This window comes from Klebsiella sp. CN_Kp104 (assembly GCF_040064515.1).
GTDB classification, from domain to species: domain Bacteria; phylum Pseudomonadota; class Gammaproteobacteria; order Enterobacterales; family Enterobacteriaceae; genus Klebsiella; species Klebsiella aerogenes.
Genome location: NZ_JBEAII010000002.1, coordinates 566,357 through 622,895, shown reverse-complemented (window position 1 = coordinate 622,895; position 56,539 = coordinate 566,357). Strand labels below are relative to the sequence as shown.

The window sequence follows — 56,539 nt, the reverse complement described above, 5'->3', positions numbered from 1 at the left end:
AAATACAAACTCCATAAGCTGCTGACCTGGCTACAGGAGCATTGCTTTGAGGAACACAACTGGCCGCAACTGGCTGAGCAGTTTCACCTGACGGCGCGTACTGCTTTTCGCCATATTAAAGAGGCGACTGGATTAACGCCCGATAATTATGTCAAACGTCTGCGCCTGGTATCCGCGCGAGTGAAACTACGGGAAACGGAAATGACGATCACGGAAATCGCCTTTTTATGCGGTTTTGCCAATAGCAATCACTTCACGACACTTTATAAAAGGGTCTTTGGCATGACCCCTAGCGATGACCGCCGCCGCCAACGCCATGTGTCGTAAGAGACCTTATTTTGCTTCTGGCGTATTCGCCTGCACGTGACGGCCGCTGGCGACAAAATTGCCGGTACCGAGGTGGTGAATAGTGTTGAGTTTGTCATCATCAAACTGCCAGCGCCCGCTGACGAAGGCTCGTTCATCGGCCGCGGCGGCAACCACTTCGCCAAACAGCGTATCGTATTGCTCTTGTGCCGCGGTGGCGGGTAGCAGACGGCATTCCATCCACGCCAGGCATTTCTCTTCAATTAACGGTAGCCCCAGTTCGGGCCCATTCACCACCGGGATTCCGTAAGCATTGAACTTATCTTCATCACGCCCGCTCACGCTGCCGACTGCATAGACCCAACTGGCGGCGGCCACGCCCGGCACCACAATGCCAAAGGCGCCGTTACGCTCAATGATCTCCCGCGTCCAGGTGCTTTTATCCACCACAATAGCCACTCGCGGCGGGGCAAACTCAACCGGCATCGACCAGGCGGCGGACATCACGTTACGCCGTCCTGACTGCGCATCATAACTGGTGATCATAATGGTCGGGCCGTGGTTGAGCAGGCGGCTGGCGTACTGGAGTTCGACGTGGCGAAAACGGCTCATAAGCGTTCCTTGGTGAGTGGCGAATGCCTGTAAGTAGTTTATTCACAATACAAAGGTAATCAATACATCAACGGCTATGTAAATCAGATATCAGCTGGCGCGATCGCACAAAATACACCGTCGCGGGGAAAAAATAGGCTATAAATGTCGGACACCAAAAGCTGGAGGCGTTGATGACCCCATTTTTAAGCGCGTATTTTACTCGTCTGGCCTGGACGGGAACCCCCGATGTTTCCATTGACACCCTGCGAGAATTGCATAGCCATCATAATAGCTCGATCCCGTTTGAAAACCTGGACGTTCTGCTACCGCGTGAAATCCACCTTGACGATCGGGCGCTGGAAGAGAAGTTAATCACCGCCCGCCGCGGCGGCTACTGCTTTGAACAGAACGGGCTGTTGCAGCGGGCGCTAAGCGAGATCGGTTTCTCGGTTCGCAGCCTGTTGGGCCGCGTGGTGCTGGCGAATCCGCCGCAGATGCCGCCGCGCACCCATCGCTTGCTTCTGGTGGAGGTCGAAGGCGAACGCTGGATTGCTGATGTCGGCTTTGGGGGGCAAACCCTGACCGCGCCGATTAAGCTGCTGGCCGATATTCCGCAGCATACGCCGCATGGTGTTTACCGCCTGGTGCATGAAGGCGATGAGTGGACGCTGCAGTTTAATCATCATGAACACTGGCAGTCGATGTACCATTTCGATCTGGGGCGACAATATGCCTCTGATTATGTGATGGGTAACTTCTGGTCGGCGCACTGGCCGCAGTCCCATTTCCGCCATCATCTGCTGATGTGTCGTCATCTGCCGGACGGCGGAAAAATGACGCTCACCAATTTCCATTTTACCCACTGGGAAAATAACCATGTAGTGGAGAAGGTGGATCTTGCGGACGTGTCGGCGCTTTATGAAACGCTGCAAACCCGCTTCGGACTTGGTGTAGATGACCCGAAGCACGGCTTCAGCGAAGCCGCGCTGGCAGCAGTGATGGCGGCGTTCGATACCCATCCGGAAGCCGGGAAGTAACGCTGATGACGACGGCGAAGAAAGCGCAGTTTCGCCGTTGTAGGCCGGATAAGGCGTAGCCGCCATCCGGCATAAAGGCTGGAGCCGGGGCTGATGAATATGACCCGGAGTCGGCGCAGGCGCCTCGTCCGGGCTATTGGTAAACGGGCATGGCTGGGGCCGCCAGCGCTCAGCGCCGGGAGCGCACCACCTGGTAGCGGCGGGTGAAATACTCTATCGGCGCGCTCCAGACGTGAACCAGCCGGGTGAACGGGAAGATAAGGAAGATAGTCATTCCCAGCACCAGATGGACGCGATACACCCACGCGACGCCGTCCAGATGCGCCGATGCGCCGCCGTGGAAGGTGACTACCGCCTGCGCCCAATCCACCAGTTTCAGCATTTCGCTGCCGTCCGGATGCTGGGCGGAGAACGGGATGGTCGTCAGCCCCAGCGCGCACTGAATCAGCAGAATGCACAGGATCAGGATATCCGCAGTGGTGGAGGTGGCGCGAATGCGCGGGTTGGTCAGGCGGCGCGCCAGCAGGCCAATACCGCCGACCAGAGTCAGTACGCCGCAGACACCGCCCAGCACCATCGCCATTACCTGTTTCTGCGACATCGGCAGGAACCATGAATAGACCCAGTGCGGCGTCAGCATCCCGAAGAAGTGGCCGAAGAAAATGCCGAGGATGCCGATATGGAATAAGTTCGACCACAGCACCATGCCCCGTTTATCGAGCATCTGGCTGGATGACGCGCGCCAGGTATACTGCCCGTAGTCATAGCGCAGCCAACTGCCCACCAGGAACACGGTGCCGCAGAGATAAGGGTAGATATCGTAAAAGAAGACGTTTAAGTACTGTATCATTTCGGGCCTCCGGCGCGGATGTCGACGTACTGCGGCGCCACATCCTGGCTAAAGCGTCGTTGATAAGCTTGCATTGGCGAGCTATCGCAAGCGGTTGCATTATCTTCAATAAACTTCACCTGTTCCTCTTCCCACACCGCATCCAGCGCCTGGCGGGTGTCGTCACGCTTCTCACTCGCTACCTGCCTGGTGACACTGTCACTATTAAGTGGGCTATCCGCCAGCGCAAGAAGGGTGTCAAAGAGTTGATAGTAATCGCATTCGCGCTGCTTTAAGCGTCCACCGAGCAACGCCAGAATAGGCGCGACGTTCTGCAGTCCTTCACGGGCATCGGCTAATGGGAGAATGCTGAGGTATTCAAGATATAAAGGCAGGTGGTCCGGCAGTTCGCGACAATCGATCTGCAGGCCCGCCTGTTCATACTGGTTCATCAGATCGACCATCGCCTGGCCGCGATCGCGTGATTCGGCGTGAACGTGTTCAAACAGCAACAGCGAGGTGGCGCGACCGCGTTCAAATACCTCACACCATTCGGCCTGGCGGTCGAGCAGCGGCGCCGCCAGTAATCGCCTAACAAACGGCGTCAGGGCAGGCGCATCGGCGCTGACCAGCGCCAGCGCCTCCTCGCGGTTATCCCACAGCGCGTCGTCGGGATACTCCAGCAACAGAGCAATGACTTTGAGGATCCGCATTACTCTCCCTCCCCATGTCGACGAACGTCCCCGACGTCAATAGCGTCGATGCGACGACTGTTGAACAGGTTGAATTTAGTATCAGAACCATGGCAACCATCGCCGAAGGTAAAACCGCAGCCGTTGCGTTCAGGGAAGGCGTCCTCCGCCAGTTCGCGGTGGCTGGTGGGGATCACGAAGCGGTCTTCATAATTGGCGATCGCCAGGTAGCGATACATCTCTTCCACCTGTTCGACGCTGAGGCCCACTTCTTCAATCGCACGGGTATCGGTCACGCCTTCGACGGTTTGCGAACGTTTGTAATGGCGCATCGCCATCATGCGTTTTAACGCGCGCAAGACCGGGCCGGTATCACCGGCGCTCAGCAGGTTCGCCAGATACTGTACCGGTATACGCAGGCTTTCTACCGCCGGCAGGATGTTACCGTTACTCGGCAGGCCGCCAGCGTCGGCGACCGACTGAATCGGCGACAGCGGCGGCACGTACCAGACCATCGGTAAGGTGCGGTATTCCGGGTGCAGCGGCAGCGCCAGCTTCCAGTCCATCGCCAGTTTATACACCGGTGATTTCTGCGCGGCGTCGATCACGTTATGTGGAATACCCTGTTTCAACGCCTCTTCGATGACCGCCGGATCGTTGGGGTTAAGGAACACATCACACTGGCGCTCGTAGAGGTCGGTTTCATGTTCAGTGCTGGCCGCTTCTTCGATACGGTCCGCGTCGTACAGCAGCACGCCAAGGTAGCGGATGCGGCCAACGCAGGTTTCTGAACAGACTGTCGGTTGCCCGGACTCAATACGCGGATAGCAGAAGATGCATTTTTCCGATTTTCCGCTCTTCCAGTTAAAGTAGATTTTTTTGTACGGACAACCGCTGATGCACATTCGCCAGCCGCGGCATTTATCCTGGTCGATCAGCACGATACCGTCTTCTTCGCGCTTGTAGATGGCGCCGCTTGGGCAGGTCGCTACGCAGCTCGGATTGAGGCAATGTTCGCAAAGACGCGGCAGATACATCATGAAGGTGTTTTCAAACTGGCCGTACATCTCTTTTTGCATCGCTTCGAAGTTACGGTCTTTGGCGCGTTTTTCAAACTCGCCGCCGAGCAGTTCCTCCCAGTTTGGCCCCCAGGTGATCTTATCCATCCGTTCGCCGCTAATCAGCGAACGCGGGCGGGCGGTAGGCAAGTATTTGCCCTCCGGCGCGTTGTGCAGGTGCTGATAATCGTAGGTAAAGGGTTCGTAATAATCGTCAATCTGCGGCAGCACCGGGTTGGCGAAAATCTTCGACAACACGCTGACGCGGTTGCCCAGGCGCGGAGTGAGCTTGCCGCTGATACCGCGGATCCAGCCGCCTTGCCACTCGTCCTGATCTTCCCAGTTTTTGGGGTAACCAATACCTGGCTTGGTTTCCACGTTGTTGAACCACGCATATTCCATCCCTTCGCGGCTGCTCCAGACGTTTTTACAGGTGACGGAGCAGGTATGGCATCCGATGCATTTATCCAGATTCAGCACCATTCCGACTTGTGAACGTATTTTCATTTCTTCGCCTCCTGTACCTGGTCACGACCTTCGCCATCCAGCCAGTCAATATTTTTCATTTTGCGGATCATAATGAACTCGTCGCGGTTGGAGCCGACGGTGCCGTAGTAGTTAAAGCCGTAAGCCAGTTGGGCATAGCCGCCAATCATATGCGTGGGTTTAGGACAGACGCGGGTGACGGAGTTGTGGATGCCGCCCCGGCGACCGGTCACCTCCGAACCAGGAATGTTCATAATGCGTTCCTGAGCGTGATACATCATGGTCATGCCCGGCGGCACGCGCTGGCTCACCACCGCACGCGCGGTGAGGGCGCCGTTGGCGTTGAAGGCTTCGATCCAGTCGTTATCTTCAATCCCCAGTTCTTTTGCGTCGGTTTCGCTTAGCCAGACGATGGGCCCGCCGCGCGACAACGTCAGCATCAGCAGGTTTTCGCTATAGGTCGAGTGGATACCCCATTTCTGATGCGGGGTCAGGAAGTTCAGCGCTTTTTCCGGGAAGCCGTTTGGTGGCACGTCCTTCATCTGGCTGACGCTGCGCGTATCGATCGGTGGGCGATAGGCCACCAGACTTTCGCCGAAGGCGCGCATCCAGGGATGATCCTGATACAGCTGTTGCCGCCCGGAGAGGGTACGCCACGGGATCAGTTCGTGAACGTTGGTATAACCGGCATTATAGGAGACATGTTCGCTTTCCAGACCAGACCACGTTGGGCTGGAGATGATCTTGCGCGGCTGCGCCTGAATATCGCGGAAGCGGATTTTCTCATCCTCTTTATTCAGCGCCAGATGAGTGTGGTCGCGGCCGGTAAATTCTCCCAGCGCTTGCCAGGCTTTCACCGCCACCTGGCCGTTGGTTTCCGGCGCCAGGCTTAAGATGACTTCACTGGCGTCGATAGCGCTGTCGATACGCGGACGGCCTTTGGCCGGACCGTCTGGCTTGACGTAGTTAAGTTTGCCGAGGAAGTCGACCTCGCTTTGCGTATTCCACGAAATGCCTTTACCGCCGTTGCCGAGCTTATCGAGTAACGGCCCCAGCGAGGTGAAGCGTTCCCAAGTGGCCGGGTAGTCACGTTCAACCAGCGCAATTGACGGCGCGGTTTTGCCTGGAATGAGATCGCATTCGCCCTTGCGCCAGTCGAGGACATCGAACGGCTGTGACAGCTCCGCCGGAGAGTCATGCTGCAGCGGTACCAGTACCACATCGGTCTCTTTATCAAGGTGGCCGACGCACACTTCAGAGAAACTTTTGGCGATGTCCTTGTAGATTTCCCAGTCGCTTTTCGCCTCCCAGGCCGGGTCGACGGCGGCGGAAAGGGGGTGGATAAACGGGTGCATGTCTGAGGTGTTCATATCGTCTTTTTCATACCAGGTGGCGGTCGGCAGGACGATATCGGAGAACAGGCAGGTACTGGACATGCGAAAATCGAGGGTCACCAGTAGATCAAGTTTGCCCTCTATCGCCGCGGTCTGCCACTCGACTTCCTCTGGCTTCACGTCAGCGGTGGAGCCAAACTCCTCGCCCTGAATACCGTTATCGGTACCGAGCAGGTACTTGAGCATGTACTCATGGCCCTTACCGGACGATCCCAGCAGGTTAGAACGCCAGATAAACAGGTTGCGCGGGTGGTTGTTGCCGCTATCCGGCTGCTCGGCGGCAAAGCGAATATCGCCTGCTTTTAACGACTGGACGGTGAAATCGGTCGGGGACAGCCCGGCAGCGTCGGCCTGCTGCCTGATGCTCAGCGGGTTAACATTAAGCTGCGGCGCGGAGGGCAGCCATCCCATGCGTTCGGCGCGAACGTTAAAGTCGATCATATGGCCGCTGAATTTGCTGGCGTCGGCCAGCGGCGACAGCAGCTCCTGAGCGGTCAGTTTTTCGTAGCGCCATTGGCTGGCGTGGTTGTAGAAATAAGAGGTACTGTTCATCTGCCGCGGCGGACGAGTCCAGTCCAGCGCGAACGCCAGCGGCAGCCAGCCGGTCTGCGGGCGCAGTTTCTCCTGGCCGACATAGTGCGACCAGCCGCCGCCGCTCTGGCCGACGCAGCCGCAGAACACCAGCATGTTGATCATCCCGCGGTAGTTCATATCCATGTGGTACCAGTGGTTCACACCGGCGCCGAGGATAATCATCGAACGGCCATGGGTTTTATGCGCCGTATCGGCGAACTCGCGGGCGATTTGTTCGATATGTTGACGCGGCACGCCGGTGATCTGCTCGGCCCATGCCGGGGTATAGGCTTTGACATCCGCGAAGTCGCGCGCGGCATTGGCGTCGTCAAGACCGCGATCCAGACCGTAGTTAGCCAGCACCAGGTCATACACGCTCACCACCAAAGCGCTCTCACCATTGGCCAACGGTAGCTGTTTAGCTGGCAGCTGATGAAGCGTTACCGGCTCCTGCTTCACGCTGCGGAAATGCGGGTTTTCGTTGCCGCCGAAGTAGGGGAAACCGACCGACACCACGCTATCGTGCATATCCAGCAGCGACAATTTTAATTCGACATCCCGGCCGTTAGCCTGTTGTTCGAGATTCCATTTGCCTTTTTCGCCCCAACGAAAGCCGATGGAGCCGTTCGGCGCGACCAGCTCGCCTTCGGCGTTATAGGCGACGGTTTTCCATTCCGGGTTATTACTTTCTCCCAGCCCGTCAAGCAGGTCGGCGGCGCGCAGCATACGGCCAGGCGCATAGCTGCCGTCGTCACGACGGTCGAGCATTACCAGCATCGGCATATCGGTATAGGTACGGCAGTAGTTGAGAAAGTAATCGCTTGGGTTATCGAGGTGGAAGGTTTTGAGGATCACGTGGCCCATCGCCATCGCCAGCGCGCTGTCGGTACCTTGCTTCGGCGCCAGCCACTGGTCGCAGAGCTTGGCGACTTCCGAATAATCCGGAGTAATGGCGATGGTTTTGGTGCCCTTGTAGCGCACTTCGGTGAAGAAGTGGGCGTCCGGGGTTCGGGTCTGCGGGACGTTTGAACCCCAGGCAATAATGTAGCTGGAGTTATACCAGTCGGCGGATTCCGGCACGTCGGTCTGTTCGCCCCAGGTCATCGGCGAGGCGGGGGGTAAATCGCAGTACCAGTCATAAAAGCTCAGGCAGGTGCCGCCGATCAATGATAAATAGCGGGTACCCGCGGCGTAGGAAACCATCGACATCGCTGGGATCGGCGAAAAGCCTGCGACGCGATCCGGACCGTAGTTTTTGATGGTCCAGACATTGGCTGCGGCGATCAGTTGATTTAACTCTTTCCAACTGGAGCGAACAAAGCCGCCTTTACCGCGGATTTGTTTGTAGCTGCGGGTTTTCAGCGGGTCCTGCATGATGCTATCCCAGGCCTGTACCGGGTCGGGATGCTGTGTAAGTGCTTCGCGCCACAGCTCAATCAGCCGTTTGCGCGCCAGCGGGTACTTCAGGCGGTTGGCGCTGTAGAGATACCAGGAGTAGCTGGCGCCGCGCGGACAGCCGCGCGGTTCGTGATTTGGCAGGTCCGGTCGGGTGCGCGGATAATCGGTCTGCTGGGTTTCCCAGGTGACCAGACCGTTTTTGACATAAATTTTCCAGCTACAGGAGCCGGTACAGTTCACACCGTGCGTGGAGCGGACAATTTTGTCGAATTGCCAGCGTTGCCGGTAGCTATCTTCCCAGTCACGGTTATTGTCGTAGACCTGACCGTGGCCGTTGGCAAAGGTCTCGCGTTTCTGCTTAAAGTAGCGAAAGCGATCCAGTAATTTACTCATGACATTTCTCCTGCTCCGCTAATGTCCGGCATCGTGCCATCCGGTAAATAGGTCGTTATGGTTGTGCTGGTTTACGGCGGCCATAGACCAGCCAGGTCACCAGCACGCAAACCACATAGAAGACAAAAAAGACTTTCATCGCGCCCACCGGCGAGCCGGTCATGGCCAGCGAGGTACCGAAGGCTTTTGGAATAAAGAAGCCGCCGATGGCGCCAATTGCGGCGATGAAACCGAGCGCGGCGGCGGTATCGGTCACCGCTTCATGCTGGGCCTGTTCGTCGCTGCCGCCGCGCTTTTTCACGCTATCAATGGTGAGCTGACGGAAGATCACGGCGATCATCTGGAAAGTGGAACCGCTACCAAGCCCGGCGGTTAAGAACAGGCCCATAAACACCACGTAGAAGGCGAAGAAGCTGCCGGAACCGGAGCCCGGCAGGGTGAGGAAAAGCAGCCCGGTAAAGACCGCCATCAGAATGAAGTTGACCAGCGTCACCCGTACGCCGCCCAGACGGTCGGAAATGATACCGCCGAAGGAGCGCGCCAGCGCGCCGATAAACGGGCCGAAGAAGGCCAGTTTCAGGATATCGACATCCGGAAACTGGGTTTTCGCCAGCATCGCGAAGCCGGCGGAGAAGCCAATAAACGAGCCGAAGGTGGCCAGATACAACAGACTTAGCAGCCACATATGCGGGCGTTTCAACACCGGTAGCTGATCGCGAATCGAAGCTTTGGAACTGGCAATATCGTTCATGCCGAACCACGCGAAAACGGTGGCGATAACCAGTAACGGCACCCACAGCAGCGGTGAGTTGCCAAGCCACAGCATGGCGCCGCCAGGTTGCTCTACGCCGCGAACGCCCAGAAAGGTAAAAATCGGCAGGAAGACAAAAATAGGAGAGACCAGTTGCATCACGCTGACCCCGAGATTGCCGAGCCCGCCGTTAATCCCTAATGCGCTGCCTTGTTTGGCCTTGGGGAAGAAGAAGCTGATGTTGCCCATACTGGAGGCGAAGTTGGCGCCGGCAAAGCCGCAGAGTAACGAAATTGCGATAAATACCCAGTACGGGGTAGTTGTATTTTGTACTGCCAAACCCAGCCATAAACAGGGAATCACCAGAATAATCGTGCTAATAACCGTCCAGTAGCGCCCACCCATAATAGGTACCATAAAGGAGTAGGGTACGCGTAATATTGCGCCGGAAAGCGAAGGTAGCGCCGTTAATAAAAACAGCTGGTCAGTAGTGAAATTAAAACCCACTTTATTGAGATTGACCGCAACTGCGCTAAATAACATCCAGACGCAGAAGGCGAGTAACAGACAAAATACGGAAATCCATAAGTTCCTGCGCGCAATCGCTTTTCCTTTATTTTCCCAGAAGGCTTCATTTTCTGGTCGCCAATCTTTTAAAAGATAATGATTCTTTTTATCACCTTCTATCGACATAACACCCTCACTAAAGCGTACGAGATCAAAAGGATAAATAAAAAAACAGCTGAAACTATGCAGGCTGGAATTAAGCTTCAGCTGTTTTTAATAATTGTATTGTTTGAGGATAGATAAGAATCGAGGCGTGAAAGAATTCACGCCGACAATGAAGGGTGGTCAATTGTTACTAAATGTAAATTAAACCTGAGGGAGTTCCAGCGCGATATAATGTTTTAAGTAACGGATAAATGCCGCGTCGTCAATCGCTTGCATCCCCAGCGCGTAAATGCCATCCAGCCCGCAAACCAGAGCAATCAGACGCCAGGCGATATTGTCAGCCGTATCCTGCGGCTGAAATTCACCGGCTTCGGCGCCGCGGTTAATCGCCGTGACCGTTTCATCATGCCACATGCTCATGGTAAGCAGATATGCGGCCTTAATTTCCTCATCGCTACCGGACAAAATCTGCGCTTCCCGCCACAGGCGGATATAGGGTTCGAGACGGCCATCTTCGCTGCCAAGTAATGAAAACAGGCGTTCGCTCCAGGAGGCGTCATCGGTTAGCAGCTGAATATCGAGCATTTCGCGGATCAAGCGGATAAAGGCCTGCGCTTTTAGCTCGCCGGTCGAGGCAAAATGATGATGTAACTGACCTGCTGCGACGCCGGCGTCGCTGGCTATCTGGCGCACGGTCATGGCGCTGAAGCCGCCATTTAGCGCCACTCGCATGGCGGCCTGCATGATAACTTCCCGACGCGCTTCCCGATTTAAATAGTGCATAGCGACCCGTAACCAAGAGGTGATGGGATGATGGTAACAAAAAGTTGGACAGACGTTCAACAATCCGGCAGGATCGCAATCCTGGACGCGTGTCCAATTTGATAAATTGAGGAAAAGAAGTATGTCTCGGCAATGGTTAACGCTGATGGCGATTTTGCTGGTTTATATCCCGGTGGCGATTGACGCAACGGTGCTGCATGTGGCCGCCCCGACGCTCAGCGTCGCGCTTGGCACCAGCGGCAATGAGCTACTGTGGATCATTGATATCTATTCGTTGGTGATGGCCGGTATGGTGCTGCCGATGGGCGCATTAGGCGATAAAATCGGCTTTAAGCGCCTGTTGCTGCTCGGTAGCGCCATTTTTGGCATCGCTTCGCTGTGCGCCGCGCTGTCGCCGTCGGCGATAACGCTGATTATCTCCCGGGCGCTGCTGGCGGTTGGCGCGGCGATGATTGTGCCGGCGACGCTTGCCGGGATCCGCAGCACTTTCGCCGAAGCCAGCCAGCGTAACATGGCGCTGGGATTATGGGCCGCCGTGGGCTCCGGCGGTGCGGCATTTGGCCCGCTGGTGGGCGGCATGCTGCTGGAACACTTCTATTGGGGATCGGTGTTCCTGATCAACGTGCCAATCGTGCTGCTGGTCATCGCCATCAACGCTAAGGTCGTTCCACGCCAGCCCGCACGCCGCGAGCAGCCGCTGAATCTGCCGCAGGCGCTGATCCTGATTGCGGCCATTCTGATGCTGGTATTTAGCGCTAAGTCAGCGTTAAAGGGGCAGCTGGCGCTGTGGCTGATTGTGCTGGTGGCTATCGGCGGCGCGGCCATGTTGACCTGGTTTGTCCGCAAGCAGCTGTCGATGCCGACGCCGATGGTGGATATGCGTCTCTTCACCCACCGCATTATTTTGAGCGGGGTGATGATGGCGATGACCGCGCTCATTACGCTGGTCGGTTTTGAATTGCTGATGGCGCAGGAGCTGCAGTTTGTGCATCAGAAAACACCGTTCGAGGCCGGGCTGTTTATGCTACCGGTGATGGTCGCCAGCGGCTTTAGCGGGCCGATTGCCGGAATGCTGGTATCTAAACTGGGGCTGCGGCAGGTGGCGACCGGCGGTATGTTGCTGAGCGCGTTGAGTTTCCTGGGGCTGTCGATGACCGACTTCAGCACCCAACAGTGGCAGGCGTGGGGGTTAATGACGCTGCTGGGCTTTAGCGCCGCCAGCGCGCTGCTGGCGTCAACGTCGGCGATCATGGCGGCGGCACCGAAAGAAAAGGCCTCCGCGGCAGGAGCGATTGAAACCATGGCCTATGAACTGGGCGCGGGGCTCGGAATTGCGCTGTTCGGCCTGATCCTTACCCGTAGCTACAGTTCGGCGATTGAGCTGCCTGCCGGGATTAGCGGTGAAGCAGCGGTACAGGCCTCATCGTCCATCGGCGAGGCGATGAAGGTGGCGCAATCGCTCCCCGCGATACCGGCGGATTCACTGATTGCGGCGGCGAAAACCGCGTTCATTAGCGCCCATAGCATTTCGCTGGCGACGGCTGGCGTTCTGCTGTTGTTGCTGGCGCTGGGGATCTGGCGCGGGCTGGCCAATACGCCGGCGCCACGGTAATGTCATAGCTGAAGAGAAAGCTCCATCGCCGCGCGACGCAGCGGCGCGAGGGCTTTCTCCTTCAGCGCCGCGGCGCTCATCGAAGAGGCGGGGACGCCAACGTTGAGCGCTGCCACCACCTGGCCGCTGCGCGACAGCAGCGGTACCGCAAGCGAGCATAATCCAACTTCAATTTGCCTGTCCGCCAGCGCATAGCCCTGCATGCGAACTTTAGCTATTTCCGCGCGTAATGCCGTGGGGTCGCACAGGGTATGCGGGGTGTAGCGCATAAGATGTGCGCGTGACAGTGTCACTTCAAGTTGTTCTTCTGGCAGCGCGCTCAGCAATACCCGTCCCATTGAAGTCGTCCATGCCGGGAGGCGACTGCCGCGCCCCAGATCGACGCTCAGTAAGTTATTGACCGCCGCGCGGGCAATGTACAGCACGTTGTCGCCATCAAGCGTGGCGGCGGAGCAGCTTTCACCTAACGTCTTACCAAGATTGTCCAGCGCCGTTTGCGCCACCTTCGCCAGCGGGGTTCCCGCCAGATAGGCGTGGCCCACTGCCAGCACGCGCGGCAGAAGTTCATAGCTGCGGCCGTCCGGGCTGTGCACCATCCCCAGCGCCGCCAGGGTATACAGGCAGCGGCGCACCGCCGCGCGGGAAATTTGCGTTTTTTGACTTAACTGCGAAATGGTCAGCCGCTGGCGCTGGGGAGTAAAAGCATTGAGCACCTCCAGCCCGCGGGCGAGTGACAGCATAAAATTGGGGTCGTGCTCGGCCTGCCTGGCGCTCAGCGTAGTGTGGGTATTGTCGCTCATTGCATCTTTCTCCGTTGCAACGTAAAGCTCACGGGGAATTACTATACCGCGCGCAAACCAGGGCGCGCCGAATTGTGCCTGTTTTACCACCTCGATCACATTATTAACCGCAATTTAACAAGCGTGCCGATAATCGCACAACATTTCGATTATCGCCGTTGACCATCCGCCAGGCTGGACCCTATTGTCAAAGCACAGACATCCCCGTTATGGATGTGGGTACAAAAAGTTATGCATCTTTCAGGAACAAAAAATGACTGCGACCGTAGAACGCATTGAGAGCTGGTTAGTGGATGTACCGACTATCCGGCCACATAAATTATCGATGACCACCATGGGCTGCCAGACGCTGGTCATCGTGCGCATTACCCGTTCCGATGGCGTATGCGGTATCGGTGAAGCGACGACCATCGGCGGGCTGAGCTACGGCGTCGAGAGCCCGGAGGCTATCGCATCGGCCTTGACCCACTATTTGACGCCGCTGCTGAAAGGGCAGCCGGCCGATAATCTGAATGCGCTGACGGCGCGTATGAACAGCGCCATTAAAGGCAATACTTTCGCAAAGTCTGCCATTGAAACCGCGCTGCTGGACGCCCAGGGGAAAGCCTTAGGCTTACCGGTATCGGCGCTACTCGGCGGCGCGCTGCAAACGTCGTTGCCGGTGCTGTGGACGTTAGCCAGCGGCGACACCGCAAAAGATATTGCCGAAGGGGAAAAGCTGTTAGCCGAGCGCCGCCATCAGGCATTCAAGTTGAAAATTGGCGCGCGGGAATTAGCCACCGATCTCCGCCATACCCGCGCCATTGTCGAAGCTTTAGGCGATCGCGCCAGCATTCGCGTTGACGTTAACCAGGCCTGGGATGCCGCCACTGGCGCGAAAGGCTGCCGCGAGCTGGCGGCGATGGGGGTCGATCTCATCGAACAGCCGGTGAGCGCGCAGGACAATGCAGCGCTGGTGCGCCTGAGCCAGCAAATCGAGACCGCGATTCTGGCGGATGAAGCGGTCGCGACCGCATACGATGGTTATCAACTGGCGCAGCAGGGCTTTACCGGCGCTTACGCGCTGAAGATCGCCAAAGCGGGCGGGCCGAATAGCGTGCTGGCGCTGGCCCGCGTCGCGCAGGCGGCGGGGGTTGGCCTGTATGGCGGCACGATGCTGGAAGGGACCGTGGGTACCGTTGCTTCTCTGCATGCCTGGTCGACATTGCCGCTGCAGTGGGGAACCGAGATGTTCGGCCCGCTGCTACTCAAAGACGATATTGTCAGCGTTCCGCTGACCTTTGCCGACGGTCAGGTGGTGTTGCCGCAAACGCCAGGGCTCGGGGTGGAGCTGGATGAAGACAAGCTGCGCTTCTATTCCCGTAAAGCATAACAGGAGAAAATAATGCTATTTAAAGTTGATATGACCGTTAATATTCCGATCGGTTTTCCTGCCGCCGAAGCGGATGAAATTAAACAACGCGAAAAAGCTTATTCGCAACAATTACAACGTGAAGGCAAATGGCGACATATCTGGCGCGTCGCCGGTCTTTACGCCAATGTCAGCATTTTCGATGTAAAAGATGCCGAAGAGCTGCATCAAATTTTAATGGGATTGCCGCTGTATCCATTTATGGATATTCGCGTAGAGGCGCTGTGCCGTCATCCCTCGTCGATTCGTGAAGACGATAGCTAATAATAATAACGTCGACCTCATGCCGGAGGCACCCGGCAAATATCCTACAATGATAAGAGAGAATAATTATGAGTAATGCTTTCGTACAACAAGAAGCCGTGCAGAAATTATTACGTGAAGGCGCGGGTTTAAATGTCCCTGGCGGTAATGAACGCTTTAAAGCCATTGTCCACCGTTTACTGGAAAATATCTGCACGCTGATCGATGACTATAACGTCACAGAAGAAGAGTTCTGGCACGCGGTAAACTATTTGCATGAGCTGGGTGGGCGCCAGGAAGCGGCGCTGCTGGCGGCGGGTCTTGGTCTTGAGCACTTCCTCGACCTGCGTCAGGACGCTATCGACGCGGCGGCGCATCGTGAAACCGGTACCCCGCGCACCATCGAAGGGCCGCTGTATGTAGCCAATGCCCCGCTGGCCGACAGCCATGCCCGCATGGATGATGGCACCGATGCCGGCGAAGTGATGTGGCTGCACGGTCAGGTTAAAGATAATCAGGGCCAGCCGATTGCTAACGCCATCGTTGATATCTGGCACGCCAATACCCTGGGTAATTACTCGTTCTTCGATCAAAGCCAGAGCGACTACAACCTGCGTCGTCGTATTCGCACCGGCGCCGATGGCCGCTATAGCGTGCGCAGTATCATGCCATCCGGCTACGGCTGCCCGCCGGATGGTCCAACTCAGAAGTTGCTGGACCAGTTAGGCCGCCACGGTAACCGTCCGGCGCACATTCACTTCTTCGTCTCCGCGCCGGGCCATAAACATCTGACCAGCCAGATCAACCTCAGCGGCGACAAATACCTGTGGGATGATTTTGCCTTTGCCACCCGCGATGGTCTGATTGCCGACCCGGTGAAAGTGAGCGACCGCGAGACGATTGCACAGCGTGAACTGGACGGCGAGCATACCGAAGTGCGCTTTGATTTCACCCTCTGTAAAGCGCTGAGCCCCGACGAAGAGCATCGCGGCGCCCGTCTGCGCGCCAAAGAGTAATCTGCTTTAGCGGCCCCGGTCACGCTGCTGGCCCGGGCCGCGCTCTACACCCGATAGTCACCACATTCGCCAAATATCTTTAATCCTGAATCCTGCAGGAGGAGTTAACTCATGCAAAAAACGCTATCAGCGCTTAAAGACAAAATTAACAACGCGTTAATTGTCGACCGTGAAAATCATATTTACCGTTGCCACCGCTCTATATTTACCGACCAGCAGTTGTTTGATTTTGAAATGAAACATATCTTCGAAGGAAATTGGGTTTTTCTTGCCCATGAAAGCCAGATTGCCGAGCCGGGAGATTATTATACCCTGACGCTGGGACGGCAGCCGGTTATTATTACCCGTGATAAAAAGAATGAATTGCATGCATTAATTAATAGCTGCGCCCACCGCGGCGCCATGTTATGCCGACGCAAAACCGGGAATAAAAATTCGTTTACCTGTCCGTTCCACGGCTGGACCTTCAGCAATAACGGCAAATTATTAAAAGCCAAAGATGAGAGCACCGGCGCCTATCCTGACACCTTCAAACATGAAGGGTCTCACGATCTGCAAAAACTGCCGCGTTTTCAGTCTTACCGCGGTTTCTTATTCGGTAGCCTCAATGCCGACGTGCAGCCGCTGGAGGCGTATCTCGGCGAAACCAGCAAAATCATCGATCTGATCGTCGATCAGGCGCCGGAAGGGCTGGAAGTGCTGAAGGGCTCGTCGAGCTACGTTTACGAAGGCAACTGGAAGCTGGGCGCAGAGAACGGCGCCGATGGTTATCACGTCAGCGTGGTGCACTGGAACTATGCCTCAACCATGTCACGCCGCAACTATGAAGCGGAAGGGACGCATGCGGTTGACGCCAACGGTTGGTCAAAGAGCGTCGGCGGCGGCTACGGTTTTGACAATGGCCACATGTTGCTGTGGACCCGGGCGCTGAACCCGGAAGTGCGCCCGGTCTATGCCCACCGCGAGCGTCTGCAGGCGGAATTCGGCGAACTACGCGCCGACCAGATGGTCAATGAAACCCGCAACCTGTGCCTGTACCCCAACGTCTATCTGATGGATCAGTTTTCTACCCAGATCCGCGTGATCCGCCCGATTGCGGTCGATAAAACCGAAGTCACCATTTGGTGCTTTGCGCCTAAAGGCGAAGCCGACCAGGCGCGGGCGCTACGGATCCGCCAGTACGAAGATTTCTTTAACGTCAGCGGGATGGGGACGCCGGACGATCTGGAAGAGTTCAGCGCCTGTCAGCGCGGCTATCTTGGCGAAAATCTGGCATGGAGCGACCTCAGCCGCGGCGCGCTACGTTGGGTCGACGGCCCGGATGAACACGCCAGGCATGCGGGCTTTACGCCGCGGCTAAGCGGGGTGAAATCGGAAGATGAAGCGCTGTATATCGCCCATCATCACCATTGGCAAACGGTCATGCTGGCGGCGCTGGAACAGGAACAACAGCGTTACGACCAGTCCATTACCCAGCGCGTGGAGGTGGCCTGATGTTGAATCTCGAACAAGTTCGCCAGTTTCTCTATTACGAAGCCCGTCTGTTAGATGACCGTCAGTGGGATGAGTGGCTGAGCTGTTACAGCCCGCAGGTGGTCTACTGGATGCCGGCATGGGGCGACGATGATCAGCTGACACGCGACCCGCAAAAAGAGATTTCCCTTATCTACTATCCCAACCGGGAAGGACTGGAAGATCGCGTCTATCGCATTAAAACCGAGCGTTCCGGCGCCAGCACGCCGGAACCGCGCACCACGCACATTATCAGCAATGTCGAGCTGATGGGCGAAAGCGAGGAGGGGCTTGCGGTGCGCTACAACTGGGTTACGTGGAGCCATCGCTATCAACACACGGATGCCTATTTTGGCTCTACCTGCTGCACGCTAATTGAGCAGGACGGCAGGCCGCAGATCGTTCGTAAAACGGTACGCCTGAATAACGACTATATCCGTCAGGTTATCGACGTTTACCACATTTAAGAGGCGCTTATGACTTTTAATATTGCTCTTAATTTTGAGGACGGCATTACCCGCTTTATTCAATGCCATGCCGGGGAGAAGGTGCTGGATGCGGCCTATCGTCAGAAGGTTAACCTGCCGATGGACTGTTCGGACGGCGTTTGCGGCACCTGCAAATGCCACTGCGCCAGCGGTGAATACGATCTGGGTGAAGATTATCTCGACGAGGCGTTAAGCGACGACGAGGCGCAGGCTCGCCAGGTGCTGACCTGCCAGATGGTCCCGACCAGCGATTGTGTGATCGATGTGCCGGTGGCCGCCGCGCAGTGTAAAACCGCGCTGACCAACACCGGGGCGCAGGTGCGACAGGTGAATTTACTGTCCGATACCGCCATCGAACTGGTGATCGCGCTGGATGAGCCGCTGGCTTTTCTGCCGGGGCAATATATCAATATTCAGGTGCCGGGCACGACTCATGTGCGCGCCTATTCATTCATCTCGCTGCCGGGTTCTCTCGAAGGGCGTTTTCTGATTCGTAACGTGCCTGGCGGCATGATGAGCCAGTGGTTAACCCAGCAGGCGCGGCCCGGCGATCGCCTGACCCTCAGCGGCCCCATGGGCAGCTTCTATTTGCGCAGCGGCGAACGCCCGCTGCTCATGCTGGCGGGCGGTACCGGGCTGGCGCCGCTGCTGTCTATGTTACACACCCTGCAGACACAGGGTAGTCAGCGTCCGGTAACGCTACTGTACGGGGTGACCCGTGACGGCGATCTGGTGAAAACCGATGCGCTGGACACCTTTGCTCAACAGCTTACGGGGTATCGATGGCTGCCGGTGGTGGCGGATGAAAGCAGTTCCTGCCCGCAGCGCGGCTTTGTGACTGAACATCTCGATGACGCGATGCTGAATAACGGCGACGTTGACATCTATCTTTGCGGACCGCCGCCGATGGTGAATGCGGTCGCCACGGCACTGCGCGAAAGGGGAATTTCCCCGGCAGGGTTCTGGTATGAGAAATTTATCGCCAGCCAGAGCGCGGCGGCATAAGGAGGCATAATGCGTTTTACCGATAAAGTCGTCGCTATCACCGGCGCGGCGCAGGGGATTGGCAGGCAGACCGCGGAGCAGGCGGCAACTGAAGGCGCCGCCCTGTTGCTGATTGACCGCTCGCCTTACGTACACGAACTGGCTGCCGTTTTAGCCCAGGCCGGAAGTCAGGTACTGGCGCTGGAGGCTGACCTTGAGCAGTGGCAGAGTACTGAACAGGCGTTTGCCGCCGGGGTCGCGCATTTTGGCCGCCTCGACGTGCTCATCAACAACATCGGCGGCACCATCTGGGCGCGACCTTTCGCCGAGTATCAGCCAGAACAAATTGAGAAAGAGATCCGCCGCTCGCTGTTCCCTACCTTGTGGGGCTGCCGCGCGGCGCTCCCCTGGATGCTGAAGCAGGGGAAAGGCAGCATCGTCAATATCTCGTCGGTGGCGACGGCAGGGGTGAACCGGGTGCCTTATTCGGCGGCGAAGGGAGGCGTGAATGCGCTGACCCGCTCGATTGCCATGGAGTACAGCGGCAGCGGCATTCGGATTAACGCCGTCGCGCCGGGCGGTACGGAGGCGCCGCCGCGCCTGACGCCGCGCAACGAAGAGCTGCCGAGCGAGCAGGAAAAGGCGTGGTATCAGCAGGTTGTCGATCAGACGGTGGCGAGCAGCCTGATGCACCGTTACGGCACGCTGGCGGAACAGGCGAATGCGATCCTGTTTCTCGCCAGCGATGAGGCCAGCTATATCACCGGCGTAACGATACCGGTGGCGGGCGGCGATCTCGGCTAGCGGCGAGTGGCATACCAGCAGAGCAGGGAGCCGAGACACACCATCCCGGCTCCCTGCCAGAATGACCATGAGAGCGCGGCGCTGAGCAGCACCGCCGCCAGCGCGGAAGAGAGTACAGGCGTGAAGTACGACGCCGCCGCCAGCAGGCTGACGTTGCCGTGCAGGATGCCAACGTTCCATGCCGCGTAGGCTAGCCCCAGCGCCACGGAGACCGTAATCAGCTTAATGACTACCGGCCAACTGAACAGCATCGGCGGCTGCGCGCTGGCAAAAAATTTCAGCCACAGGGTGAGCGCCGTTAATAAGACGAAGAGGGTAATGCCATTTTTGCCTTTGGCATATTTCGCGGTCACCGTGCAGTAGGCCGCCCAGATAAACGCGCCGATAAATGCCAGAAAGTAGCTTAGCGGGCTGGAGATGACGTTATTGATAATTTCATCAAGGTTGAGTCCATGCTCGCCGCCGAGCACCCAGCTCACGCCGAACAGCGCCAGCAATAAGCCGGGGATCACCAGCCAGCTACTTTTCTGACCGTTAAAAAGAATGGCGAACAAAATGGTCAGGCTGGGCCACAGATAATTGACCATCCCCACTTCGATAGCCTGCTGGCGGGTGGCGGCGAAACCCAGCGACAGGGCGAGGCAGATCTCGTAGCTGACAAACAGCACGCTGCCGGCCAACAGATAGCGGCGCGGGATTTGGCGCAGGTTGGGAAAGCCGACGGTGAAAATGAGCAGCAGGCCGCTCAGGCTATAAATCATCGCCGCGCCGCCGACAGGGCCAAGCCCTTCGCTAACGCCGCGGATCAAACCGACCATCGTGCTCCATAAGATAATGGCGGCGAAGCCGATTGACGTCGCTCTCTTTTTTTCCATGTTTAACCCGATAATGACTCAAATGCAGCCGGAATTTATAACATCTTTTGCCTCCCGGCGGTCGATCTTTTCCGCTTCGCATAACTCTTTGGGGTTAGTCAAACTCGTCGCCGCTGACTCTTAAGGGGGCGAGCGTTGGCGACCTTGATTTGACGCAATAAAAAAAGGGATATTGCTGTTAGTTTCCTCCGCGCGATGAACAAACATCCTGCATGGAGGAATCAATGGACGTCAGCCGCAGAAAGTTTTTTAAAATCTGCGCAGGCGGTATGGCCGGAACAACAGCTGCTGCACTGGGCTTTGCCCCGAAAATGGCGCTGGCTCAGGCACGCAATTTCAAATTGCTGCGCGCAAAAGAGATCCGCAACACCTGCACTTACTGCTCCGTGGGCTGCGGGCTATTAATGTATAGCCTGGGCGACGGCGCGAAAAACGCCAAAGAAGCGATTTATCATATCGAAGGGGATCCGGATCATCCGGTAAGCCGCGGCGCCCTTTGCCCGAAAGGCGCCGGTCTGCTGGACTACGTCCACAGCGAAAACCGCCTGCGGTATCCGCAATACCGTGCTCCGGGCTCGGATAAATGGCAGCGCATCTCCTGGGATGAAGCTTTTAACCGCATCGCCAAATTGATGAAGGCCGACCGCGACGCCAACTTTATTGAAAAGAACGAGCAGGGCGTGACGGTTAACCGCTGGCTTTCCACCGGGATGCTGTGCGCCTCGGCGGCGAGTAATGAGACCGGCATGCTGACGCAAAAATTTGTGCGCTCACTCGGCATGCTGGCGGTAGACAACCAGGCGCGCGTCTGACACGGACCAACGGTAGCAAGTCTTGCTCCAACATTTGGTCGCGGTGCGATGACCAACCACTGGGTTGATATCAAAAACGCTAACGTCGTGATGGTGATGGGCGGCAACGCCGCGGAAGCGCATCCGGTGGGATTCCGCTGGGCGATGGAAGCGAAGAACAATAACGATGCCACGCTTATCGTCGTCGACCCACGCTTTACGCGTACCGCGTCGGTGGCCGATATCTATGCGCCGATTCGTTCCGGTACCGACATTACGTTCCTGTCGGGCGTGCTGCTGTACCTGATCGAAAATAATAAGATCAATGCCGAGTACGTTAAGCATTACACCAACGCCAGCCTGCTGGTGCGGGATGATTTTACCTTCGAAGATGGCCTGTTCAGCGGCTACGATGCGGAAAAGCGCCAGTATGATAAATCGTCCTGGAACTACCAGTTCGATGAAAATGGCTACGCGAAACGCGATGAAACGCTCAGCCATCCGCGCTGCGTGTGGAATCTGCTCAAGCAGCACGTTTCCCGCTACACGCCGGAAGTGGTCGAAAACATCTGCGGTACGCCGAAAGAAGACTTCCTCAAAGTGTGCGAGGTGCTGGCTTCAACCAGCGTCGCTGATCGCACCACCACCTTCCTGTATGCGCTGGGCTGGACGCAGCACACCGTCGGCGCGCAGAACATCCGCACCATGGCGATGATCCAGCTGCTGCTCGGCAACATGGGTATGGCAGGCGGCGGCGTCAACGCCCTGCGCGGACACTCCAATATTCAGGGTCTGACCGATTTGGGCCTGTTGTCGACCAGTCTGCCGGGTTATTTGACGCTGCCGTCAGATAAACAGAGCGATCTGCAAAGTTATCTTAGCGCCAACACGCCAAAAGCGACGCTGGCCGACCAGGTGAACTACTGGAGCAACTACCCGAAATTCTTCGTCAGCCTGATGAAATCGTTCTACGGCGATGCGGCGCAGAAAGAGAATGACTGGGGCTTCAACTGGTTGCCGAAATGGGATCAGGCCTACGACGTTATCAAGTACTTCAATATGATGGATAACGGCAACGTCACCGGCTATATCTGCCAGGGTTTCAATCCGGTAGCATCCTTCCCGGACAAAAACAAAGTGGTGCGTAGCCTCAGTAAGCTGAAATATATGGTGGTTATCGACCCTCTGGTGACCGAAACCTCCACCTTCTGGCAGAACCACGGCGAGTCTAATGATGTCGACCCGACCGCGATTCAGACCGAAGTCTTCCGTCTGCCGTCGACCTGCTTTGCCGAAGAGGATGGCTCGATCGCCAACTCCGGGCGCTGGCTGCAGTGGCACTGGAAAGGCCAGGACGCGCCGGGCGAAGCGCGCAACGATGGCGAAATTCTTGCCGGGATCTATCACCGTCTACGTGAGCTGTACCGTCGCGAAGGCGGTAAGGGCGCGGAACCGCTGCTGAACATGAGCTGGAGCTATAAGCAGCCAGATCATCCGGAATCGGAAGAAGTAGCAAAAGAGAACAACGGCTATGCGCTGGCGGATCTCTACGATGGTAATGGGGTGCTGCTGGCGAAAAAAGGAGAGTTGCTGAATAGCTTCGCGCTGCTGCGCGATGACGGCAGCACCGCGTCGTCCTGCTGGATCTACACCGGCTGCTGGACCGAGCAGGGTAACCAGATGGCGAATCGCGATAACGCCGATCCTTCGGGGCTTGGTAATACACTGGGATGGGCCTGGGCCTGGCCGCTCAATCGCCGCGTGCTGTATAACCGCGCTTCAGCCGACATTAATGGCAAGCCGTGGGATGCGAAGCGGATGCTGATCCAGTGGAACGGCAGTAAGTGGGTCGGTAATGATATTCCGGACTTCAATACCGCGCCGCCGGGGAGCAGCACCGGGCCGTTTATCATGCAGCAAGAGGGGCTTGGGCGCCTGTTTGCGCTCGATAAACTGGCGGAAGGGCCGTTCCCGGAACACTACGAGCCGATGGAAACGCCGCTTGGCACCAACCCGCTGCACCCCAATGTGGTCTCCAGCCCGGTGGTGCGTTTATACGAAGATGACGCCATTCGCTTAGGTAAGAAGGATAAGTTCCCGTATGTCGGTACTACCTATCGTCTGACCGAACACTTCCATACCTGGACCAAGCACGCGCTGCTCAATGCGATTGCGCAGCCGGAACAGTTTGTCGAAATCAGCGAAGGGCTGGCGAAAAGCAAAGGTATCGCTAATGGTGACTGGGTGAAAGTCAGCAGCAAGCGTGGCTTTATTCGCGCGGTTGCCGTAGTGACCCGTCGACTGCGCACGCTGAACGTCAACGGCCAGCAGGTAGAAACCGTCGGTATCCCGCTGCACTGGGGCTTTGAAGGTGTGGCGCGTAAAGGCTACATCGCCAACACCCTGACGCCTAACGTCGGCGATTCCAACTCGCAAACGCCGGAGTATAAGGCGTTTCTGGTCAACATTGAGAAAGCGTAAGGAGCGATTAAATGGCGATGGAAACACAAGACATTATTAAACGCTCCGCGACCAACCCGATAACTCCCGCGCCACGCGCGCGGGACTATAAGGCGGAAGTCGCCAAGCTTATCGATGTCTCCTCCTGCGTGGGTTGTAAAGCCTGCCAGGTGGCCTGTTCCGAGTGGAATGACATTCGCGATGAAGTGGGGCACTGCGTCGGCGTGTACGACAACCCGGCGGATCTCAGCGCTAAATCCTGGACGGTAATGCGCTTTAGCGAGACCGAACAGAACGGCAAGCTGGAATGGCTTATCCGCAAAGATGGCTGTATGCACTGCGAAGAGCCAGGCTGCCTGAAAGCCTGCCCGTCCGCCGGGGCGATTATTCAGTATGCCAACGGCATCGTCGATTTCCAGCAGGAAAACTGCATTGGTTGCGGCTACTGCATTGCCGGGTGTCCGTTTAATATTCCGCGCCTCAATAAAGAGGATAACCGGGTTTATAAATGCACGCTGTGTGTGGATAGGGTCAGCGTCGGTCAGGAACCGGCCTGCGTGAAAACCTGTCCTACCGGCGCAATCCACTTCGGCACGAAAAAAGAGATGCTGGAAGTGGCGCAGGAGCGGGTGGATAAGCTTAAAAAACGCGGTTATGCCAACGCCGGGATCTACAACCCGCAGGGCGTAGGCGGCACCCACGTGATGTACGTACTGCATCATGCCGACCAGCCGGAGCTGTATCACAAGCTGCCGAAAGCGCCGCAGATCGATACCAGTATCAATCTGTGGAAGGGGGCGCTGAAACCGCTGTCGGCGGCGGGCTTTATTGCCACCTTTGCCGGGCTGATTTACCACTACATCGGTATCGGGCCGAACAAGGAAGTTGATGACGATGAGGAGGAGCATGATGAATAAATCGAAAATGATAGTGCGCACCAAATTTATCGACCGCGCCTGTCACTGGACGGTGGTTATCTGTTTCTTCCTGGTGGCGCTGTCGGGGATTTCGTTTTTCTTCCCGACCCTACAATGGTTGACGGAAACCTTCGGCACACCGCAGATGGGGCGTATCCTGCACCCGTTTTTCGGGGTGCTGATTTTTGTCGCGCTGATGTTTATGTTTGTGCGTTTTGTCCACCACAATATCCCTGATAAACAGGATATCCCCTGGCTGAAAGGCATCGTGGAGGTTCTAAAAGGCAATGAACATAAGGTCGCGCGCGTCGGTAAATATAACGCCGGGCAGAAGATGATGTTCTGGACCATTATGAGCATGATTTTTGTGCTGCTGGTGACCGGGGTGATTATCTGGCGCCCATATTTTGCGGAATATTTCCCGATACCGGTTATTCGTTACAGCCTGCTGATACACGCCACTTCGGCGATTATCCTGATCCACGCGATCCTCATCCATATGTATATGGCATTCTGGGTCAAAGGGTCGATTAAGGGCATGATCGAAGGCAAGGTGAGCCGCCGTTGGGCGAAGAAACATCACCCGCGCTGGTATCGCGATGTCGAACGCCTGGAAGCGCAAAAAGAGAGCCGTGAGGGAATGAAGTAAGCCTTTACGGGGGAAACCCGCTCCGAAGATATTGGGGCGGGCTCCCGGCATTCAGCAGTTAGTGATAAGTGTATCGATTGAATCAATCACCCCCTGACGCGCACAACTCAGATACATACGAAATCCTGTGGCTGGATTCGTTTATTATTTAAATTACTGATCATCGGCGTACAAAGTAAAAAGCTGTCAAACTCTATATTTATCCTTGGGGCGACATGCTGATGTCAACGAGGTAACTGTCGCGCCCGCATTAAAGGAATAATGACTCTAGTGGCCAGGTCAGCATAGTAATCATTCTGCACTATCATATAATACGGCAGGGTGTTATTTGTTTGCGCAGAACAATTTCGATAGACATTGAATTGTTCAAGCATCATAGTACCCTGAAAAATTCATCATCTGTGAGAGTACCTGTTTTTGCAATAAATTCATTCATTGCGGCGATGAATTCCTTATGCTGTCGCTGCTTATCGGCTTCTCGTAAATCCTTTCCTGCCTGCGCTGACTCCTTCCGGGTTGGCACGTCAGTACATCTTTTACGTAGCGTATTACTTTTCATCGTAGGCTCCTTGCTGGTGGTTCAGTGATTATTCTCTTTACTCACTTAAAAATAAACCTCAGCAGTAATTTTAATATTTATTTTGCGAGGCGGATTCCAGCGCAACGCAACAGATGAAATATTAACGTTTATTGTAATAATCCTTTGCGCAGGGGTAATACTGCGCAAAGGTGATAAAGCTATTCATTCAAAATTTCTCAGGAATAAACCGGAAAGGAAAATGGGTCGGTTTCACTTTGCCAATTTTGCGTTTCGGTAAGGTAATGTGTTCCGTTGGCAGAGACTCGTAGGGGATCTGCGAAAGCAAATGGGTAATAATATTCAGGCGTACGCGTTTTTTATCTTCCGAACGGGCGACAAACCACGGCGCCCAGGCGGTATCGGTGGCGGCAAACATCGCATCGCGCGCTGTGGTGTAGTCATCCCAGCGGTTGAAGGATTTTATATCCATCGGCGATAGCTTCCAGATTTTGCGCCCATCATCGATACGGTCGCGCAGGCGCCGTTCTTGCTCCTGCGGCGTCACCTCCAGCCAGTATTTCAGTAAAATAATGCCGGAATCAACCATCCCTCTCTCCACCATTGGCGCGCCGTCGAGGAATTTTTGCACCTCCTCCTCGGTACAAAATCCCATCACCCGCTCAACGCCGGCCCGGTTGTACCAGCTGCGATCGAAAATCACTATCTCGCCGGCGGCGGGAAGATGTTTGATATAACGTTGAAAATAGAGCTGGCTGCGTTCGCGCTCGGTTGGCGCGGGCAGGGCGACGACGCGGAAAACCCGCGGGCTGACGCGTTCGGTTATCGCTTTGATGGTGCCGCCTTTGCCGGCGCCATCGCGACCCTCGAAGACGATGCATACCTTAAGCCCTTTATGCACGACCCACCGCTGTAGCTTGACCAACTCGACGTGCAGTTTACGCAATGCCTGCTGATATTCTTTCTCGCTTAACGGCTCCGTTTTGGCGGCTATGACGGGCGCAACGGCTTTCTTCTTGTTTCCCATGGCTGTCCTCATGCGTGGTGGCCTGAAAGGCAGGTCGCTGTTTAAAGTGTAATCAGAGCCAGGCAAAGCGGCGGAAAACTTCTCATCCAGTGGAGGGCGCAAGATAGCCATTAAGCGCATCAACTCACTGTTGATTAATGAGGAATCGGGTAGGATAGTCTCGTCAATTTACTAAAATCATTCAGGGAGAGAGTATGTCGAATAAACTTCTGCAAGTGCACTTTGCTTTTAGCGGACCGTTTGGCGATGAAATGTCGACGCAATTAGCCGAACTCGCGCAATCTATTAACCAGGAGCCCGGTTTTATCTGGAAGATCTGGACTGAGAATAGCGCCACGCAGGAAGCCGGCGGCATATATCTGTTCGAAGATGAACAGAGCGCGCAGGCTTATGCGAAAAAACACGCCGCACGCCTGCGGCAATTTGGCGTGCAGGAGATGTTCTACAAGATTTTCGACGTCAATTTACCACTCAGCCAGATTAACCACGGGCCGCTCAATTAATATGAGACCGTGGTTACATATAGCGCTCAAATTGCCATGCCGCCACGGCTTCGAGGATAAACAGCCCGGATACCACAACACCCGCCACGCGATGGCGGGAATAGAAAAGTATTCCCGCGACCACGGCTAACACCGGTAACGTAATGGGCCAGCAGGCGACAATAGTAATCCAGGCGATGATCAGATAATCCTTCATCATGGCGAATACTCCATGGTCAACGTTTATCGGCGCGAACAATGCGCCGGTATAAATCAGAATTCGACGACGCCGCCTTGTTCAATACGGTCAATATCATTGGTAACGGGGTTCACCTTTTCGTTGTAATAGGTGTAGGCGTTAACGTCGGGGGTCATCGTTAATGTTGGTTGTTCCGTTTTCGATTCAGGCGATTCTGTAGGTGGATTAGCGGCAAGGTCTGCCGGTTCCGGCGGCGTATAGTGTAACTGGTCGGCGAGACTCCCCGCCGCGAAGGCGCAGGCGTTAATAGAAAGCGCGCTGAAGGCAATAATAATTAATTTTTTTAAAGTCATGATTTTCATCCATGAGGCAAAACCCGCCACGGCGGCAGGTAAAAAAACAAGGCTTAAGATAATACGTAAAAGAAGTTAATGTTTCAAAGCGCAAACGCCATCTGGCAGCATAAAGTTGCTACTCCTCGGTAATTCTTTATGGTAGTTGCCTGTATTGCCGAGCATTCCCCATGCCCTCGTTATTAATTTCACATTAATGCAGCAAAATTTTCACTAGTTTTGATCATCTCCGCACTTTTGCACCAGCCCGGTGCGCAAGGTTGCTAAAGACGTTCTATGTTTAGCTCACTGTCGGTATGGACACCAGCGTTCCCGGCAGGCCACGTGACGGCAACAGACCTCCTGACCTGTAAAGACTGGCGCATCGCCGGGGTGGTACCGATTGCGGTCACGCTACGCGACTATTAGTAATCGATCTGGCGATACCTCTCTTCCTGGCGGGTTTTTTGCTTTATCTACCGAAGCCGCTACGGCTTATTCCAGCATTGGCACGTTACGCTGTAAGTGGTTTTTACTGCGCCAGTTTATGGCGTCTGTTCGATATCGCTGAGGACTATCCGAATGTCTTTAAAACTTAAAAAGTTGACTCTGCATTTTGCAATAGCAGGTTGTTTGAGCGCGGCATTTTATGCACAGGCGGATGTGAAGATTGGCGTGGCCGGCCCATTTACCGGGCCGAATGCGACCTATGGCGCCCAATACTGGAAAGGGGCATCGCAGGCGGCGGCGGATATTAATGCCGCCGGGGGAATTAAAGGCGAAAAAATTGTGCTGGTGCAGGGCGATGATGCCTGTGAACCCAAGCAGGCAGTGGCGGTGGCTAACCGCCTGGTTGATGATTCCGGCGTCTCGGCGGTGGTGGGCCATTTCTGCTCTTCCTCGACGATGCCCGCCTCCGAGGTCTATGACGAAGCCGGGATCCTGACCATCACGCCGGGCTCCACCAATCCGCAGATCACCGAACGCGGAATGAAAGATATGTTCCGCATGTGCGGGCGCGATGACCAGCAAGGGGTGATTGCCGCCAACTACATGCTGGATGTGCTGAAGGCGAAGAAGATCGCCGTCATTCACGATAAAGATACCTACGGTCAGGGCTTAGCCGATGCGACGCGCGCGGCGCTCGCGAAACGCGGGACGAAAGAGGTGTTGTATGAAGGCTTATCCCGTGGGGAAAAAGATTTCAATGCCCTGGTAACCAAAATCGGCGCCCTGAAACCGGATGTGGTTTATTTTGGCGGCTGTCATCCGGAAGCCGGCCCGCTGGTGCGCCAGATGCGCGAGCAGGGCGTCCAGGCTAAGTTCTTCTCCGGCGACTGCGTGGTGACCGAAGAGTTGGTTACCGCCGCGGGCGGGCCGCAGTTTACTAATGGTGTGTTAATGACCTTCGGTAAGGATCCGCGCACCATTCCAGAAGGTAAAGCGGTGATCGACAAATTCCGCGCCAGCGGTTTTGAACCGGAGGGCTATACCCTTTACGCCTATGCTTCCATTCAGGCTATCGCCGCCGCCTATAACGCCGCCGGTACCGATAATGCCAAAGCCAGCGAATGGCTGAAAAACCACAGCGTCGATACCGTGATGGGGAAAAAGGACTGGGATGGCAAAGGCGACCTGAAAGTATCGGATTACGTGGTTTATCAATGGGATGATAAAGGCAAATATCATCAGCTGTAACCCGGGATTGTAGTGCGCATAACGCCCTCATCAGAGGGGCGTCGTACCACCGTAAGCAGCAGACGTTAAGGCCTCTGCGTCTGCTGCACCTTGACTGGCAGGATGGTTCCTATGGCGGCATTCTTTCTGCAACAACTGATCAATGGCTTAACACTTGGCGCGGTATATGGGCTTATCGCCATTGGCTACACCATGGTTTATGGCATCATCGGTATGATTAACTTCGCCCACGGCGAGGTATATATGGTCTCAGCCTACCTGTGCGCTATCGGGCTGGCGCTGCTGGCCTACTTCGGTATTCACTCTTTCCCGCTGCTTATTTTCGGCACGCTGGTGTTTACGATTATCGTCACCGGGGTGTACGGCTGGGCCATCGAACGCATTGCTTATCGGCCGCTACGTAACTCAACGCGTCTGGCGCCGCTGATTTCGGCTATTGGCATGTCGCTGATTTTACAAAACTACGTCCAACTGAGTCAGGGCCCAAATCAACAGGGGATCCCGACGTTGATGCACGGCGTACTGCGGCTTACGGTAGGAGATGGCGTGGTGCAAATCACCTGGACCAAAATCTTCATCCTGCTCGCCGCCTTTATCGGCATGGTGGTGCTGAGCTGGATAATCAACCACACGCAGTTAGGTCGGGTTTGCCGCGCGACCCAGCAGGATCGGCGAATGGCGGCCATTCTCGGCATTAACACCGATCGGGTGATCTCGCTGGTGTTTATGATTGGCGCCGCCATGGCGGGCCTCGCCGGGGTGCTGGTGACCATGAATTACGGCACGTTTGATTTTTATATCGGCTTCATTATCGGCATTAAGGCCTTCACCGCAGCGGTACTGGGTGGGATAGGTTCGCTGCCGGGGGCGATGCTTGGCGGCCTGCTGTTGGGCGTCGCCGAGGCGCAGTTCGCCGGGTTAGTGAACTCGGATTATAAGGATGTCTTCTCGTTCGCATTGCTGGTGGCTATCCTGATTTTCCGTCCGCAGGGGCTTCTGGGCCGTCCTGTGGTGGCCAAGGTCTAAGGGGGACATATGACCGATATTTCCCGTTTAGACGGCATCGACGTCAAACGAAGCGTTATCGATAGCGTATTGGCCGGTTTATGCGCGCTGATAGTCTTTGGCCCGATCGTGGGGATCGTGCTGAAGGGGTACAGTTTTACGCTTTCCCCGCAGCGCGTCTTCGTGCTGGTGGCGGTGGTGATGGCGGGGCGGCTGTTGCTCAGCCTGCTTTTGCAAACCCGCGGCGGGAAGCGGTTTATCGGACGTTTTGAAGGCAACGATCAGGGGGTATTTGTCCGTCCCCCCGGCTATCGTAGTCGGCTGCGTTTTGTTCTGCCGCTGCTGGTGATTGCGGCTATCGCTTTCCCGTTAATGGCCAGTAAGTATCTGCTTACCGTGGCGATCCTCGGGCTTATCTACGTCCTGCTGGGGCTGGGATTAAACATCGTGGTGGGTCTCGCGGGGTTACTTGATTTGGGGTACGTCGCCTTTTACGCCATTGGCGCCTATGGCCTGGCGCTTGGCTATCAATACCTTGGCTTAGGTTTCTGGGCAATGCTGCCGCTGGGGGCGGTGATGGCGGCGCTGGCAGGAGCATTATTGGGTTTTCCGGTATTACGAATGCATGGCGACTACCTGGCTATTGTTACCCTCGGATTCGGCGAGATCATCCGTCTGGTGCTCAACAACTGGGTAAGTTTCACCGGCGGCCCCAACGGCGTTTCGGTGCCGTCGCCAACGCTTTTCGGCCTCGAGTTTGCCCGGCGAGCCAAAGAGGGCGGCACCCCGATTCATGAATTTCTGCATATCGCCTACAACCCCAACCTTAAATTTATTTTTATCTATGCCGTGTTATTTATCGTGGTACTGATGGTGCTGCTGATAAAACACCGCCTGACCAGAATGCCGATTGGCCGGGCCTGGGAGGCGCTGCGGGAAGATGAAATCGCCTGCCGGGCGATGGGGCTGAATCACGTGCTAGTTAAGCTGTCCGCGTTTATGCTTGGCGCGTCGACAGCCGGCATCGCCGGGGTCTTTTTCGCGACTTATCAGGGGTTCGTCAACCCGACGTCGTTCACTTTTTTCGAATCGGCGCTGATTCTCGCCATCGTGGTATTAGGCGGCATGGGCTCGACATTGGGTGTGGTGCTGGCGGCTTTCGTGCTGACGGTCACGCCGGAGTTACTGCGCGGCTTTGACGAATACCGGGTTTTGCTCTTTGGCGTGCTGATGGTCCTGATGATGATCTGGCGACCGCGCGGGCTGGTGCGCACCGGGCGTACCGGGGTGGAAATCCGCAAAGGAGTCGCGCCATGAGCGATGCAATATTGCAGGTCGAGCATCTGATGATGCATTTTGGCGGGATTAAAGCGCTGAATGATGTCAACCTTGAGGTTGAACGCGGATCGATTACCGCCCTGATTGGCCCGAACGGCGCGGGGAAGACCACGGTGTTCAATTGCCTGACCGGGTTTTACCGCGCCAGCGGCGGCACCATTCGGCTTAATGCCCGGCAACGAATGACCGATGTGATTCAGGTTCTCGGGCAGAAACTGCATGCCGATGATTTTTTCCATCCCGCGCGTCTGGGACGGCGGATGTACTACAAAATGTTCGGCGGCGCGCATCTGGTCAACCGCGCCGGGCTGGCGCGTACCTTCCAGAATATCCGCCTGTTTCGCGAAATGACGGTGATTGAAAATCTGATGGTGGCCCAGCATATGCAGGTTAACCGCCATCTGATCGCCGGGATCCTGAATACCCGCGGCTATCGCCAGGCGGAGAACCGCGCAGTAGAGCGGGCCTTTTACTGGCTGGAAGTGGTGGAGATGGTTGATTGCGCCAATCGACTGGCGGGAACGCTCTCTTATGGTCAGCAGCGGCGGCTGGAGATCGCCCGCGCGATGTGTACCGGGCCGGAAATACTGTGTCTTGACGAACCCGCAGCCGGACTCAATCCGGCGGAAACGCGTGCCCTGAGCCGGATTATTCGTTTTCTGCGTGAACATCATGGCGTCAGCGTACTGTTGATAGAACACGATATGAGCATGGTGATGGAAATCTCCGATCGCGTGATCGTGCTCGACCACGGCGATGTTATTGCTCATGGCACTCCGGCCGAGATCCAGGCCAACCTGAGTGTTATCGCCGCATACCTGGGTACCGATGAACAGGAGATCGCCTGATGAGCCAACCGTTGCTGGAATTTCGCGAGGTGAACGTCTATTACGGGCAAATCCAGGCGCTGAAGTCGGTATCGCTAATGGTTAATGAAGGCGAAACGGTGGCGTTAATCGGCGCTAACGGCGCCGGAAAATCCACGCTGCTGATGTCGATTTTCGGCCAGCCGCGGATTACCGATGGCAGTATTATCTATCGCGGACATGATATCAGCCGCCAGTCGACGCACTATATCGCCGCCAATGGTATTGCTCAGGCGCCGGAAGGACGGCGTATTTTTGCCGATATGACGGTGGAAGAAAACCTGTTGATGGGCACTATTCCCATAGGTAATCGTTATCAGAATGAAGATAAAGCGCGGATGTATCAGCTGTTTCCACGGCTGGAAGAGCGTCGCGCGCAACGGGCGATGACGCTCTCCGGCGGCGAGCAGCAAATGCTGGCAATCGCCCGCGCGCTGATGAGCCGGCCAAAGCTATTGCTATTAGACGAACCGAGCCTGGGTCTGGCGCCGCTGGTGGTGAAGCAGATCTTCAGCGTTTTGCGCGAGTTGACGGCCCAGGGCATGACGCTGCTGCTGGTGGAACAAAATGCGCACCACGCGCTGAAACTGGCTAACCGCGCGTATGTGCTGGTCAACGGCGAAATACGTCTGAGCGGTAGCGGCGCAGAGTTGCTGGATAACCCGGAGGTGAGAAATGCTTACCTGGGGATGAGTTAAGTTTTCGTCGGTCTTAAGAGGGAGAAAACAGAGTGTGAAATCGGTTACACTAGCGTCGTGAACGCACATTAAAGTGACCGAATAGATGAAGAAAACGATTTTTTCCTTAGCGCTGGGGACCTTTGGCCTCGGAATGGCGGAGTTCGGCATCATGGGGGTATTGCCGGAAATCGCCCATGATGTCGGCATTACCATCCCCGCGGCCGGCAACATGATCTCGTGGTACGCCTTTGGCGTGGTGTTTGGCGCGCCTGTCATGGCGTTGTTTTCCAGCCGTTTTTCGCTGAAATCAGTGATGCTGTTTCTGGTGGCGCTGTGTGTGGCAGGCAACGCGTTGTTTACCTTCTCCTCAAGTTATCCCATGCTGGCGCTCGGGCGCTTTATTTCCGGTTTTCCTCACGGCGCTTATTTTGGCGTCGGAGCGATTATCTTGTCGAAAATCGCCTCGCCGGGCAGGGTTACCGCGGCGGTCGCCGGGATGATAGCGGGTATGACGGTGGCAAACCTGCTTGGCGTACCGGCGGGCACCTGGCTTGGCCATCAGTTCAACTGGCGTTATACCTTCACGGCCATCGCGCTATTTGATGTGCTGGTGCTTTTGGCGATACTGCGCTGGGTGCCAACGCTGTATGACAAATCCACCACCCGGCTCAGCGAACAATTCCATTTCCTTAAATCCCCGGCGCCATGGTTTATTTTCGCCGCCACGATGTTCGGCAATGCTGGCGTTTTTGCCTGGTTTAGCTATATCAAGCCCTTCATGATAAATGTCTCCGGCTTTAGCGAGTCGGCGATGATGTTCATTATGATGCTGGTCGGATTGGGGATGGTTTTAGGTAATCTCTTTAGCGGCAGGATCTCTGGGCGTTACAGTCCGCTGCGTATTGCGGCGATGACCAACGGCGTCATTGTTGCGGTGTTACTGCTCATCTTTGCCTTTGGCATACAGCCGCTGGCTTCGCTGGTGCTGGCGTTTATCTGCTGCGCCGGGCTTTTCGCGCTCGCCGCGCCGCTGCAAATATTACTGTTACAAAATGCCAGAGGCGGCGAAATGCTCGGGGCGGCGGGCGGTCAGATAGCGTTTAACCTCGGCAGCGCGATAGGCGCCTACTGCGGCGGGATGATGATTACCTTTGGCGCGGGTTGGCGTTCGGTCGCGCTGCCGGCGGCAGCGCTGTCGTTCCTGGCGATGAGCTCGTTGCTGCTGTATGCGCGATACCAGCGGCGGGTAACGCGTCATCGCGTTACCCAGGCAGAGCAGGCCTGATTAATCCCGCCACGGTTCGCCAAGGGTTAGCATCAGGCGGTTAGCCCAGGCGAAGAATGCCGTCGATTGCAGCAGGTCCAGCTGTTCGACGATATCCAGACCCTGCTGCTCCAGCGCGCTGAGATGCGCTGGGGTTATCGCGGGCGGGGTAACGGAAAGCGCGGCGGCGGCGTCAATCTCCGCCTGCCAGCGTGGCCCTTGGCCATCGCTGAGATTCTCCCCAGGCGTTACCGCCAGCAGGGTCTCCACCGCTCGCTCATCTTTTGCCAGCTGCGCCGCCTTGCGCGCGTGTACCGACGCGCAGTAGATGCAGCCGTTGATTTTACTCGCCACCGTGGCCGCCAGTTCACGCTCGGCGCGCGGCAGGCCGCCCGGCGTATAGAAAATCCCTTTATCGGTCAGCGTGCGCTGTTCAAGCACCGGCTGATTGCGCGCCAGTAAGCGAAAGTAGGGGGAATCACTGTGGCCGAACTGCGCCAGCAGCGCCTGCTCGGCGGCGTTAAATTCAGCGAGAGGCTTATCGGCAATCCACGGTTCCCAGTGTAATTCATCACGAGTAAACGCCACCGGCGCAGGTTTACCGCTAGCCGTCCGGGGATGAGTGTGCCAGTAGCCGGCAACCACCGGGGTCTCAGCTGCGGAAATTGGTTTGCCATTTAACAATCGTAATCCGCTCAGCAATCGGCTTTGAAAACTGACAAACGCAACAAGCTGCGCCAGCGTCACAATACCTCGCAGGCTCCAGCCCGCCTCGCTCAGCGTTTGCAGCGCCGCGGGCGTCGCTTCCACCGGGGTGAAGGTCAACAGGCGGGCAAACCCCAGCGCAGCGGCAAGCCGTGGGGTTGTCGGGTCGGCAATACCGAAACCGGCGTAATGCGCCGCCAGCGCGTCTGCCTGATGAAGTCTGGCCACTTTTGCGGCGACGGCGAACCGTTCTTCGAGCGGAAAATCCTCATCCTGTTGGCTAAATAGCACCTCGTAACTTCCCTGGGCGTGGCGGGTCGCAGCCTCGCGCAAAGCGCGGGCCTTGCCCAGCGCTGAATCGGCGGCGATCTCCGCCAGTTCAGCCAAAATATCCTGACTTAAGCTCATAGCGACTCCTTATCTGAATTGCGGGGCAATGTGTTTAGCGATGAGTTCGATAGAACGCAGCGTGTCCTGATGCGATGGCTCCACCGAATGGACCTGAAACGAAATGTCAGTCACCCGGGCTAGCACGCTGTCTTTAGCCAGCGATGCAAGCACATGTGGCGCATCACCAATGTGGGCATCCAACTGGCGAGCGTAATCCGTGACGGTGTCACCAATAATCTCATGGCCGGCGGCGCGATGGGCTGCCGCCTGTTTACTTAATCCCGGCTCTGCGGCCTGTAGCGCGTACCCCTGACTGTCGGCAATAAACGCGGTGCGGGAAGCCAGAATTCTCGGCGCCACGCCGGCTGGTAGCGCGGCGAGGTAGGTGTCGATAATCGGGTTCTGAATCGCATCCAGCGGCAGCTCGCTTTGACCTGGCGGACGCGGCTGTGTGCGCGATAGCATCAACCCGTGGCCGGATTTCGCGGCCCGAATAGCGCCTTCAATCGAAAAGGTGGCGATCCAAATTCGCTCCGCCAGCTGCGGCGCGGGCGGATAAAGGTGATTGTCAGGATGAGCCAACGTATCGCCGCGCCAGGCGCTTTCAATCAAATGCAGATGATCGGCGAAGACCGCGCCGCGCTGTTCGCAGGCCAGGCCAAAAGGGAGAAAAGAGGTTGGCGTTCCGCCGGAACCAAAACCCACTTCCAGGCGACCCTCTGCGAGTAAATCCAGTACTGCCGCATCTTCTGCGACACGTAGCGGGTTCTCCATCGGCAGCGTAATGATGGCGGTACCGAGTCGGATCCGTTGCGTATGGGCCGCCGCGTAGGCAAGAAACACCAGCGGCGACGGTAAACCGCCTTCATTTTCATGAAAATGGTGTTGCGCCACCCAGGCGCTATCAAAGCCCAGCCGTTCCGCATGGCGGATCTGCTCCGTCGCCAGTCGATAGCGCTCTTGCGGCGTGGCGTGGTCGAGTAAGCGGGTAAAAAACCCCAGGCGTTTAGGCGTCATGCAACCTCCGTGCTCGGTGCGTGATAATGAGGAATGGCGGCGAGCAGCTCGCGGGTATAGTCGTGCTGCGGCGCGGCGAACAACTGCTTAACCTCGCCCTGTTCGATGACTTGCCCGGTGCGTAGCACCGTCACGCTATGGGCGATGCGGCGTACCGTCGCCAGATCGTGGGTGATAAACAGATAGCTCAACCCGAGCTGTTGCTGTAATTGCAGCAACAGGGCGAGAATTTGCGCCTGCACCGTGACATCCAGCGCTGAGGTGGCCTCATCGAGCACCAGAATCGTGGGGTCGAGGATCAATGCCCTGGCGATAGCGATCCGCTGTCGCTGGCCGCCGGAGAGCTCACGAGCGGTTCGGTAGAGTAGCTCCGGCGCCAGCGCGACGCGGGCGGCGACAGACTCTACCCGTTGACGGCGAGCTTCTTTGGACAGGCGCTGAAAATTCTTCAGCGGCTCTTCGATAATGTCGAACAGGGTTTGGCGAGGGTCGAGTGAGGCGAAAGGGTTTTGATAAACAAACTGAATTTTGCGCCGCAGCTGGCGCTGGGCCTCGCGGCTCAATTGTCCGCTGACAATACCGTCGATGGTCACCTGTCCGCTATCGGCCTGCTCAAAACCCAGCAAGATACGGGCGAGGGTGGTTTTTCCTGAACCCGATTCACCGACCAGCGCATGGGTACTGCCACGCGGTAAAATAAAGCTTACGTTATCCAGCGCCTGGAGATGGCTGCCCCCTAACGCAAAGCGTTTGCTCACGCCTTCAACCCGAATTGCCGGCGTAACAAACGGGCGAATCGTGGTGGTTAAGTGCAGGTTCTGTCCCTGCAGATCGCACAGCAACTGGCGGGTATAGCCGTGCTGCGGGGTGCGAATAACATCACCCGTATTGCCCTGTTCCTGAATTTCACCGTGACGAAAAACCACCAGCCGGTCGGCACGCTGCGCCGCCAGCGCGAGGTCATGGGTGACAAATAGCACCGCGGTGCCGGATTCACGGCGCAAATGTTCGAGCAGATCGAGGATTCTTTTTTGTACCGTCACGTCGAGCGCGCTGGTCGGCTCATCGGCAATAATCAAATCCGGCTTCAGGGCGATGGCAATGGCGATCAGCACCCGCTGCTTCATACCGCCAGAGAGCTGGTGCGGATACTGGTCGAAACGCTGCTCTGGATGGCTTAAGCCGACTTTTTCCAGCAGGGCGATAACCTGCTGTCGACGCTCGGTTTTACTGCTTTTTTGATGCAGGCGGAGTATTTCGCCGACCTGCGCGCCAATGGTTTGCACCGGGTTCAGCGAGTTGCCGGGATCCTGCGGCACCAGGCTGATTCTGGCCCCTCGCAGGTTATCCAGCCGTTTGCCTGACCAGCGGCTAATCTCTTCACCGTTGAGACGAACCGTCCCGGCATCGAGGCGGGCGTTTTCCGCCAGCAGACCGATAATCGCCTGGGCGGTGGTGGTTTTTCCCGAACCGGATTCGCCGACGAACGCCAGCATCTCGCCGCGTTTAATCGTAAAACTGACCCGGTGAACCACTTCGCGCCACAACCCGCCAGAGCGGTAGCTGATGGTGAGGTTTTCTACGCTAAGCACGTTCATCGGCGCTCCCTGTTGAGTTGTTGGCTGATACGATTGGCTGCCAGTACCACGGCAATGACCGCGATCCCGGGGAAAGTGGTGAGCCACCAGGCGGTGGAAAGATAGTTGCGCCCCTCGGCGATAAGTAATCCCCATTCCGGCACCGGCGGCGGAGTGCCGTAGCCGAGAAAACTCAGGGTTGAGAGGGCGAGAATAGCCTGGCCAAATTGAAGGGTGGCGAAAGCCAGCACCGGCGAAAGCGCGTTAGGCAGAATATGCCGCCAGAACACGGCCAAAAAGGTTCCCCCGCTACCATAGGCTGCTTCGACATAGTCGCTGTGACGAATGCGTACGACTTCGGCGCGCGACAGTCGAGCGAAACTGGCGATCGCGGCAACGCCGACCGCCATGGCGGCGTTCAGAGTGCCAAAACCAAGCAGTATGATTACCGTTAGCGAAAGCAGGAGCGAAGGAATCGCCAGCAGAATATCGACAATCCGCATGACGACCGCTTCGACCCGCCCGCCCAGCGCGCCGGCAACGGTGCCCAACGCCGTACCGACAACCAGGCCCATGGCGACGGCGGCCAGGGCCGCGGAAAGCGAATGCCCTGCGCCGTAGACGATGCGGCTCCACACATCGCGACCGAGTTGGTCGGTACCTAACCAGTGTCCCGCCTGCGGCGCCAGACGTTGGGCGCCAGCGATGCCGTCGAGTGGATTAAACTCGGTGAACCATTGCGGCGCGAAAGCCATTAGTACCGCAACCGTCATTACCAACCATGCCAGCCACAGCCCCGGCTGCAAGGAAAAACGGCGCCAGTTGACCGGACGGCGTCGCACCGCCGAGGCGTAATCGACCAGACTCATAGCGCACCTCCGCGCAGGGGTTTTAAGCGCGGGTCGAGCATCGGCATCAGCAGATCGACCAGCAGATTGATGACGACGAAGCCCAGCGCTGAAATCATCACCACGGCCTGAAGAATGGCAATATCCTGATTATTCACCGCCTGCTGCGTCAGTTGGCCGAGCCCGCTGCGGCCAAAAACGGTTTCGGTAATTAAGGCCCCGGCGATCAGCTCTCCCAACAGCAGGCCGGCAATGTTTAATGTCGGCAACAGAGCATTGCCGGTGACATGCCGCCATAACACCCGTGTTTCGCTCATTCCCTTGGCGCGAGCAACGGCGACGAAGGGTTGTAAGGCGATGTGATCCATGGTGCGTAACAGAATTTGTGCCAGCGGTGCGGAAATCGGTATCGCCACCGCGATAACCGGCAGCACCAGCCCTTGTAGTGGTCCGGGATTGATAACCGGGACCCAATGCAACTGAAATGAAAAGATCTGGATTAAGGCGATGCCGAGCCAGAAGGTCGGCAGTGAGATAAACAGCACCGGCAGCGACTGTAGCAGATTACTGATACCGCGTAGCCCCGGCAAACGCGAAGCGGTAGCGATCGCAAAGGCCAGCAGAACCGCCAGCACGAAGGCCGGCAACGCCAGCGCCAGCGTGTCGGGTAAATTGCTGGCAATCAGGGAACTAACAGGCAGTCCAGCCTGCAGTGAATAGCCGAAATCCCCCTGCAGCATGGCTAACAAGGTGTGGAAATATTGCTGCCACAGCGGGCTGTCAGCACCGTAGACCACACGCATTTCGGCGATCTGTTGCGGGCTCAGCCCCAGGTCGGGGTTCTGAAACTTAATCAAAATCGCGTCGCCGGGCAGTACCTGCAGTAGAAAAAAGGTCAGGGTGAAGGCCGCCCACAGTACCAGCACGCCTTGTGCCAACCGTCGCCAAAGATAGTGGCTCATGCCCCCCCCTTAGTGTTTATCCAGCCATGCGCCGTAAAACGACGGACGTCCCACGGCTTCAAAACGTACGCCTTTTACCCATGGCGCGCCGGCAAAGACCTGCGGTTCTTCAAAGATGGGAATGACGTAGGCGTTGTCCAGCAGATAACGCTGCGCATCGCCAGTTAACTGCAGACGCTTTTGCACATCCACTTCGGCAGAGATTGCGGTTAACAGGGCGTTGAGCTTATCGTCACGGAAGGTTTTAACTTTGTCGCTCGAACCGCCCTGTTGCAGTAGGGCATCGCGGTTGGCGGGGAAGAACATACTCTTCACCACATCCGGGTCGGCGCGGCCGACTTCAGAGACGGTTAATGGCGTTTTCAGCGGGTCGAGATTATCCAGTACCCGGCTGCCGGCGTCGCCGGCTTTCACGTTTAAGGCCACGCCAACCTGACGCCACTGCTGCGCAACCAGCTGTAGCACCTCTTTGTTCTGCGGCTGCGGCAGGGATTCATAGACCGTGAGCGCCAGCCGCTGTCCCGCTTTTTGTCGGATACCATCCGCGCCCGCCGTCCAGCCCGCCTCATCCAGCAGCTGTTTAGCTTTCTGCTGATCGAAGGCAAGTTTGTCGCTTAAATCGACGTATCCCGCCGCGGTGCGGGCGATAACGGAACTTGCCTGCGGATAGTTTGGCGAGAAAAGGGTCTCAACAACCTGTTTGGCGTTGGTAGCATGCAGTAGCGCCTGGCGTACCCGCAGGTCGGCAACCAGCGGGTTATCCGGACGGAAGCTCAGGCTATCGTTTACGCCGCGCGTCGGCGCAGCGTAAATATTAAAGCCCTGGTCGGTTGCCTGTTTTTCATCATAGGCTTGCACCTGGCGAATAAACCCGGCCTGTCCCGCCAGTAGCGCGCCAATACGTACGCTATCTTCCGGCGTTACGATATAGGTAATGCCGTCGAGGTTCGCCGGGCCTTGCTGAGCAAGATTTTTCGGCCCCCATTGATAATCTTTCCGCGCCACCAGCGTTAATTCGCGTCCGGGTTTTTCATCTTTTACCGTAAAGGGGCCGGAACCGATGATATGGCGGGCATCGCCCAGCGCCTCAAAGCTCCGCGCCAGAGTGCTGAGGGAAACCAGCCCGGAGCCAATCGTTGCGGTACCTTGCAGGAATCCCGGGGAGGGCTTTTTGAAGTAGAATTTGACGGTCAACGGATCGATGACTTCACTACGATCGTAATTGTTGATCACTTCGGAAACCGGCAGACGTAGGGCTTTATTGCCCAAACCGTAGGTATCAAAGTTCTTTGCGACCGCATTGGCATCGAGTGGGGTACCGTCAGAGAAGGTGACGCCAGGCCGCAGCTTAAAGGTATATTCGGTCTTCTCGTCGTTGCTACTCCAGCTTTCGGCGATCCACGGCTCGATAGCTAGCGTTTCCGGGTTTTGCCAGGTTAGCTTGTCGGTTATCTGATTGAGGATCCCGCCGTTAGGGTAAAAACCGCCGGCCGGCGGATAGAGATTAGTATGCGGCTGTTGTTCCAGATAAATTAAGGTGCCGCCTTTGATCGGCGTTTGCGCCGCCGAAACCGAAAACGCGCCTGCAATAAAAAGGGCGGCAAGCGTAGGCAGGCGAAAGCGATTTTGCATGGTGAATTCCTTTGTTATCTATTGTCTTGCCATCATCGGGCGCGACGGAATACAAAGGAACCAACGATTTGCGCTAAGCATTTGCGAAATCTGACTATTCCCATCATGCGGGAATAGTCAGCAGGTTAGGCTCTTTCGTCTGGCAGAGTCAGACAGAATTAACGGCGGAAATCGATAACCATGCGGCCGCGGATTTGACCCTGTTCCATCTCCTTAAAGATGGCGTTGATATCGCCGAGCGGGCGCAGAGTGACTTTCGGCACCACTTTGCCTTCGGCGGCAAACTGGAAGGCTTCAATCAGATCCTGACGGGTACCTACCAGCGAACCTACTACTTCAATCCCGTCCAGCACCAGACGCGGAATATCGAGGCTCATCGCTTCCGGCGGTAGGCCAACGGCGACGACGCGGCCGCCGGCGCGAACCGCATCCACGGCGGAGTTAAATGCCGCTTTAGCAACGGCGGTAACCACGGCCGCGTGGGCGCCGCCGGTTTTCTCCTGAATGATTTTGGCGGCGTCTTCGTTGCGGGAATTAACCGTCAGATCGGCGCCCATCGAGGCGGCAAGCTCCAGCTGCCCGTCGTTGACGTCAACGGCGATCACTTTGGCATTAAAGACGTTTTTGGCATATTGCAGCGCCAGGTTACCCAGTCCGCCGAGGCCATAAATGGCAATCCACTGGCCGGGCTTGATGTGTGAGACCTTCACCGCTTTATAGGTGGTGACGCCGGCGCAGGTGATGCTGCTGGCGGCGGCGGAATCCAGTCCATCCGGCACTTTGACCGCGTAATCGGCGGTGACGATGCACTCTTCGGCCATCCCGCCATCGACGGTATAACCGGCATTTTTCACCGAGCGGCACAGGGTTTCGTTGCCGCTGTTACAGTATTCGCAGTGGCCGCAACCTTCGAAGAACCACGCCACGCTGGCGCGATCGCCCGGCTTCAGCGACGTCACGCCAGGGCCGACTTTTTCCACGATGCCGATGCCCTCATGGCCGAGAATGACGCCGGTTTTATCGCCGAAATCGCCGTTTTTCACGTGCAGGTCAGTGTGGCAGACCCCGCAGCATTCCATTTTCAGCAGCGCTTCGCCATGCTCCAGCGGGCGTAACTTTTTATCGGTTACATCAATCTGGTGGTCGTGGGTGACTACAGCAGCTTTCATGCGTTTCTCCTTGTTAATGATACGAAGGTGCTAACAGCGAAAATAATACTCATTAAGGATTAGATCTTATGTCGCTAATTACAAGCGGTATGGTTGGGAATGGGGGGATTTGCCGCATATTTGGCACAATATTCATCCGTTTATACCAATTTTAGGGGGCGCAACCCGAAAGGAGCGGAGTATGCCAGGGCCATTGACAGAGCGTGTTGATAATGGTTGTATTATGCAACTACCTTTCGCGGATATTACTATGCCTGACACTTTACTTATCAATCAAATTCGTTCCGCATCACGATTGATGGTGCGCGAGCTCGGCTTTATGAACAGCACGCTGGCGGCGACCGACTATTCACCTTCAGCGGTGCATGCGCTGCTGGAGATTTCTACTCATGGCGCGATGACCGCCGCGCAACTGGTGCAGGTATTGGGGCTGGACAAATCGAGCGTCAGCCGAATGTTATCGCGCCTGCAGACCGCTAACGAGATAGAGGAAAATGGTTGTGTTGATGACGGGCGTTTTAAACAACTCTCATTGACAACCAAAGGGCAGGCGACGGTCGCCCGCATTCATGAGTACGGCGCCATGCGGGTGATTGAGGCGCTGGCGCATTTGGATAGCGCACAGCAGCAGATCGTTGCCGAAGGGTTGACGGCCTATTCGTGGGCGCTTGAGCGCTGTCGTCAGCAGCCGGTCACGAGCAGACCAAACGACATCACGATAGTAACCGGCTATCAGCCGGGAATGATTGGCCGCATTGCGCAAATGCACGGTGAGTATTACGCCCGTCATTACGGCTTCGGGCATTTTTTTGAAGGTAAAGTCGCTAGCAGTCTGGCTGAATTTTCTGGCAGGCTGAACAATCAACGTAACCAGATTTGGCTGGCGGTCAAAAATGGCGTCATCGTCGGCTCTGTCGCCATTGATGGCGAAGACCTCGGGAATAATGAAGCGCATCTACGTTGGTTTATTCTCGGCGATGGCTGTCGGGGCAGCGGCGTGGGGCGCCGCTTGCTGACTGAAGCTATCAACTTTTGTGATAATCAGCGCTTCGATGCGGTTCAGCTATGGACGTTTAGCGGCTTGCAGGCGGCGCGTAAATTATATGAATCCTTTGGGTTTACGCTGAGTAAAGAGTGGCAGGGCGATCAATGGGGGAAGACCATGCTTGAGCAGCAGTTTACCCGCCGCTAAAGCTGTTAAGCCACCGGGGCGCTGACGCTCCGGTGGCATAGGCATTTAACTCAGATGGGTATTTATCTCCTCAATCTCCTGACGCCACAGCGCCTGTAGCTGCGGCTTCTGATGCTTCGGCTTACGCTGCAGATCGTCCGCCAATAGCTGTTCCAGCATCACCAGACGTTCCAGCAAATCCTCTTGCAGGTCGTCGACGGGCGGCGCCTGCGGCGGCGTTTGCGTCGCCGGGCTCTGAAGCCGCTCGTTGCCGCGCAGACGGGCGTACACCTCGTCGACGTCGTGCCACTCGCTTAACCCGTTTTCATCAATTAACCAGAAGCGGTTACAGCTCTGGCTGATGAGCTGTCGATCGTGGCTAACCAGCAGCAGGCCCCCGGGATACTCCCGCAACGTCGCCGCCAGCGCCTCTTTTCCCTCCATATCCAGATGGTTGGTGGGTTCATCGAGCAGCAGCAGGCTATAGCTCGCCAGCGACAGGCCGACAAACAGCAGCCGTGAACGTTCGCCGCCGCTGAGGGTGCTGACCTTCTGCCCGTGTCGCGCCCAGCCGAAGCCGGCGGAAATCAGCGCCCGCTTGCGCGTTTCCGGCGAAGGCTCAAAGGGCTCCAGCGCCTCCAGCAGGCTGGCCTCATCCGCCAGTTGATGCAGGGTTTGATCGTAATAACCCGGATGTAGTCGAGGATGTAAACGCAGCCCGGCTTCGCTAGCGGGTTGCTGCATTTGCCGCCATAACAGGCGCAGCAGCGACGATTTCCCACCGCCGTTGCGCCCCATTATCGCTACCCGGTCGCCGCTTTGCAGCCGCGCCAGACCGGTGGTGAACAGGGCGGGGAGACCGGGCGCCGGCGGCACGGGGAGATTTTCCATCTCCAGCAGACGGTCGGCGCGAACGGCGTCGCCATGCACCTCAAGACGCCACGGCGTGCCGGCGGTGAGTTCCGTCTGGCTATCCTTCAGGCGTGAAACCTGCTTTTCCATCTGCTTTGCTTTACGCGCCAGATCTTCGTTATCGTAAACCCGACCCCAGATGGCCAGCCGTTTGGCGCTGGCAGCGACGCGGTCGATCTCCTTTTGTTCCGCTTTGTGGCGCAGAGCATCGCTTGCATCTTGCTCCTGCAGCGCCTGACGGGCGGCGCTGCAGGGTAGTGAGAAAGCGTGCAGCGTGTTATCACGTAAAATCCAACTGGTATTAGTTACAGCATCCAGTAAGAGGTTATCGTGCGACACCACCACGAAGCTCCCCTGCCAGGTTTGCAAGAAGCTTTCCAGCCACAGCAGGGTCGGCAGATCGAGATGGTTGCCTGGCTCATCCAGCAACAGCAAATCGGGTTGTTGGATCAACGCGCGGGCGAGCAACAGACGAGTATGTTGTCCGCCGCTCAGGGTGGCGGCTTGCTGTTGGGTCTGTTGAACGGTAAAACCCATTTCAGCGAGCAGTCGCTCCGCTTGCCAGCGCAGTGAATCCCGTTCGCCAGGCGCCAGTTTTTCCAGTACCACCTGCAATAGCGGTTGGCTGAGTAGGGCGTCAGGCAGATGTTGTTCCACGCGCGCCAGCAGGCAGTGATTAGCCCGCGATACGCTGCCAGAATTCGGCGTAAGAGTGCCGTCCAGCACCTGCAATAGCGTGCTTTTCCCGCAACCGTTATAGCCAATCAGGCCAATGCGATCGCCTTTTTTCAGGGTAAAGGAGAGGTCGTTGAAAAGTGGGCCAAAGGCCGTATCAACGTGGAGAGATTGTGCGCTTAAAAGTGTGCTCATTGTGAACTTACTCAAGAGTTACAGGCATGAGAATGCCTCGTCAAACATCGCTGACGATAACCCGGTAAGCCCGAGGAAGGGATTTAGTCGTTGGCTTCTTCGCTCAAGCTAAAGTTATCGCAGCACGATACCGATAACGCTTGAGCTGGTGCGATCGCCAAATGTATGTGAAACATTAAACAGTTCACAGTACAGCATGGGGATCCTCCTTATTTTTTCAGTAGGTTGATGGATGCAGGGAGTGTAGTGGCTAAATTGTCTTTTGACCAGATACCAGCATTGAGGATCGCGCCGCCGGTTTTATCGGCGGCGGGTATGACGATTAGGCCGGAGCCACGGTGAGTAATAGGTTGGCAAAACGACGCTGTTCGCCGGAAGCGATGACCAGTTGGGTCAACGGCAGCCGGGATTTTGCGTAGAAAGCTTCGCGTTCGACATAATCAAGCGGGCAGTTTGTCGGTAGAAGCTCCCGGTATTCACTGGCGATGGTGTTAGTGAATTCCGCTGGTGATGCCATCAGCGTCGCGTGTTCGACATTAACGCAGGTAAGCAGTTTTTCGACGATATAAGTTGCCGGTACCATGCCTGGCGCGAGGTTGAGCTGAATCAACGTGGCATCGGCATTGGCATTAACGCGACAGGCAAAATTGCTATCCGCGATGAGAATTTGTGATTTATGGCCGCAACACGCCAGAGCAGCCAGCAGTTGTGGATGGATAATTTCGAATTTGATCATCAGGTACTCCCTGGCGGGCGGCGATTTCTGGCCGCCCGGTTTGCATTACATGCGATAAATTCCGCCGTTAATATCGATAGTGGCGCCGGAGATAAATCCGTCATACTCACCGGCAAGGAAAGTGATAGCGCGGGCGACGTCATCGGGCGTTCCCGCGCGCTGAAGCGGAATTTGCCGGATGGTTTCGTCAGCCGAAGCCTGTGTGGTGTGGCGGTTATGAAAACGGGTGCCGAGAATAAGCCCCGGCGCAACCGCATTGACGCGCACGCCGTGCTCGCCCAACTCAGCCGCCAGCGAGCGTGTCCAGGTCAGAATTGCCCCTTTTGTGGTTGAATAGGCGAGAGAACCGGCATGCCCCCCGGAGCGCCCCGCCAGCGAGGCGAGGTTAATGATGCTGGCGCCATCCGTTGCCGATTTAAGCCAGGGAAGCGCCGCCTGGGTGACGTTAAGCATGGTGGTCATATTGACGTCTAACACCGTTTGCCAGAACTGACGGTCAATTTCGCCAAGCCACTTACGCCCGACGATACCGCCGACGTTATTCACCAGGATATCGATACCGCCGAGGAATTCCGCGGCGGCCTGCACGCAGGCGGTCGCGTCCTCAGTGTCAATCAAGTCCGCATAGCGCCAGGCCGCTTTTTGCCCTCGCGCGCTGGCGATAGCCGCCAACTTTTGCGGGCCTTCTTCACCGCTGTGATAGTGCAAAAAGACATCGCATCCCGCCAGAATCAGTTTTTCCGCCGTAGCCCAGCCGATACCTTGTTCAGAGCCGGTGATAAATGCTTTTTTTCCAATAAGAGTTCCCATGATGTTTCCTTAAATTTTCAGGATTGAATGACGCCTTCGCGCTGTCTGGCGCAGTAGAAAATGCAAATCAGGCCGGTGATCAGCAGGCACATGGCGAGGAATATCAGGCCCGGCGTGCTGCTGTGGCTGAAGTCGTTAAGGAGGCCGACCACGTAAGGGGCGACGAAGCCGCCCAGATTGCCGATGCAGCTCACCACGGCGAGACCCGCGGCCGTCGCTGCGCCTGCCGAGACGTTGGCAGGCATCGATAAGAAACACGGTACCGCGGTATAGATACCAATGGCGGCAATGGTCAGGAATGAGAGTGAAATCGCGACGTTGAACTTAAAGAACACCACCGCACCGGCGAGCCCTAATGCGGCGACGACCATACTGATACCGGCAAAAACGGCGATTTTGCGTGTTTTACTGGCCAGCATACTCCATGGATAAACCAGTAGCGCCGCCAGGCCGTAGGGGATAAGGGCAATCAGGCTTACGCGAAGAATATCATCGCCGGAAATAGCGGTAATAATCGACGGTAGCCACATCCCGAAGCCGTAAATCCCACAAACCATCCCGAAATTCAGCAGCGCATAAAGCAGGTATTTGGGATTTTTAATACCGCTGGCGAACTCAGCCAGCGAGACTTTACTCCCTGATTTTGAACGGTTCGTACTACTCATTAACCACGCCTTTTCTTCAGCGTTGAGATAGCCGACTTCTTGCGGTGAATTCTTAATAATAAAAGGGATGAACAGGCCGATAACGATCGGCGGAATACCTTCGAGGATAAATAACCACTGCCAGGATTCAAGGCCAAACCAGCCGTTATCGATATGCAGAATTAAGCCTGAAATCGGTGAACCCACGGCGTTGGATAGCGGCTGGACAATAATGAACATGCCGAGAATTTTGGTCCGCCAGGCTGGCGGAAAAAAGATCGTGAAGTAGTACACCACCGAAGGGAAGAAACCGGCTTCGCACACGCCGAGCATAAAACGACAGATATAGAGCTCGGTCGGCGTTCTGACGAACCCCATCAAAGTGGCAAATATTCCCCAGGTGATCAGAATACGCGCGAACCACAGCCGCGGACCGAACTTAATCGTGCCGGCGTTACTGGGAATTTCAAACATAAAATAACCGATGAAAAATATTCCCGAAGCAAAGCCAAAGGCGGTGGCCGTCAGGCCAAGGCTATCTTCCAGCGCCATTGCGGCGTAGGCCATATTATTACGGTCAAGAAAAGCCAGAAAATAAAGCAATATCATTAATGGAACAATATGCCATGTCAATTTCTTAATGGCGCTCTTTTCTATATCTTGCGCAGATTGTAGGTTCATCATTATTTCCGGTTATACTCGTTAAAGTACAAAAGAATGGGATGGAAATCCCGACATTAATATGCGTTTTGAATGTAATAGGGTATAGGTCTTCCTGCAGATAATAACTATTATCTGCACCATGCTATTTATTTATAAAAACAACTAGGGTTGCTTTATTTTTACCGACTGACGCTGTATCACTTCCGGTGCAAAGATAAATTCGTCGGTTTGTAATCCCGGCTCAGCAATTCTCTGGATAAGCCGCTCAACCATCATCGACGCCATTGCCGAAAGCGGGGCCATTACCGAGGTGAGGCCCGGTGACGATAACGCCGACAGGGAGATGTTATCGATGCCAATCACCGAAATATCTTCCGCTATTTTCAGGCCCTGCGCGCGTAGCCCAACCATCAGGCCGATGGCTAAAGCATCGTTAATCGCTACCACGCCATCTACTCGCGGCGTTAAGGCGCTAATTTTTTGCGCCAGGCTTACTCCCAGTTCGAACATCTCGGCGTCGCCGAATTCCCGATTGCCTTTGCCTTCTATCACCACGCCTCTGGCCGCTGTACCGCTTTGGGAAAGCGCGGACTGAAAGCCGAGGATTTTATGGCTGCGTCCCAGCGTTAACCCGCTTTCGGTGGCAAAGACGATATTACGGCAACCGTTGTCCAGCAGATGTTGCGCCGCCAGACGTCCCGCTTCAACGTTGTCCATTGAGACACTATCGAAGTAACGCGCCCGAGGCGGGACGCTTTCGGCCAGCCGGTTGTCATAGCTAATAATGGTCATGCCTTGTTCCGCTGCGCGCACAAAGTGGGTTTTGCGTACGTCGCTGGCGGCGACTATCAACCCGCGCACGCCGTGGGAGAACATATCCGCGATAAAGGCTGACTCCTCGGCGGCATCGCGGCAGCAAATGCCTAATAACAGCCGGTGGCGAAACGCGCGTGCCGCAGTATCCAGTTCATGTGCCAGCGCTGAAAAGCTGGGATTGACGATAGACGGTACCATCAGGCCGAGCATTTTGGTTGCTGAATCGGCGACCGGCGGAGCGCAACGCGCAGGGCGGTAATTTAGCTCAGCCATCGTTTTGACTATCCGCTGTCGGGTCTCTTCGCGCATCTGTTGCGTACGATTATTAAGTACGTTGGACACGCTACTAATTGAAACTCCAGCCCGCCGGGCGACATCACGAATATTCGCCATACTTAAACCTTCTGTTTTCTGCTGCGCGCTTATTTCAGCGCCGCGGTATCTGTTTGCTAATTTATCGGTGAGCGAACAGGCGGGCAAGGTATTTACCTCCTGGCAAGCGAGTGAAATAAAGCATCTGTGAAGCGCCTCGTAAGGATGGGCAGGTGTTTAGTAAACAAAGGGGAATAAATAACGGCAAAGGGCGGGGATAAAAAACGGGCCCGATCTCCGGGCCCGTTGAAATAAAGCGTTAAATTGAGGTTCGGCGATAGTTGCGATATTCCGGTTGCCAGAAATTATCGCTAATGGCCTGCAGCAGCGCTTCGGCCGATGTTTTCACCGCCACGCCCTGTTCCTGAGCCACTTTACCGACCGCAAACGCGATAGCGCGCGACACGGCCTGAATATCTTTCAGTTCCGGCAGTACCGGGCCTTCGCCGTTATTCACCAGCGGCGAGTGGTTGGCTAAGGTTTCGCTTGCCGCCATCAGCATTTCGTCGGTGACGCGCGACGCCCCCGCGGCGATCACGCCAAGGCCGATGCCCGGGAAGATATAGGAGTTGTTACACTGCGCGATGGCGTACTGCTTGCCCTTAACCGTCACCGGGGTGAACGGGCTGCCGGTGGCCACCAGCGCTTCGCCGTCGGTCCAGGTCAGGATGTTCTGCGGCGTGGCTTCAACGCGGGAGGTCGGGTTCGACAGCGGCATGACGATCGGCCGCGGGCAGTGCTTGTGCATTTCACGAATAATTTCTTCCGTGAACAGCCCCGGCTGGCCGGAGACGCCAATCAGGATATTCGGCTTCACGTTACGCACCACGTCGAGCAGCGAGAGCGCTTCGTTGGTCGTATCCCAACCTTGCAGGTTTTCGCGTTTCTGCACCAGCTTGCTCTGGAACGACAGCAGATTCGGCATACCGTCGGTCAACAGGCCGAAGCGGTCCACCATAAATACGCGCTGGCGGGCTTCTTCTTCGCTTAACCCTTCGCGCATGATTTGCGCGATGATCTGTTCAGCAATACCGCAACCGGCGGAACCCGCGCCGAGGAAGACAATTTTTTGCTCGCTGAGCTGGCTGCCCGCGCCACGGCTGGCGGCGATTAATGTACCGACGGTGACCGCTGCGGTGCCCTGAATATCATCGTTAAACGAGCAAATCTCGTTACGATAGCGGTTAAGCAGCGGCATGGCGTTTTTCTGCGCGAAATCTTCAAACTGCAGCAGCACGTCCGGCCAACGGTTTTTGATAGCCTGGATAACGTCGTCAACGAATTGATAATACTCGTCGTCGGTCACGCGCGGATGACGCCAGCCCATATACAGCGGGTCGTCGAGCAGTTGCTGGTTGTTGGTGCCGACATCCAGCACGATAGGCAGGGTGTAGGCCGGGCTGATACCGCCGCAGGTGGTATAGAGCGACAGCTTACCGATAGGGATGCCCATCCCGCCGATACCCTGGTCGCCGAGACCGAGAATACGCTCGCCGTCGGTCACCACGATCACTTTGACGTTATGATTCGGTACGTTTTGCAGGATATCGTCGAGGTTGTGCCGATTCTGGTATGAGATGAACACGCCGCGCGCGCGACGGTAGATTTCCGAGAAACGCTCACAGGCGGCGCCGACGGTGGGGGTATAGATAACCGGCATCATCTCATCGAGATGATTGCCAATCAGGCGATAAAACAGGGTTTCGTTGGTGTCCTGGATGTTGCGCAGATAAATGTGCTTATCGATCTCGGTTTTAAATCCCTGATACTGGATCCACGCGCGTTCAGCTTGTTCTTCGATGGTTTCGACCACTTCCGGCAGCAGGCCCAGCAGGTTGAAGCTGCTACGCTCTTCCATGCTGAAGGCGCTTCCTTTGTTGAGTAACGGAAACTCAAGCAGAACCGGGCCAGCGTAGGGGATATAAAGAGAGCGGTTTTTTTTATAGATGAATTGCATCGCACTAACTCCTTGATGTTCACTTCAGACCCGGGCGCGGCGATAAGCGATCGGTCTGGCAGGAAATGCAGCGGGCAGAGTATAAAGCAGATGGTAACAAAAGAAGGATGCGAAGCGTGGGATTGTCTTAAAAAAACACCATCCCGTTTGGCGGATGGTGTTTTTATCATCACTCAGCTGAAAAATTAACCACCGCGGCGTTTGCGGCCCGTAGCATGGATATGGTTAACGGTAGTTTCTTCGTCGCCTTCGAGCACCACTTTTTTCTGGCGGGAAAGCTTGTAGTTCAGACCGAGAAGATGACGTGCCTGATGGTTCGATTTCATTCTTACTCCTTAATCCTGTTCTGGTTTCAAGGACAAGCCCGACGCAAGCCGGACGAAACGTAACCCTAAGTACGCCGCGTTTTTTAACGCGACGGGATTATCGTGGTCCATTTTTTTGCGAATAGCAACCTTGCGTCGGCAGATTAAGAGCGCTCTCGATTCAGGCGTGGCCGATTACCACTTCATTTCGCCGGTGTTCACTTTCGCGCTCAGCTCCAGCGAACTTTCTTCAGCGAGACCCGGATATTGCGCCTTCATGGCTTTGATGACGCTGGCGGAATCTTTATGCGCTTTCAGCGCCTGCTCGAATTTCTCCAGATAGTCGCGGGTAAAGACGATAGCCTTGTCGCCCGCCGGCGGCGTGCCGAGATAGTGGCCCGGGATCACTTGTTGCGGATGCAGCGCGGCCATATCGCTAAGAGTCTGGCGCCACTGCTGACGGCTCGCCGCGCTTTGGGTATCGGCGGTCCAGACGTGCATGCCCCAGGCGACGCCGGTGCCGCCAAGAATCGCTTTATTCGCCGGGATCCAGACGAACGCGGCGTAGTTCTGCGGCTGACGAATTTCCACTTTCTCGCCGTCAATGGTGAAGCTATCTGCGGCTAATACCTGTGGAACATAGACCTGCTTCGGCGCGCCGTCTTTCATCTGTGGGCCCCAGTATGCCAGCTTCGCCGCTTTGGTCTCTTCAATATGCTTAACCACTTGCTCGGTTGCCACCACTTTGGCCTGCGGGAAGGCTTTCACCAGCGGCTCGAGGCCAAAATAGAAATCCGGATCGCCAGAGGTGATCACAATGTGCGTGAGCTTCTTACCGCTTTTGTTGATCATCTCAACCAGCTTTTCGCCATCTTTAACGCTGAACTGGGCGTCAAACAGCACCGCTTCGTGCGGGCCGGAGGCCAGCGTGGAGTTCACCGCGAAGATCGCGTTCTCCTGCGGGTTGTAGGTTTGCAGGGTCAACGGCGCGGCAAAAGCGGTGGTACTGAACAGGGCGGTGGCGATAGCCAGGGCAGATACTTTCATGTTGGTTTTCTCTCTTTCAGGTGAATAGGTTTATTTTACGTCATTCTTGATTTGCGAAAATTCCTGAAAAAAGAGATGCTGAGTTTCATAAAACGTGCAGATGGATACGGATATGGATCGAGTTATCGCCGCCCAGGTATATATGCGGATATGCGAGCTGGGCAGTTTGAGCGCGGCGGCCAGGGCGCTTGGGATGTCGCGGCCGATGGTGAGTCGCTATCTGGAGCAGATGGAACACTGGGCCGGTACCCGGCTCATTCATCGTTCGACGCGCAAACTGACCTTAACCAGCGCAGGCGAAAAGGTATTGCAGAAAACGCGTAGCCTGACGCAATTGGCGGATGAGATAGCGGGGCAGACGGAACGCGCGGTGCCGAGCGGCACGTTGCGGGTCGCCTGCGCGCACTTTACCGCCATGCAGTTGCTCTCACCGCTGCTACCGGAGTTTTTGGCCCGTTACCCCCAACTGCGCCTCGAACTGGATATCAACAACCATCCGGTAAGCCTGATTGGCGAGCGTATCGATGTCGCCATCCGGATCACCGATAATCCGGAGCCGGGGGCGATAGCGCGGCGGCTCGGCATTTGCCGCTCGGTGCTCTGCGCCTCGCCGCGGTGGCTACAGCAGCATGGCCAGATAAATTCGCCGGAGGAGCTTAGTCAACATAACTGTCTCCACTATAGCCATTTTGCCACCCCAACATGGCAGTTTACCGATCCGCAGGGCGAACCCGTGTCGGTGGCCGTCTCCGGCAACCTGAGCGCCGGGATCTCCTCTCTGCTGATGGAAGCGGCGGTGGCGGGGTGCGGCATCGCCATGCTGCCGGAACTGGAAGCCCGGCGCGCGCTAAACAGCGGCGCGCTAAAACAGGTGCTGTCTGGCTATACGCCAAAATCCCTGGCCGTCTATGGCATCTATCTGTCACGAGATTATCAGCCCAGCGCGCTGCCGCTGTTTCTGGAGGCCATTCAGCAACAGTTGTCCCAGGTCAGCTAGAGCTGTCTATACTTACTCCTTTAACGTCAAAAAGGAGTGAAACGATGGCAATTCATAAGAAAGGTCAGGCGCATTGGGAAGGGGATCTGAAAAGCGGTAAAGGCACCGTCTCGACGGAAAGCGGCGCGCTTAACCAACAACCTTATGGTTTTAATACCCGCTTTGAAGGCGTTAAAGGGACTAACCCGGAAGAGCTTATCGGCGCGGCCCATGCCGCTTGCTTCTCAATGGCGCTATCATTAATGCTTAGCGAAGCGGGCTATACGGCGACCTCTATCGATACCGTTGCGGTGGTCACGCTGGATAAGAACGGCGGCGGCTTCGCCATCACCAAGATCGCGCTGCAGAGCAATATTGTCCTGCCGGGTATCGATAAAGCGGCCTTTGATCCGATTATCCAGAAAGCCAAAGCTGGCTGCCCGGTTTCGCAGGTACTGAAAGCCGACATCTCACTCGATTATCAGCTCAACGCTTAATCCGTGGCGTGCCCGCGGGAACGCGGGCGCGTTGGCGTTTAAAGTCACCGTCGGCAAATGCCTGCCGCCGCGAATGGTGTTATGTTGGTGGCGTTATGGATAGCGACGGGCAACGCAATGACCAGCATACGCGGCATGATTGAATCGCAGGTCCTGGGTTTAACCGGGATGGCGTTAAAAGAGATTGATTTTGAAAACCCGAAGGGCGAGCCGGGCTTATTTGGCCCGCGGTCGGCTATCTGGCAGGTACACGGCGACTTTACCTCCATGCTCTGCGGCGGCATTAGCGCGCTACTGTTACAGATGCTGCATCCGCTGGCGCTGGCCGGTGTGTGGGATCATTCGCGTTTTCGTGAGGATATCTTTGGCCGTCTGCGCCGCACCAGTCAATTTATCTCAGCCACCACGTTTGGCACTACCGACGATGCCGAAAGATTAATCGCTAAAGTGCAGGAGATCCATCAGCGCATCAGCGGCGTTGCGCCGGACGGTACGCCTTATCGCGCCAGCGATCCAGCGCTCTTAACCTGGGTTCATGTGGCCGAGTGCAGCAGCTTTATGGCCTCTCATCTGCGTTATAAGCGCACCATCGTCACTGCCGCGCGTCAGGAGCAATACTACCGCGAAGCGGCGGAGGTCGCCCGGCGACTTGGCGCCGCAGACATCCCCGAAACGCCACGTCAGGTGGCGGAGTATTTGCAGGATATGCGCCCCCAGTTACGTTGTGATGAACGAACGCAGGAAGTGGCGCAGGTGCTGCTCACCACCCGTCTGCCGGGCCGGCTAAGCCAGCCGGTAGGGCGCTGGATGATGGTCGCCGGAATCGATCTGCTTCCCGATTGGGCGCAGCAGATGCTGGCGATCCCCATCAATCCGCTGCAGCGGCGAACCGCCAGAGTGGCGGTCAATGGCGTGGCGCGGGTACTTCGCGCTTCCGTGCGCAATGGCGCTTATCACTGCGCTATGCGCCGAATGGCAACATCATAAAAGTAAAAAATAGCCGCTCAATGTCGGCTATTATTTTTAAAGCGTAATCATTCGCATTTATATATTATAACTCAGGCTATTTATTTTAAATTTATTATCAACAAGCCATTAATATTGAATATCGCTGACTCATATCAGGCTATCATCCATACTTTATTCGGGAGGGATGATGGCAAATAAAAATCAACAGAATGATGATAAATATCATCAGCGTTCACAGGCTGCGCGTAAAAGCACCCTGGTTAGCGTCGTGGTTAATCTTTTTTTATCGACCGGGCAAATTATCGCCGGCCTGTTTTCAGGGTCGCAAGGGCTTATTGCCGATGGCATCCACTCTCTTTCCGATTTAATTGCTGATTTTGTGGTTCTGATTGCCAATAAGAAAAGCCGTAAACCTTCCGACAGCGATCATCATTATGGCCACTGGCGCTATGAAAATGGCGCGTCGCTGATATTGGGCGCGATTTTAATGGTTGTCGGTGTCGGCATGTTGTGGTCGGCGGTGGATAAACTACTCCA

General features: G+C 56.2%; 53 protein-coding genes and 2 pseudogenes (2 of these 55 cut by a window edge). 26 read left to right on the top strand and 29 right to left on the bottom strand.

Translation table 11 applies throughout. From position 1 onward, the window contains the following. Positions 1-327 carry the final stretch of a helix-turn-helix domain-containing protein gene (locus ABLU80_RS04980; protein ID WP_348849781.1) on the top strand. Its footprint begins 504 nt before the window's first position, so 327 of the gene's 831 nt are visible here — the last part of the coding sequence; its start codon lies off the left edge, out of view; the stop codon is at positions 325-327. A 6-nt stretch (positions 328-333) separates the two neighbouring features. Here ABLU80_RS04980 and ABLU80_RS04975 read toward each other — a convergent pair whose 3' ends face one another. Beyond that, the gene (locus tag ABLU80_RS04975) at positions 334-918 is read right to left on the bottom strand and encodes a flavin reductase family protein (protein ID WP_348849780.1); all 585 of its coding nucleotides are present in this window, start codon (positions 916-918) and stop codon (positions 334-336) included. A gap of 173 nt (positions 919-1,091) precedes the next feature. Here ABLU80_RS04975 and nhoA point away from each other — a divergent pair, with 173 nt between their 5' ends. Next, entirely contained in the window at positions 1,092-1,937 is an 846-nt protein-coding gene (gene nhoA / locus ABLU80_RS04970; RefSeq protein WP_047080851.1) for an N-hydroxyarylamine O-acetyltransferase, read from the top strand. A 169-nt stretch (positions 1,938-2,106) separates the two neighbouring features. Here the strand turns inward: nhoA and narI are convergent, their stop codons facing one another. The 6 genes from narI to ABLU80_RS04940 form a co-directional block, all read right to left on the bottom strand. Then, a complete protein-coding gene (gene narI, locus ABLU80_RS04965; protein ID WP_015366445.1) occupies positions 2,107-2,787 on the bottom strand; it encodes a respiratory nitrate reductase subunit gamma in 681 nt (226 codons plus the stop codon). Continuing rightward, positions 2,784-3,479 carry a nitrate reductase molybdenum cofactor assembly chaperone gene (gene narW, locus ABLU80_RS04960; protein WP_015705535.1) on the bottom strand — a complete coding sequence of 232 codons (696 nt, stop codon included), beginning with the start codon at positions 3,477-3,479 and terminating at the stop codon, positions 2,784-2,786. Before narW ends, narI begins: the two co-directional genes overlap by 4 nt. Beyond that, entirely contained in the window at positions 3,479-5,023 is a 1,545-nt protein-coding gene (narH, locus tag ABLU80_RS04955) for a nitrate reductase subunit beta (RefSeq protein ID WP_015366447.1), read from the bottom strand. The genes narW and narH overlap by 1 nt, the downstream gene beginning before the upstream one ends. Continuing rightward, entirely contained in the window at positions 5,020-8,760 is a 3,741-nt protein-coding gene (locus ABLU80_RS04950) for a nitrate reductase subunit alpha (protein ID WP_348849779.1), read from the bottom strand. Before ABLU80_RS04950 ends, narH begins: the two co-directional genes overlap by 4 nt. Before the next feature lie 55 nt (positions 8,761-8,815). After that, positions 8,816-10,204 (bottom strand): NarK family nitrate/nitrite MFS transporter, encoded by a 1,389-nt coding sequence (locus ABLU80_RS04945; RefSeq protein ID WP_015705533.1) that lies wholly within the window; start codon positions 10,202-10,204, stop codon positions 8,816-8,818. A gap of 180 nt (positions 10,205-10,384) precedes the next feature. Further along, the gene (locus ABLU80_RS04940) at positions 10,385-10,966 is read right to left on the bottom strand and encodes a TetR family transcriptional regulator (protein ID WP_015705532.1); all 582 of its coding nucleotides are present in this window, start codon (positions 10,964-10,966) and stop codon (positions 10,385-10,387) included. A 121-nt stretch (positions 10,967-11,087) separates the two neighbouring features. Here ABLU80_RS04940 and ABLU80_RS04935 point away from each other — a divergent pair, with 121 nt between their 5' ends. Then, the gene (locus tag ABLU80_RS04935) at positions 11,088-12,578 is read left to right on the top strand and encodes an MFS transporter (RefSeq protein ID WP_348849778.1); all 1,491 of its coding nucleotides are present in this window, start codon (positions 11,088-11,090) and stop codon (positions 12,576-12,578) included. Between the two features lie 2 nt (positions 12,579-12,580). Here the strand turns inward: ABLU80_RS04935 and ABLU80_RS04930 are convergent, their stop codons facing one another. Beyond that, positions 12,581-13,378 (bottom strand): IclR family transcriptional regulator C-terminal domain-containing protein, encoded by a 798-nt coding sequence (locus tag ABLU80_RS04930; RefSeq protein WP_015705530.1) that lies wholly within the window; start codon positions 13,376-13,378, stop codon positions 12,581-12,583. A gap of 209 nt (positions 13,379-13,587) precedes the next feature. Here ABLU80_RS04930 and ABLU80_RS04925 point away from each other — a divergent pair. The 7 genes and pseudogenes from ABLU80_RS04925 (at position 13,588) to ABLU80_RS04895 (ending at position 19,836) form a co-directional block, all read left to right on the top strand. Beyond that, positions 13,588-14,750, top strand: a pseudogene (locus tag ABLU80_RS04925) (muconate cycloisomerase family protein). A 12-nt stretch (positions 14,751-14,762) separates the two neighbouring features. Then, positions 14,763-15,053: a muconolactone Delta-isomerase gene (catC, locus tag ABLU80_RS04920; RefSeq protein ID WP_015366454.1), complete on the top strand. Its 291-nt coding sequence runs from the start codon at positions 14,763-14,765 to the stop codon at positions 15,051-15,053. 68 nt (positions 15,054-15,121) lie between these two features. Beyond that, on the top strand, positions 15,122-16,048 hold the full coding sequence (catA, locus tag ABLU80_RS04915; RefSeq protein ID WP_015366455.1) for a catechol 1,2-dioxygenase: 927 nt from the start codon (positions 15,122-15,124) through the stop codon (positions 16,046-16,048). Between the two features lie 111 nt (positions 16,049-16,159). Next, entirely contained in the window at positions 16,160-17,542 is a 1,383-nt protein-coding gene (locus ABLU80_RS04910) for a Rieske 2Fe-2S domain-containing protein (RefSeq protein WP_020078693.1), read from the top strand. After that, the gene (benB, locus tag ABLU80_RS04905; protein ID WP_020078694.1) at positions 17,542-18,027 is read left to right on the top strand and encodes a benzoate 1,2-dioxygenase small subunit; all 486 of its coding nucleotides are present in this window, start codon (positions 17,542-17,544) and stop codon (positions 18,025-18,027) included. The genes ABLU80_RS04910 and benB overlap by 1 nt, the downstream gene beginning before the upstream one ends. A 9-nt stretch (positions 18,028-18,036) precedes the next feature. Next, positions 18,037-19,053 (top strand): benzoate 1,2-dioxygenase electron transfer component BenC, encoded by a 1,017-nt coding sequence (gene benC, locus ABLU80_RS04900; RefSeq protein ID WP_348849777.1) that lies wholly within the window; start codon positions 18,037-18,039, stop codon positions 19,051-19,053. Between the two features lie 9 nt (positions 19,054-19,062). Then, complete coding sequence (locus tag ABLU80_RS04895) at positions 19,063-19,836, top strand: 1,6-dihydroxycyclohexa-2,4-diene-1-carboxylate dehydrogenase (protein WP_063444922.1); 774 nt, start codon at positions 19,063-19,065, stop codon at positions 19,834-19,836. On the opposite strand, the gene yddG is transcribed toward ABLU80_RS04895, so the two are convergent. Next, positions 19,833-20,711 carry an aromatic amino acid DMT transporter YddG gene (gene yddG, locus ABLU80_RS04890; RefSeq protein ID WP_015705524.1) on the bottom strand — a complete coding sequence of 293 codons (879 nt, stop codon included), beginning with the start codon at positions 20,709-20,711 and terminating at the stop codon, positions 19,833-19,835. The genes ABLU80_RS04895 and yddG overlap by 4 nt on opposite strands. 224 nt (positions 20,712-20,935) lie before the next feature. Between yddG and fdnG the strand changes: the two genes are divergently transcribed. Genes fdnG through fdnI form a run of 3 tightly spaced genes read left to right on the top strand, consistent with a single transcriptional unit; the run spans position 20,936 to position 25,528 of the window. Next, complete coding sequence (gene fdnG / locus ABLU80_RS04885) at positions 20,936-23,983, top strand: formate dehydrogenase-N subunit alpha (RefSeq protein ID WP_213198532.1); 3,048 nt, start codon at positions 20,936-20,938, stop codon at positions 23,981-23,983. Positions 23,984-23,994: 11 nt separating this feature from the next. Beyond that, complete coding sequence (gene fdxH, locus ABLU80_RS04880; protein ID WP_015366463.1) at positions 23,995-24,879, top strand: formate dehydrogenase subunit beta; 885 nt, start codon at positions 23,995-23,997, stop codon at positions 24,877-24,879. Further along, positions 24,872-25,528: a formate dehydrogenase-N subunit gamma gene (fdnI, locus tag ABLU80_RS04875; RefSeq protein WP_032708142.1), complete on the top strand. Its 657-nt coding sequence runs from the start codon at positions 24,872-24,874 to the stop codon at positions 25,526-25,528. Before fdxH ends, fdnI begins: the two co-directional genes overlap by 8 nt. Positions 25,529-25,579: 51 nt before the next feature. Here the strand turns inward: fdnI and ABLU80_RS04870 are convergent. The 3 genes and pseudogenes from ABLU80_RS04870 to ppk2 form a co-directional block, all read right to left on the bottom strand. Next, positions 25,580-25,905 (bottom strand): annotated as a pseudogene (locus ABLU80_RS04870) (CcdB family protein). After that, positions 25,902-26,087 (bottom strand): hypothetical protein, encoded by a 186-nt coding sequence (locus ABLU80_RS04865; RefSeq protein ID WP_020078700.1) that lies wholly within the window; start codon positions 26,085-26,087, stop codon positions 25,902-25,904. The pseudogene ABLU80_RS04870 and the gene ABLU80_RS04865 overlap by 4 nt, the downstream one beginning before the upstream one ends. A gap of 187 nt (positions 26,088-26,274) precedes the next feature. Further along, positions 26,275-27,093, bottom strand: coding sequence for a polyphosphate kinase 2 (ppk2, locus tag ABLU80_RS04860; protein ID WP_348849776.1), 819 nt, complete (start codon positions 27,091-27,093; stop codon positions 26,275-26,277). 194 nt (positions 27,094-27,287) lie between these two features. On the opposite strand from ppk2, the gene ABLU80_RS04855 reads away from it, so the two are divergent. Next, entirely contained in the window at positions 27,288-27,596 is a 309-nt protein-coding gene (locus ABLU80_RS04855; RefSeq protein ID WP_015705516.1) for a monooxygenase, read from the top strand. Positions 27,597-27,609: 13 nt separating this feature from the next. Here ABLU80_RS04855 and ABLU80_RS04850 read toward each other — a convergent pair whose 3' ends face one another. Further along, on the bottom strand, positions 27,610-27,795 hold the full coding sequence (locus ABLU80_RS04850; RefSeq protein WP_015366470.1) for a hypothetical protein: 186 nt from the start codon (positions 27,793-27,795) through the stop codon (positions 27,610-27,612). A 53-nt stretch (positions 27,796-27,848) separates the two neighbouring features. Further along, on the bottom strand, positions 27,849-28,127 hold the full coding sequence (locus tag ABLU80_RS04845) for a hypothetical protein (RefSeq protein ID WP_101743704.1): 279 nt from the start codon (positions 28,125-28,127) through the stop codon (positions 27,849-27,851). A gap of 276 nt (positions 28,128-28,403) precedes the next feature. Between ABLU80_RS04845 and ABLU80_RS04840 the strand changes: the two genes are divergently transcribed. From ABLU80_RS04840 to araJ, 7 genes are all read left to right on the top strand, one after another. Then, on the top strand, positions 28,404-28,535 hold the full coding sequence (locus ABLU80_RS04840) for a hypothetical protein (protein ID WP_015366472.1): 132 nt from the start codon (positions 28,404-28,406) through the stop codon (positions 28,533-28,535). Positions 28,536-28,688: 153 nt separating this feature from the next. Further along, positions 28,689-29,804: a branched-chain amino acid ABC transporter substrate-binding protein gene (locus tag ABLU80_RS04835; protein WP_032708138.1), complete on the top strand. Its 1,116-nt coding sequence runs from the start codon at positions 28,689-28,691 to the stop codon at positions 29,802-29,804. A gap of 111 nt (positions 29,805-29,915) precedes the next feature. Continuing rightward, a complete protein-coding gene (locus ABLU80_RS04830) occupies positions 29,916-30,830 on the top strand; it encodes a branched-chain amino acid ABC transporter permease (RefSeq protein WP_015366475.1) in 915 nt (304 codons plus the stop codon). 9 nt (positions 30,831-30,839) lie between these two features. Beyond that, positions 30,840-32,126, top strand: a complete 1,287-nt coding sequence (gene livM, locus ABLU80_RS04825; protein WP_348849775.1) for a high-affinity branched-chain amino acid ABC transporter permease LivM — start codon at positions 30,840-30,842, stop codon at positions 32,124-32,126. Further along, positions 32,123-32,995: an ATP-binding cassette domain-containing protein gene (locus ABLU80_RS04820; protein ID WP_020078705.1), complete on the top strand. Its 873-nt coding sequence runs from the start codon at positions 32,123-32,125 to the stop codon at positions 32,993-32,995. The genes livM and ABLU80_RS04820 overlap by 4 nt, the downstream gene beginning before the upstream one ends. Beyond that, positions 32,995-33,711, top strand: a complete 717-nt coding sequence (locus ABLU80_RS04815) for an ABC transporter ATP-binding protein (RefSeq protein ID WP_348849774.1) — start codon at positions 32,995-32,997, stop codon at positions 33,709-33,711. Before ABLU80_RS04820 ends, ABLU80_RS04815 begins: the two co-directional genes overlap by 1 nt. Before the next feature lie 85 nt (positions 33,712-33,796). Then, complete coding sequence (gene araJ, locus ABLU80_RS04810) at positions 33,797-34,978, top strand: MFS transporter AraJ (RefSeq protein ID WP_015705512.1); 1,182 nt, start codon at positions 33,797-33,799, stop codon at positions 34,976-34,978. Here the strand turns inward: araJ and ABLU80_RS04805 are convergent, their stop codons facing one another. The 7 genes from ABLU80_RS04805 to adhP form a co-directional block, all read right to left on the bottom strand. Beyond that, the gene (locus ABLU80_RS04805; protein ID WP_348849773.1) at positions 34,979-36,070 is read right to left on the bottom strand and encodes an alkylhydroperoxidase domain protein; all 1,092 of its coding nucleotides are present in this window, start codon (positions 36,068-36,070) and stop codon (positions 34,979-34,981) included. 9 nt (positions 36,071-36,079) lie between these two features. After that, a complete protein-coding gene (locus ABLU80_RS04800) occupies positions 36,080-37,069 on the bottom strand; it encodes a putative FMN-dependent luciferase-like monooxygenase (protein ID WP_348849772.1) in 990 nt (329 codons plus the stop codon). Beyond that, positions 37,066-38,667, bottom strand: coding sequence for an ABC transporter ATP-binding protein (locus ABLU80_RS04795; RefSeq protein ID WP_348849771.1), 1,602 nt, complete (start codon positions 38,665-38,667; stop codon positions 37,066-37,068). The genes ABLU80_RS04800 and ABLU80_RS04795 overlap by 4 nt, the downstream gene beginning before the upstream one ends. Next, a complete protein-coding gene (locus ABLU80_RS04790) occupies positions 38,664-39,515 on the bottom strand; it encodes an ABC transporter permease (protein WP_015705508.1) in 852 nt (283 codons plus the stop codon). Before ABLU80_RS04790 ends, ABLU80_RS04795 begins: the two co-directional genes overlap by 4 nt. After that, positions 39,512-40,456, bottom strand: a complete 945-nt coding sequence (locus ABLU80_RS04785) for an ABC transporter permease (RefSeq protein ID WP_348849770.1) — start codon at positions 40,454-40,456, stop codon at positions 39,512-39,514. Before ABLU80_RS04785 ends, ABLU80_RS04790 begins: the two co-directional genes overlap by 4 nt. A gap of 9 nt (positions 40,457-40,465) precedes the next feature. Beyond that, the gene (locus tag ABLU80_RS04780) at positions 40,466-42,088 is read right to left on the bottom strand and encodes a TIGR04028 family ABC transporter substrate-binding protein (RefSeq protein WP_348849769.1); all 1,623 of its coding nucleotides are present in this window, start codon (positions 42,086-42,088) and stop codon (positions 40,466-40,468) included. 158 nt (positions 42,089-42,246) lie between these two features. Then, entirely contained in the window at positions 42,247-43,257 is a 1,011-nt protein-coding gene (gene adhP, locus ABLU80_RS04775) for an alcohol dehydrogenase AdhP (RefSeq protein WP_015366486.1), read from the bottom strand. Positions 43,258-43,507: 250 nt separating this feature from the next. Here adhP and ABLU80_RS04770 point away from each other — a divergent pair, with 250 nt between their 5' ends. Next, on the top strand, positions 43,508-44,449 hold the full coding sequence (locus tag ABLU80_RS04770; protein WP_224146681.1) for a bifunctional helix-turn-helix transcriptional regulator/GNAT family N-acetyltransferase: 942 nt from the start codon (positions 43,508-43,510) through the stop codon (positions 44,447-44,449). A 45-nt stretch (positions 44,450-44,494) separates the two neighbouring features. Here the strand turns inward: ABLU80_RS04770 and ABLU80_RS04765 are convergent, their stop codons facing one another. From ABLU80_RS04765 to ABLU80_RS04730, 8 genes are all read right to left on the bottom strand, one after another. Further along, positions 44,495-46,210 (bottom strand): ABC-F family ATP-binding cassette domain-containing protein, encoded by a 1,716-nt coding sequence (locus ABLU80_RS04765; RefSeq protein WP_032714567.1) that lies wholly within the window; start codon positions 46,208-46,210, stop codon positions 44,495-44,497. A gap of 322 nt (positions 46,211-46,532) precedes the next feature. Then, entirely contained in the window at positions 46,533-46,946 is a 414-nt protein-coding gene (locus tag ABLU80_RS04760) for an RbsD/FucU domain-containing protein (RefSeq protein WP_015705503.1), read from the bottom strand. 45 nt (positions 46,947-46,991) lie between these two features. Further along, entirely contained in the window at positions 46,992-47,756 is a 765-nt protein-coding gene (locus ABLU80_RS04755; RefSeq protein ID WP_015705502.1) for an SDR family NAD(P)-dependent oxidoreductase, read from the bottom strand. 17 nt (positions 47,757-47,773) lie between these two features. Then, on the bottom strand, positions 47,774-49,081 hold the full coding sequence (locus ABLU80_RS04750) for an MFS transporter (protein ID WP_015705501.1): 1,308 nt from the start codon (positions 49,079-49,081) through the stop codon (positions 47,774-47,776). Positions 49,082-49,225: 144 nt separating this feature from the next. Further along, positions 49,226-50,272: a LacI family DNA-binding transcriptional regulator gene (locus ABLU80_RS04745; protein ID WP_192797118.1), complete on the bottom strand. Its 1,047-nt coding sequence runs from the start codon at positions 50,270-50,272 to the stop codon at positions 49,226-49,228. A gap of 238 nt (positions 50,273-50,510) precedes the next feature. Next, positions 50,511-52,208 carry an NAD-dependent malic enzyme gene (locus ABLU80_RS04740; RefSeq protein ID WP_015366493.1) on the bottom strand — a complete coding sequence of 566 codons (1,698 nt, stop codon included), beginning with the start codon at positions 52,206-52,208 and terminating at the stop codon, positions 50,511-50,513. A 185-nt stretch (positions 52,209-52,393) separates the two neighbouring features. Further along, the gene (gene sra / locus ABLU80_RS04735) at positions 52,394-52,534 is read right to left on the bottom strand and encodes a stationary-phase-induced ribosome-associated protein (RefSeq protein ID WP_015366494.1); all 141 of its coding nucleotides are present in this window, start codon (positions 52,532-52,534) and stop codon (positions 52,394-52,396) included. Between the two features lie 174 nt (positions 52,535-52,708). Further along, positions 52,709-53,560 carry a Vmh family MBL fold metallo-hydrolase gene (locus ABLU80_RS04730; protein WP_015366495.1) on the bottom strand — a complete coding sequence of 284 codons (852 nt, stop codon included), beginning with the start codon at positions 53,558-53,560 and terminating at the stop codon, positions 52,709-52,711. A gap of 112 nt (positions 53,561-53,672) precedes the next feature. Here ABLU80_RS04730 and ABLU80_RS04725 point away from each other — a divergent pair, with 112 nt between their 5' ends. The 4 genes from ABLU80_RS04725 to ABLU80_RS04710 form a co-directional block, all read left to right on the top strand. Next, positions 53,673-54,557 carry a LysR family transcriptional regulator gene (locus ABLU80_RS04725; RefSeq protein WP_348849768.1) on the top strand — a complete coding sequence of 295 codons (885 nt, stop codon included), beginning with the start codon at positions 53,673-53,675 and terminating at the stop codon, positions 54,555-54,557. A gap of 44 nt (positions 54,558-54,601) precedes the next feature. Next, positions 54,602-55,033, top strand: a complete 432-nt coding sequence (locus ABLU80_RS04720; RefSeq protein ID WP_015705497.1) for an OsmC family protein — start codon at positions 54,602-54,604, stop codon at positions 55,031-55,033. 117 nt (positions 55,034-55,150) lie between these two features. Then, the gene (locus ABLU80_RS04715) at positions 55,151-56,020 is read left to right on the top strand and encodes an oxygenase MpaB family protein (RefSeq protein ID WP_259924568.1); all 870 of its coding nucleotides are present in this window, start codon (positions 55,151-55,153) and stop codon (positions 56,018-56,020) included. Between the two features lie 169 nt (positions 56,021-56,189). After that, positions 56,190-56,539: the 5' portion of a cation diffusion facilitator family transporter gene (locus ABLU80_RS04710; RefSeq protein WP_063445762.1), read on the top strand. The gene runs 577 nt beyond the window's last position; the window shows 350 of its 927 coding nt (coding positions 1-350); its start codon is at positions 56,190-56,192; its stop codon lies off the right edge, out of view.

What these genes read in the sequence shown, in the direction of transcription:
- ABLU80_RS04755 (WP_015705502.1), bottom strand. Translation starts at nt 47,756, where the DNA reads ATGGGAACTCTTATTGGAAAAAAAGCATTTATCACCGGCTCTGAACAA.
- ABLU80_RS04725 (WP_348849768.1), top strand. Translation starts at nt 53,673, where the DNA reads ATGGATCGAGTTATCGCCGCCCAGGTATATATGCGGATATGCGAGCTG.
- fdxH (WP_015366463.1), top strand. Translation starts at nt 23,995, where the DNA reads ATGGCGATGGAAACACAAGACATTATTAAACGCTCCGCGACCAACCCG.
- ABLU80_RS04845 (WP_101743704.1), bottom strand. Translation starts at nt 28,127, where the DNA reads ATGACTTTAAAAAAATTAATTATTATTGCCTTCAGCGCGCTTTCTATT.
- ABLU80_RS04815 (WP_348849774.1), top strand. Translation starts at nt 32,995, where the DNA reads ATGAGCCAACCGTTGCTGGAATTTCGCGAGGTGAACGTCTATTACGGG.
- ABLU80_RS04780 (WP_348849769.1), bottom strand. Translation starts at nt 42,088, where the DNA reads ATGCAAAATCGCTTTCGCCTGCCTACGCTTGCCGCCCTTTTTATTGCA.
- ABLU80_RS04760 (WP_015705503.1), bottom strand. Translation starts at nt 46,946, where the DNA reads ATGATCAAATTCGAAATTATCCATCCACAACTGCTGGCTGCTCTGGCG.
- ABLU80_RS04790 (WP_015705508.1), bottom strand. Translation starts at nt 39,515, where the DNA reads ATGAGTCTGGTCGATTACGCCTCGGCGGTGCGACGCCGTCCGGTCAAC.
- narW (WP_015705535.1), bottom strand. Translation starts at nt 3,479, where the DNA reads ATGCGGATCCTCAAAGTCATTGCTCTGTTGCTGGAGTATCCCGACGAC.
- ABLU80_RS04940 (WP_015705532.1), bottom strand. Translation starts at nt 10,966, where the DNA reads ATGCACTATTTAAATCGGGAAGCGCGTCGGGAAGTTATCATGCAGGCC.
- ABLU80_RS04930 (WP_015705530.1), bottom strand. Translation starts at nt 13,378, where the DNA reads ATGAGCGACAATACCCACACTACGCTGAGCGCCAGGCAGGCCGAGCAC.
- ABLU80_RS04720 (WP_015705497.1), top strand. Translation starts at nt 54,602, where the DNA reads ATGGCAATTCATAAGAAAGGTCAGGCGCATTGGGAAGGGGATCTGAAA.
- ABLU80_RS04910 (WP_020078693.1), top strand. Translation starts at nt 16,160, where the DNA reads ATGCAAAAAACGCTATCAGCGCTTAAAGACAAAATTAACAACGCGTTA.
- sra (WP_015366494.1), bottom strand. Translation starts at nt 52,534, where the DNA reads ATGAAATCGAACCATCAGGCACGTCATCTTCTCGGTCTGAACTACAAG.
- ABLU80_RS04895 (WP_063444922.1), top strand. Translation starts at nt 19,063, where the DNA reads ATGCGTTTTACCGATAAAGTCGTCGCTATCACCGGCGCGGCGCAGGGG.
- ABLU80_RS04715 (WP_259924568.1), top strand. Translation starts at nt 55,151, where the DNA reads ATGACCAGCATACGCGGCATGATTGAATCGCAGGTCCTGGGTTTAACC.
- araJ (WP_015705512.1), top strand. Translation starts at nt 33,797, where the DNA reads ATGAAGAAAACGATTTTTTCCTTAGCGCTGGGGACCTTTGGCCTCGGA.
- ABLU80_RS04730 (WP_015366495.1), bottom strand. Translation starts at nt 53,560, where the DNA reads ATGAAAGTATCTGCCCTGGCTATCGCCACCGCCCTGTTCAGTACCACC.
- ABLU80_RS04745 (WP_192797118.1), bottom strand. Translation starts at nt 50,272, where the DNA reads ATGGCGAATATTCGTGATGTCGCCCGGCGGGCTGGAGTTTCAATTAGT.
- narI (WP_015366445.1), bottom strand. Translation starts at nt 2,787, where the DNA reads ATGATACAGTACTTAAACGTCTTCTTTTACGATATCTACCCTTATCTC.
- ABLU80_RS04945 (WP_015705533.1), bottom strand. Translation starts at nt 10,204, where the DNA reads ATGTCGATAGAAGGTGATAAAAAGAATCATTATCTTTTAAAAGATTGG.
- ABLU80_RS04765 (WP_032714567.1), bottom strand. Translation starts at nt 46,210, where the DNA reads ATGAGCACACTTTTAAGCGCACAATCTCTCCACGTTGATACGGCCTTT.
- benB (WP_020078694.1), top strand. Translation starts at nt 17,542, where the DNA reads ATGTTGAATCTCGAACAAGTTCGCCAGTTTCTCTATTACGAAGCCCGT.
- ABLU80_RS04975 (WP_348849780.1), bottom strand. Translation starts at nt 918, where the DNA reads ATGAGCCGTTTTCGCCACGTCGAACTCCAGTACGCCAGCCGCCTGCTC.
- benC (WP_348849777.1), top strand. Translation starts at nt 18,037, where the DNA reads ATGACTTTTAATATTGCTCTTAATTTTGAGGACGGCATTACCCGCTTT.
- ABLU80_RS04850 (WP_015366470.1), bottom strand. Translation starts at nt 27,795, where the DNA reads ATGATGAAGGATTATCTGATCATCGCCTGGATTACTATTGTCGCCTGC.
- livM (WP_348849775.1), top strand. Translation starts at nt 30,840, where the DNA reads ATGACCGATATTTCCCGTTTAGACGGCATCGACGTCAAACGAAGCGTT.
- ABLU80_RS04935 (WP_348849778.1), top strand. Translation starts at nt 11,088, where the DNA reads ATGTCTCGGCAATGGTTAACGCTGATGGCGATTTTGCTGGTTTATATC.
- fdnI (WP_032708142.1), top strand. Translation starts at nt 24,872, where the DNA reads ATGAATAAATCGAAAATGATAGTGCGCACCAAATTTATCGACCGCGCC.
- ABLU80_RS04855 (WP_015705516.1), top strand. Translation starts at nt 27,288, where the DNA reads ATGTCGAATAAACTTCTGCAAGTGCACTTTGCTTTTAGCGGACCGTTT.
- nhoA (WP_047080851.1), top strand. Translation starts at nt 1,092, where the DNA reads ATGACCCCATTTTTAAGCGCGTATTTTACTCGTCTGGCCTGGACGGGA.
- ABLU80_RS04805 (WP_348849773.1), bottom strand. Translation starts at nt 36,070, where the DNA reads ATGAGCTTAAGTCAGGATATTTTGGCTGAACTGGCGGAGATCGCCGCC.
- catC (WP_015366454.1), top strand. Translation starts at nt 14,763, where the DNA reads ATGCTATTTAAAGTTGATATGACCGTTAATATTCCGATCGGTTTTCCT.
- ppk2 (WP_348849776.1), bottom strand. Translation starts at nt 27,093, where the DNA reads ATGGGAAACAAGAAGAAAGCCGTTGCGCCCGTCATAGCCGCCAAAACG.
- ABLU80_RS04740 (WP_015366493.1), bottom strand. Translation starts at nt 52,208, where the DNA reads ATGCAATTCATCTATAAAAAAAACCGCTCTCTTTATATCCCCTACGCT.
- ABLU80_RS04950 (WP_348849779.1), bottom strand. Translation starts at nt 8,760, where the DNA reads ATGAGTAAATTACTGGATCGCTTTCGCTACTTTAAGCAGAAACGCGAG.
- ABLU80_RS04840 (WP_015366472.1), top strand. Translation starts at nt 28,404, where the DNA reads ATGTTTAGCTCACTGTCGGTATGGACACCAGCGTTCCCGGCAGGCCAC.
- ABLU80_RS04820 (WP_020078705.1), top strand. Translation starts at nt 32,123, where the DNA reads ATGAGCGATGCAATATTGCAGGTCGAGCATCTGATGATGCATTTTGGC.
- ABLU80_RS04800 (WP_348849772.1), bottom strand. Translation starts at nt 37,069, where the DNA reads ATGACGCCTAAACGCCTGGGGTTTTTTACCCGCTTACTCGACCACGCC.
- adhP (WP_015366486.1), bottom strand. Translation starts at nt 43,257, where the DNA reads ATGAAAGCTGCTGTAGTCACCCACGACCACCAGATTGATGTAACCGAT.
- ABLU80_RS04770 (WP_224146681.1), top strand. Translation starts at nt 43,508, where the DNA reads ATGCCTGACACTTTACTTATCAATCAAATTCGTTCCGCATCACGATTG.
- ABLU80_RS04750 (WP_015705501.1), bottom strand. Translation starts at nt 49,081, where the DNA reads ATGAACCTACAATCTGCGCAAGATATAGAAAAGAGCGCCATTAAGAAA.
- catA (WP_015366455.1), top strand. Translation starts at nt 15,122, where the DNA reads ATGAGTAATGCTTTCGTACAACAAGAAGCCGTGCAGAAATTATTACGT.
- ABLU80_RS04865 (WP_020078700.1), bottom strand. Translation starts at nt 26,087, where the DNA reads ATGAAAAGTAATACGCTACGTAAAAGATGTACTGACGTGCCAACCCGG.
- ABLU80_RS04835 (WP_032708138.1), top strand. Translation starts at nt 28,689, where the DNA reads ATGTCTTTAAAACTTAAAAAGTTGACTCTGCATTTTGCAATAGCAGGT.
- narH (WP_015366447.1), bottom strand. Translation starts at nt 5,023, where the DNA reads ATGAAAATACGTTCACAAGTCGGAATGGTGCTGAATCTGGATAAATGC.
- ABLU80_RS04795 (WP_348849771.1), bottom strand. Translation starts at nt 38,667, where the DNA reads ATGAACGTGCTTAGCGTAGAAAACCTCACCATCAGCTACCGCTCTGGC.
- yddG (WP_015705524.1), bottom strand. Translation starts at nt 20,711, where the DNA reads ATGGAAAAAAAGAGAGCGACGTCAATCGGCTTCGCCGCCATTATCTTA.
- ABLU80_RS04830 (WP_015366475.1), top strand. Translation starts at nt 29,916, where the DNA reads ATGGCGGCATTCTTTCTGCAACAACTGATCAATGGCTTAACACTTGGC.
- ABLU80_RS04785 (WP_348849770.1), bottom strand. Translation starts at nt 40,456, where the DNA reads ATGAGCCACTATCTTTGGCGACGGTTGGCACAAGGCGTGCTGGTACTG.